The organism is Streptomyces sp. NP-1717, assembly GCF_022695985.1.
Lineage (GTDB): Bacteria > Actinomycetota > Actinomycetes > Streptomycetales > Streptomycetaceae > Streptomyces.
The window spans coordinates 1-43,406 of record NZ_JAAPBF010000039.1 but is presented as its reverse complement, the minus strand read 5'-3'; the positions used below and the strand labels follow the sequence as shown (position 1 = coordinate 43,406).

46 protein-coding genes, 1 tRNA gene and 2 riboswitches are annotated in these 43,406 nt (G+C 70.1%); of the genes, 28 read left to right on the top strand and 19 right to left on the bottom strand.

What is annotated here, in order from left to right; translation table 11 throughout:
- Positions 1-563: 563 nt before the first annotated feature.
- Together GXP76_RS11695 and GXP76_RS11690 are read right to left on the bottom strand one after the other, a co-directional pair.
- Positions 564-1,148, bottom strand: a complete 585-nt coding sequence (locus GXP76_RS11695) for an isochorismatase family protein (protein ID WP_242571415.1) — start codon at positions 1,146-1,148, stop codon at positions 564-566.
- 136 nt (positions 1,149-1,284) lie between these two features.
- Positions 1,285-2,640, bottom strand: a complete 1,356-nt coding sequence (locus GXP76_RS11690) for a nicotinate phosphoribosyltransferase (protein ID WP_242571414.1) — start codon at positions 2,638-2,640, stop codon at positions 1,285-1,287.
- Positions 2,641-2,852: 212 nt separating this feature from the next.
- On the opposite strand from GXP76_RS11690, the gene clpS reads away from it, so the two are divergent.
- The 11 genes from clpS to GXP76_RS11640 all read left to right on the top strand — a co-directional run bounded on the left by clpS (position 2,853) and on the right by GXP76_RS11640 (position 11,925).
- A complete protein-coding gene (gene clpS, locus GXP76_RS11685; protein WP_242571413.1) occupies positions 2,853-3,158 on the top strand; it encodes an ATP-dependent Clp protease adapter ClpS in 306 nt (101 codons plus the stop codon).
- A complete protein-coding gene (locus tag GXP76_RS11680; RefSeq protein ID WP_242571412.1) occupies positions 3,158-3,745 on the top strand; it encodes a DUF2017 domain-containing protein in 588 nt (195 codons plus the stop codon). Before clpS ends, GXP76_RS11680 begins: the two co-directional genes overlap by 1 nt.
- A gap of 308 nt (positions 3,746-4,053) precedes the next feature.
- Positions 4,054-5,514 (top strand): amino acid permease, encoded by a 1,461-nt coding sequence (locus GXP76_RS11675; protein WP_242571411.1) that lies wholly within the window; start codon positions 4,054-4,056, stop codon positions 5,512-5,514.
- Between the two features lie 149 nt (positions 5,515-5,663).
- Positions 5,664-6,077 (top strand): Mov34/MPN/PAD-1 family protein, encoded by a 414-nt coding sequence (locus tag GXP76_RS11670; RefSeq protein WP_147875501.1) that lies wholly within the window; start codon positions 5,664-5,666, stop codon positions 6,075-6,077.
- Positions 6,050-6,211: riboswitch (cobalamin riboswitch) on the top strand. It overlaps the preceding gene by 28 nt.
- A 40-nt stretch (positions 6,212-6,251) precedes the next feature.
- Complete coding sequence (locus GXP76_RS11665) at positions 6,252-7,238, top strand: ABC transporter substrate-binding protein (RefSeq protein WP_242571410.1); 987 nt, start codon at positions 6,252-6,254, stop codon at positions 7,236-7,238.
- Positions 7,239-7,249: 11 nt separating this feature from the next.
- Positions 7,250-8,302: an iron ABC transporter permease gene (locus GXP76_RS11660; protein ID WP_242571409.1), complete on the top strand. Its 1,053-nt coding sequence runs from the start codon at positions 7,250-7,252 to the stop codon at positions 8,300-8,302.
- Entirely contained in the window at positions 8,299-9,102 is an 804-nt protein-coding gene (locus tag GXP76_RS11655; protein ID WP_242571408.1) for an ABC transporter ATP-binding protein, read from the top strand. Before GXP76_RS11660 ends, GXP76_RS11655 begins: the two co-directional genes overlap by 4 nt.
- 69 nt (positions 9,103-9,171) lie before the next feature.
- Positions 9,172-9,285 carry a putative leader peptide gene (locus GXP76_RS36010; RefSeq protein WP_329033241.1) on the top strand — a complete coding sequence of 38 codons (114 nt, stop codon included), beginning with the start codon at positions 9,172-9,174 and terminating at the stop codon, positions 9,283-9,285.
- A gap of 92 nt (positions 9,286-9,377) precedes the next feature.
- Positions 9,378-9,695 carry a MoaD/ThiS family protein gene (locus GXP76_RS11650; protein ID WP_242571407.1) on the top strand — a complete coding sequence of 106 codons (318 nt, stop codon included), beginning with the start codon at positions 9,378-9,380 and terminating at the stop codon, positions 9,693-9,695.
- A complete protein-coding gene (locus tag GXP76_RS11645) occupies positions 9,695-10,645 on the top strand; it encodes a PLP-dependent cysteine synthase family protein (RefSeq protein WP_242571406.1) in 951 nt (316 codons plus the stop codon). Before GXP76_RS11650 ends, GXP76_RS11645 begins: the two co-directional genes overlap by 1 nt.
- Before the next feature lie 194 nt (positions 10,646-10,839).
- Entirely contained in the window at positions 10,840-11,925 is a 1,086-nt protein-coding gene (locus tag GXP76_RS11640; protein ID WP_242571405.1) for a hypothetical protein, read from the top strand.
- Positions 11,926-12,022: 97 nt separating this feature from the next.
- Here the strand turns inward: GXP76_RS11640 and GXP76_RS11635 are convergent, their stop codons facing one another.
- The gene (locus GXP76_RS11635; protein WP_242571404.1) at positions 12,023-12,562 is read right to left on the bottom strand and encodes a type II toxin-antitoxin system PemK/MazF family toxin; all 540 of its coding nucleotides are present in this window, start codon (positions 12,560-12,562) and stop codon (positions 12,023-12,025) included.
- A gap of 211 nt (positions 12,563-12,773) precedes the next feature.
- Here GXP76_RS11635 and GXP76_RS11630 point away from each other — a divergent pair, with 211 nt between their 5' ends.
- Positions 12,774-13,526 carry an MBL fold metallo-hydrolase gene (locus GXP76_RS11630; RefSeq protein WP_242571403.1) on the top strand — a complete coding sequence of 251 codons (753 nt, stop codon included), beginning with the start codon at positions 12,774-12,776 and terminating at the stop codon, positions 13,524-13,526.
- A gap of 131 nt (positions 13,527-13,657) precedes the next feature.
- On the opposite strand, the gene GXP76_RS11625 is transcribed toward GXP76_RS11630, so the two are convergent.
- Together GXP76_RS11625 and GXP76_RS11620 are read right to left on the bottom strand one after the other, a co-directional pair.
- Positions 13,658-14,920 (bottom strand): PTS transporter subunit EIIC, encoded by a 1,263-nt coding sequence (locus GXP76_RS11625; RefSeq protein WP_242571402.1) that lies wholly within the window; start codon positions 14,918-14,920, stop codon positions 13,658-13,660.
- A 349-nt stretch (positions 14,921-15,269) separates the two neighbouring features.
- Positions 15,270-16,553, bottom strand: coding sequence for a PTS transporter subunit EIIC (locus GXP76_RS11620; RefSeq protein ID WP_242571401.1), 1,284 nt, complete (start codon positions 16,551-16,553; stop codon positions 15,270-15,272).
- Between the two features lie 203 nt (positions 16,554-16,756).
- On the opposite strand from GXP76_RS11620, the gene GXP76_RS11615 reads away from it, so the two are divergent.
- The 4 genes from GXP76_RS11615 (at position 16,757) to rdgB (ending at position 18,953) form a co-directional block, all read left to right on the top strand.
- Entirely contained in the window at positions 16,757-16,990 is a 234-nt protein-coding gene (locus GXP76_RS11615) for a glucose PTS transporter subunit EIIB (protein WP_078077135.1), read from the top strand.
- Between the two features lie 102 nt (positions 16,991-17,092).
- Positions 17,093-17,830, top strand: a complete 738-nt coding sequence (gene rph, locus GXP76_RS11610; RefSeq protein ID WP_242571400.1) for a ribonuclease PH — start codon at positions 17,093-17,095, stop codon at positions 17,828-17,830.
- 103 nt (positions 17,831-17,933) lie between these two features.
- The gene (locus GXP76_RS11605; RefSeq protein ID WP_242571399.1) at positions 17,934-18,317 is read left to right on the top strand and encodes a hypothetical protein; all 384 of its coding nucleotides are present in this window, start codon (positions 17,934-17,936) and stop codon (positions 18,315-18,317) included.
- A 33-nt stretch (positions 18,318-18,350) separates the two neighbouring features.
- On the top strand, positions 18,351-18,953 hold the full coding sequence (gene rdgB, locus GXP76_RS11600; RefSeq protein ID WP_242571398.1) for an RdgB/HAM1 family non-canonical purine NTP pyrophosphatase: 603 nt from the start codon (positions 18,351-18,353) through the stop codon (positions 18,951-18,953).
- A gap of 58 nt (positions 18,954-19,011) precedes the next feature.
- On the opposite strand, the gene GXP76_RS11595 is transcribed toward rdgB, so the two are convergent.
- From GXP76_RS11595 to bcp, 5 genes are all read right to left on the bottom strand, one after another.
- Positions 19,012-19,087: transfer RNA gene (locus GXP76_RS11595), tRNA-Leu, on the bottom strand.
- A gap of 24 nt (positions 19,088-19,111) precedes the next feature.
- A complete protein-coding gene (locus GXP76_RS11590) occupies positions 19,112-19,960 on the bottom strand; it encodes an HNH endonuclease signature motif containing protein (RefSeq protein ID WP_242571397.1) in 849 nt (282 codons plus the stop codon).
- Complete coding sequence (locus GXP76_RS11585; protein WP_242571396.1) at positions 19,957-20,574, bottom strand: HNH endonuclease signature motif containing protein; 618 nt, start codon at positions 20,572-20,574, stop codon at positions 19,957-19,959. Before GXP76_RS11585 ends, GXP76_RS11590 begins: the two co-directional genes overlap by 4 nt.
- Positions 20,575-20,710: 136 nt before the next feature.
- On the bottom strand, positions 20,711-22,207 hold the full coding sequence (proP, locus tag GXP76_RS11580) for a glycine betaine/L-proline transporter ProP (RefSeq protein ID WP_242571395.1): 1,497 nt from the start codon (positions 22,205-22,207) through the stop codon (positions 20,711-20,713).
- Between the two features lie 121 nt (positions 22,208-22,328).
- Positions 22,329-22,796, bottom strand: coding sequence for a thioredoxin-dependent thiol peroxidase (bcp, locus tag GXP76_RS11575; protein ID WP_242571394.1), 468 nt, complete (start codon positions 22,794-22,796; stop codon positions 22,329-22,331).
- Between the two features lie 157 nt (positions 22,797-22,953).
- On the opposite strand from bcp, the gene GXP76_RS11570 reads away from it, so the two are divergent.
- The 3 genes from GXP76_RS11570 to GXP76_RS11560 all read left to right on the top strand — a co-directional run bounded on the left by GXP76_RS11570 (position 22,954) and on the right by GXP76_RS11560 (position 24,157).
- On the top strand, positions 22,954-23,274 hold the full coding sequence (locus GXP76_RS11570; RefSeq protein ID WP_242571393.1) for a DUF3618 domain-containing protein: 321 nt from the start codon (positions 22,954-22,956) through the stop codon (positions 23,272-23,274).
- Positions 23,275-23,371: 97 nt separating this feature from the next.
- On the top strand, positions 23,372-23,674 hold the full coding sequence (locus tag GXP76_RS11565; RefSeq protein WP_189107154.1) for a co-chaperone GroES: 303 nt from the start codon (positions 23,372-23,374) through the stop codon (positions 23,672-23,674).
- A 59-nt stretch (positions 23,675-23,733) separates the two neighbouring features.
- Positions 23,734-23,805, top strand: a riboswitch (guanidine-III (ykkC-III) riboswitch).
- Between the two features lie 31 nt (positions 23,806-23,836).
- Positions 23,837-24,157 (top strand): multidrug efflux SMR transporter, encoded by a 321-nt coding sequence (locus GXP76_RS11560; protein ID WP_147875474.1) that lies wholly within the window; start codon positions 23,837-23,839, stop codon positions 24,155-24,157.
- A gap of 169 nt (positions 24,158-24,326) precedes the next feature.
- Here GXP76_RS11560 and GXP76_RS11555 read toward each other — a convergent pair whose 3' ends face one another.
- Positions 24,327-26,774: a transglycosylase domain-containing protein gene (locus GXP76_RS11555; RefSeq protein WP_242571392.1), complete on the bottom strand. Its 2,448-nt coding sequence runs from the start codon at positions 26,772-26,774 to the stop codon at positions 24,327-24,329.
- Positions 26,775-26,996: 222 nt separating this feature from the next.
- Here GXP76_RS11555 and GXP76_RS11550 point away from each other — a divergent pair, with 222 nt between their 5' ends.
- The 4 genes from GXP76_RS11550 to GXP76_RS11535 are packed head-to-tail and all read left to right on the top strand — an operon-like array spanning position 26,997 to position 30,422.
- Complete coding sequence (locus GXP76_RS11550) at positions 26,997-27,797, top strand: ABC-2 family transporter protein (protein ID WP_242571391.1); 801 nt, start codon at positions 26,997-26,999, stop codon at positions 27,795-27,797.
- 7 nt (positions 27,798-27,804) lie between these two features.
- Complete coding sequence (locus GXP76_RS11545) at positions 27,805-28,653, top strand: ABC transporter permease (protein ID WP_242571417.1); 849 nt, start codon at positions 27,805-27,807, stop codon at positions 28,651-28,653.
- Between the two features lie 40 nt (positions 28,654-28,693).
- Entirely contained in the window at positions 28,694-29,701 is a 1,008-nt protein-coding gene (locus tag GXP76_RS11540) for an ATP-binding cassette domain-containing protein (protein ID WP_242571390.1), read from the top strand.
- Between the two features lie 31 nt (positions 29,702-29,732).
- Positions 29,733-30,422, top strand: coding sequence for a DUF1707 domain-containing protein (locus GXP76_RS11535; protein WP_242571389.1), 690 nt, complete (start codon positions 29,733-29,735; stop codon positions 30,420-30,422).
- Between the two features lie 192 nt (positions 30,423-30,614).
- Here GXP76_RS11535 and GXP76_RS11530 read toward each other — a convergent pair whose 3' ends face one another.
- On the bottom strand, positions 30,615-31,958 hold the full coding sequence (locus GXP76_RS11530) for an SGNH/GDSL hydrolase family protein (RefSeq protein WP_242571388.1): 1,344 nt from the start codon (positions 31,956-31,958) through the stop codon (positions 30,615-30,617).
- 212 nt (positions 31,959-32,170) lie between these two features.
- Between GXP76_RS11530 and GXP76_RS11525 the strand changes: the two genes are divergently transcribed.
- The 3 genes from GXP76_RS11525 to GXP76_RS11515 all read left to right on the top strand — a co-directional run bounded on the left by GXP76_RS11525 (position 32,171) and on the right by GXP76_RS11515 (position 35,876).
- On the top strand, positions 32,171-33,823 hold the full coding sequence (locus tag GXP76_RS11525; RefSeq protein WP_374360630.1) for a DUF445 domain-containing protein: 1,653 nt from the start codon (positions 32,171-32,173) through the stop codon (positions 33,821-33,823).
- Between the two features lie 146 nt (positions 33,824-33,969).
- The gene (locus GXP76_RS11520) at positions 33,970-34,818 is read left to right on the top strand and encodes an alpha/beta fold hydrolase (protein WP_242571387.1); all 849 of its coding nucleotides are present in this window, start codon (positions 33,970-33,972) and stop codon (positions 34,816-34,818) included.
- 77 nt (positions 34,819-34,895) lie between these two features.
- A complete protein-coding gene (locus GXP76_RS11515) occupies positions 34,896-35,876 on the top strand; it encodes a hypothetical protein (protein WP_242571386.1) in 981 nt (326 codons plus the stop codon).
- Positions 35,877-36,056: 180 nt separating this feature from the next.
- Here the strand turns inward: GXP76_RS11515 and GXP76_RS11510 are convergent, their stop codons facing one another.
- From GXP76_RS11510 to GXP76_RS11490, 5 genes are all read right to left on the bottom strand, one after another.
- Positions 36,057-36,884 carry a M55 family metallopeptidase gene (locus tag GXP76_RS11510; RefSeq protein WP_242571385.1) on the bottom strand — a complete coding sequence of 276 codons (828 nt, stop codon included), beginning with the start codon at positions 36,882-36,884 and terminating at the stop codon, positions 36,057-36,059.
- A gap of 81 nt (positions 36,885-36,965) precedes the next feature.
- The gene (locus GXP76_RS11505; RefSeq protein ID WP_242571384.1) at positions 36,966-37,178 is read right to left on the bottom strand and encodes a hypothetical protein; all 213 of its coding nucleotides are present in this window, start codon (positions 37,176-37,178) and stop codon (positions 36,966-36,968) included.
- Positions 37,179-37,182: 4 nt separating this feature from the next.
- The gene (locus GXP76_RS11500; RefSeq protein ID WP_242571383.1) at positions 37,183-37,575 is read right to left on the bottom strand and encodes a carboxymuconolactone decarboxylase family protein; all 393 of its coding nucleotides are present in this window, start codon (positions 37,573-37,575) and stop codon (positions 37,183-37,185) included.
- 113 nt (positions 37,576-37,688) lie between these two features.
- Positions 37,689-37,889: a DUF397 domain-containing protein gene (locus GXP76_RS11495; protein ID WP_242571382.1), complete on the bottom strand. Its 201-nt coding sequence runs from the start codon at positions 37,887-37,889 to the stop codon at positions 37,689-37,691.
- Complete coding sequence (locus GXP76_RS11490; RefSeq protein WP_242571381.1) at positions 37,886-38,734, bottom strand: helix-turn-helix transcriptional regulator; 849 nt, start codon at positions 38,732-38,734, stop codon at positions 37,886-37,888. The genes GXP76_RS11495 and GXP76_RS11490 overlap by 4 nt, the downstream gene beginning before the upstream one ends.
- A gap of 199 nt (positions 38,735-38,933) precedes the next feature.
- Here GXP76_RS11490 and GXP76_RS11485 point away from each other — a divergent pair, with 199 nt between their 5' ends.
- Positions 38,934-39,614: an ATP-binding protein gene (locus GXP76_RS11485; RefSeq protein WP_242571380.1), complete on the top strand. Its 681-nt coding sequence runs from the start codon at positions 38,934-38,936 to the stop codon at positions 39,612-39,614.
- 156 nt (positions 39,615-39,770) lie between these two features.
- On the top strand, positions 39,771-40,886 hold the full coding sequence (locus tag GXP76_RS11480; RefSeq protein ID WP_242571379.1) for an MrcB family domain-containing protein: 1,116 nt from the start codon (positions 39,771-39,773) through the stop codon (positions 40,884-40,886).
- Between the two features lie 94 nt (positions 40,887-40,980).
- On the opposite strand, the gene GXP76_RS11475 is transcribed toward GXP76_RS11480, so the two are convergent.
- Positions 40,981-41,979, bottom strand: coding sequence for an SEC-C domain-containing protein (locus GXP76_RS11475; protein WP_242571378.1), 999 nt, complete (start codon positions 41,977-41,979; stop codon positions 40,981-40,983).
- 89 nt (positions 41,980-42,068) lie between these two features.
- Positions 42,069-43,406: MFS transporter (locus GXP76_RS11470; protein ID WP_242571377.1), on the bottom strand; the 1,338-nt coding region annotated here is incomplete at its 5' end.

Genomic DNA, 43,406 nt, shown 5'->3' with positions numbered 1-43,406 from the left:
ATCCCGCACGGGCCGGGGCCTGCCCGGGGGGGCACCACGCTCGGCCGCGCCCACGCGGGCGCGGCCAGGAGCCGCTCCCTACGCCCCGAGCCGGTCGGTCCTGCCCGGTGGGTTCACCGCGCCTGACAGCGCACGTGCTGTGGCGGAGCCGCGCCCGGCCCCGCCCGACGCGGGGCGGGCCGGGCGCGGCTCCCTGCGCCCCGGCCGGCAGGAGCCGGTCTCGGGCGGGCGGAGGTACCTCCAGCGGCAGGGCCGGCGGAGAGGCTGTTCGGCTGCGCCTCGCCGGCGAGTGCCGACCGCCTTGCGGCGGGCCTCGCACGCATCCAGGAGCGGGGCCGGGCCGGCCTGGCCGGCCGAGGCCGGTCGTGGTGTCGGCCGGAGGTCTGCCGCATGCGACGTTCCGCCTGGCGGCGCTCGCGGCTGCACAGGGGCTCCCGGGCGACTGACCTGGCGCCGGCAGGAGCCGATCACCGCGCCGCGCGGGCGCGGCCGGGAGCCGCTGTACCGAGGCGGCCCGGGGCCCGCCGCCGGGACAACAGCGGGCCCGGCGGCGGGCCCCGGGGCTACACCACCGGGTTGCCCGTCAGGTGGACGCCCGATGTGCGCAGCTCCGTCAGGGCACGTTCCGTCGTGTCCTTCGAGACGCCCGCCGTCAGGTCCAGCAGCACGTGGGTGGTGAACCCCTCACGCGCCGCGTCCAGGGCGGTCGCCCGTACGCAGTGGTCGGTGGCGATGCCGACGACGTCGACCTCCGAGACCTCGCGGGCCCTGAGCCACTCGCCCAGCCGGACCCCGTTCTCGTCCGCGCCCTCGAAGCCGCTGTACGCCGCCGCGTAGGCGCCCTTGTCGAAGACCGCGTCGATCGACCCCGAGGCGACCGCGGGCGCGAAGTTGGGGTGGAAGCCCACCCCCTCCGTGCCCGCCACACAGTGCACCGGCCACGAGTGCACGAAGTCGGGGCGCGCGGAGAAGTGGTCACCCGGGTCGACGTGGTGGTCACGCGTCGCGACGACGTGGCGGTAACCGGCCGTCGTCTGGCCGATCAGATCGGTGATGGCGGCGGCCACGTCGGCGCCGCCCGGCACCGCGAGGCTCCCGCCCTCGCAGAAGTCGTTCTGGACGTCCACGACTATCAGTGCGCGGTGCATGGCGGGTGTCCTTCGGTGGGGAGCGGGCGGGGGCCACCGAGCCTATGGCGTCCCGTCCTGGTTGGCCTCTCGGAGCCTGGCGTTCCCGGTCGCTGTCCGTTCATGCCTGCCACACCTCTTCCGAACCTCGTGTCCGTCACATGTAGACGGTCGGGATGACCGGCTCGCCGCGCGAGAGCTGGATCGCCGACATCGGCAGCGCCGCCCGCGCCTCGACGTGCCGGTTGCGGACCGCGTCCAGGGGCTCGCGCGCGACCACCTCGCCGCCCTTGACCAGCTCCACCAGCAGCTGCCGGTCCAGCAGGTCCGCCGGCACGGGACCGGTGCCGACGACCTCGGCCTCCGCGTACCCCTCGGCGTCCACCCGCCGCGCCGCCCACTTGCGGCCGCCGATCGACGTCTTGCCCCCGAGCGACTTCTTCGCCACCGCGTGCAGCGGCGCCCGCCGGTCCGCGGAGTGGGCACGGGCGACCAGTTTGTACACCATCGAGCAGGTGGGGTTGCCGCTGCCGGTGACCAGCTGGGTGCCGACCCCGTACGCGTCCACCGGCGCCGCGGCCAGCGAGGCGATCGCGTACTCGTCCAGGTCGGAGGTGACCACGATCCGGGTGTTCACCGCGCCCAGCTCGTCCAGCTGCTGCCGCACCCGGTGCGCGACGAGCAGCAGGTCGCCGGAGTCGATGCGCACGGCGCCCAGCTCCGGCCCGGCGACGTCCACGGCCGTACGGACCGCCTCCGCCACGTCGTAGGTGTCCACGAGCAGCGTCGTCCCGCTGCCGAGCGCGTCGACCTGCGCCTGGAACGCGTCCCGTTCGTTGTCGTGCAGCAGCGTGAAGGCGTGCGCGCTGGTACCCACCGTCGGGATGTCGTAGCGGAATCCGGCCGCCAGGTCCGACGTGGTGTCGAAGCCGCCCACGTACGCGGCGCGCGACGCGGCGACGGCGGCCAGTTCGTGCGTGCGGCGCGCGCCCATCTCGATCAGCGGGCGACCGCCGGCGGCGGCCGACATCCGGGACGCGGCGGCGGCGATCGCCGAGTCGTGGTTGAGGATCGACAGGACCACGGTCTCCAGCAGCACGCATTCGGCGAAGGAGCCCTCGACACGCAGGATCGGCGAGCCGGGGAAGTACACGTCGCCCTCCCGGTAGCCCCAGATGTCCCCGCTGAAGCGGTAGTCGGCGAGCCAGTCGAGCGTCTCGCCGTCGACGATCCCGCGCTCGCGCAGAAAGCCGAGGACGTCCTCGTCGAAGCGGAAGTTCTCGACGGCGTCGAGGACGCGCCCGGTGCCCGCGACGACTCCGTAACGCCGTCCCTCGGGCAGCCGCCGGGTGAACACCTCGAAGACGGAACGGCGCTCGGCCGTCCCCGCCCTGAGCGCCGCCCGGAGCATCGTCAACTCGTACTGGTCGGTGAAGAGCGCGGTCGACGGCACGCCGATCCGCCGGCCGCCCTCGTCCTTGGCAAGGCCCTTCTCAAGCTCCGCAGAGTTCATACGAGCGATGCTACAGCGGATCTCGTCAGATTGACGATTTCTATTGAACGGCCGGAGCCCGGCGGGTCGGAGGCGACTCGGGGGCGACTCGACGGCCTCCCGCGCCGCCGTTTGTGCGACAGGCCCCTCCTGGTGGCAGCATGGGGCTGTGAGGCTGTGCATCCCGGGGCGTGTCCCGGGACCCCCGGCGGAGAAGAAGGTCGTCCCGAACCGTGAGTGTTGCCCCGACAGAGATCGAACTTCCCGAGTCGGCCGAGGAGACGTTCACCGTCCCGGAACCTGACGTGCCGTGGATGACGATCGTCCACAACGACCCGGTCAACCTCATGAGTTATGTGACGTACGTCTTCCAGACCTACTTCGGCTACTCCAAGGACAAGGCGCGCAAACTGATGCTCGACGTCCACCAGAAGGGCCGCGCCATCGTCTCCAGCGGCAGCCGCGAGGAGATGGAACGCGACGTGCAGGCCATGCACGGATTCGGCCTGTGGGCCACGCTCTCCCAGGACGCCGGCTGATGGCCGGGCAGTTCGAGGCGATCCCCGGCGGTGGCGCCGCCGTCGCGCTCGACGAGGTCGAGATCTCCATCCTGCGCTCGCTGGCCGTCCAGCTCCTGGAGCTGATCGGCCCCGGCGACGAACCGGCCCAGGGGGAGGACCCCCTGGCGGCGCTCTTCGCGGAGGGGCCCAGCAAGCCGCCGTCCGACCCCGCGCTCGCCCGGCTCTTCCCGGACGCGTACGGCTTCGGCGACGACACCGACGACGAACTGCGCGAGTACTCCTCCGAGTTCAGGCGCTTCACCGAGAACGACCTGCGGAGCCGCAAGCGCGAGGACGGCCTGGCCGTCGTCCGCGGCCTGGACGCCCTCTCCGCGTCCGGCGAGGGCGGTGCCGTCCTGAAGCTGACGCCCGACGACTGCCGGCACTGGCTCGGGGCGCTCAACGACCTGCGCCTGACGATCGGCAGCCGGCTGGAGGTCTCCGACGAGGACGAGGGCGAGAGCCTGTACCGGCTGCCGGACTCCGACCCGCGCAAGCCGATGGTGATGGCGTACCTGTGGCTCGGGGCGCTCCAGGAGACGCTCGTCGAGACGATGATGCCGTGACGGATCCGGTGACCCCGGTCCGGCGCCCCGGGCCCGGCCCGGGCTCGCCAAGGACCCGCCCGGCCGGGCCGTCACAGACTCCGCGTACCTCCGTCACACCGTCTCCGGACGGCCATGCTCCGTTTCCTCAACGGACACTCAACTCCGGATAACGATCGCGTCACCGCCCCCGCATGCCTTGCGATTCCGGGGGAGATTCGTCCGCTTCTTCCTGTGGGCCGCGCCACAGCCGCCTCCGCGGATCGCGGCCCGGCCCGTGGTAAATCTTCACGACCACCGGCACAGGCAGGGAGAAAGGGCGCATCACCATGACCTCCCCACAGGTCGACAACACCTCGGACAAGCCCTCCGCAGACACCTCGGAGGAGGGCTACGAACGCGGGCTCGGCAGCCGCCAGGTCCAGATGATCGCGATCGGCGGCGCCATCGGCGTCGGCCTGTTCATGGGCGCCGGCGCGAACATCGCCAAGGCCGGGCCGAGCATCATCCTGATGTACGCCCTCGCCGGCGTGGTGATCTTCTTCATCATGCGGGCGCTCGGCGAACTGCTGCTCTACCGGCCGGTCTCCGGCTCGTTCGCGGAGTACGCCCGCGAGTTCCTCGGCCCGTTCTTCGGCTACGTCACCGGCTGGACGTACTGGCTCATGTGGATCGTGACCGGCATGGCCGAGCTCACGGCGGCGGCGATCTACATCCACTTCTGGTTCCCCGCGATCCCGCAGTGGGTCAGCGCCCTGGTGTTCCTCCTGGTGCTCTTCGGCGTCAACCTGATCTCCGTCAAGATCTTCGGCGAGGTCGAGTTCTGGTTCTCGATGGTCAAGGTCACCGCCATCATCGGCATGATCGTCATCGGCCTCGGCGTCCTGACCCTCGGCTTCTCGGACGCCGGCGACACCGCCGCGACCGGCAACCTCTGGCAGCACGGCGGGATCTTCCCCAACGGCATCGGCTCCAGCCTGATGACCCTCCAGGGCGTCATGTTCGCCTACCTCGCCGTCGAACTCGTCGGCGTCACGGCGGGCGAGTCCGAGAACCCGGAGAAGACGCTCCCCAAGGCGATCAACACGCTGCCCTGGCGCATCATCGTCTTCTACGTCGGCGCGCTCACCGTCATCCTCGCCGTCGTGAGGTGGACCGAATTCAGCGAGGGCGAGAGCCCGTTCGTGCACGCGTTCGCCAAGATCGGCATTCCGCTCGGCGCCGGCATCGTCAACTTCGTCGTGCTGACGGCGGCCCTGTCGTCCTGCAACTCCGGCATGTACTCCACCGGCCGGATGCTGCGCGACCTCTCCGCCAACAAGGAGGCGCCGCGGGCCCTGGGCAGGCTCAACCGCCGCCGGACACCGGCCACGGGCATCGCGGCGTCCGTCGCGCTGATGGGCATCGGCGTCGTGCTCAACTACGTCGTCCCCGAGAAGGCGTTCCTGTACGTCACCTCGGTGGCCACCGCCGCCGGTATCTGGACCTGGATGATGATCCTCATCAGCCATATCAAGTACCGCTCCGCCGTGGTCGCCGGCCGGCTGCCGGCCTCCTCGTTCCCGGCCCCGGGCGGCTCGGCCCTGAGCTGGGTGGCGCTGGTCTTCCTGTCCTTCGTGACCTGTCTGATCGCCTACGACTCCGACGCCCGGGTCTCGCTGTACGTCGGCGCGCTCTGGGCGGTGTTCCTGGTCGCGGGCTGGGCGCTGCTCAAGAGCCGTAACCCGGAACTCGCGGCGCGCGCCCCCGAGGGCCCGAACGAGCCGGAGTTCGCGAAGGTCACCGACTGACGCCCACCAGGCGCTCACCCGCCGCCCGTCCGGCGGTCACCCGGCACCCGCCGGACGGTTGTCGGCCGGCCGCCGGGCGTCTCAGAACCCGTCTCACCAGGTGGTCTCCGTATCTCATCCACGGAGGCCACCTGTTTATCCTTCACCTCATGCTGACCATCACCCAGGCGCTGTACGACCAGATCGTCGCCCACGCGCGGGCGGACCACCCCGACGAGGCGTGCGGCGTGATCGCGGGCCCCGAGGACAGCGACCGGCCCGAGCGCTTCATCCCCATGCTCAACGCGGCCCGCTCGCCCACGTTCTACGAGTTCGACGCGGACGACCACAAGAAGCTCGACAACGAGCTGCGCGAGCGCAACGAGGACCTGGTGGTCATCTACCACTCGCACACCGCTACCGAGGCGTACCCCTCCCGCCGGGACATCGACCTGGCGATGGAGCCGTTCGCCCACTACGTCCTGGTCTCCACGGCCGACACCGACGACATGGGCCCCTTCCAGTTCCGCTCCTACCGCATCGTCGACGGCGAGGTCACGGAAGAAGAGGTCGAGGTCGTCTGAGAAGATGACGCCGTCCAGGGCGGCAGGACCCAGGAAGCCGGTGTGAATCCGGCACGGTCCCGCCACTGTGACCGGGCCCCGCGCGCGAGCGGGGGCCCGGAAGCCAGGAACTGACCTGTCGCCCTTCTCCCACCATGCCAGGGGACGCGGAAATCCCCCGGAGGAGGCCCAGTCATGCCCTCGCGACGCCACGCCCTCATACCGGCGGTCCTGCTTCCCCTGCTGCTCCCGCTCGCCGCCTGCGGCACCACCCCGGACCCCGTCCGCAGCGCCGGAGCACCGGCCGGCGGATTCCCGTACACCGTCACCAACTGCGGCGTGAAGACCACCTTCGAGGCGCCCCCGAAGCGCGTGGTCACGATGAACCAGCACGTCACCGAGATCATGATCGAGCTCGGTCTCACCAAGTCCCTCATCGGCACCGCCTGGCTGGACGACGCGGTCCTCCCCGCCTACGAGAAGGCGTACGACAGCGTCCCGGTCATCGCCGAGGAGTACCCCTCCAAGGAGAAACTCCTCGCCGCGAACCCCGACTTCGTCTACGGCGGCTACGCCAGCGCCTTCGCCGCCAAGGACGGCCGCACCCGCGACGACCTCAAGGGCGCCGGCATCGACACCCGGCTCAACCTGGAGAACTGCACCGGGGGCCGGACCTCGATGGACGACGTGTTCCGTGAGGTCGAGGAGGTCGGCCGCACCTTCGGCGTCACCGGCCGCGCCGAGAAGTGGACCGCCGGGGCGCGCACCACGCTCGCCACCACCGCCGCCGGGCTCGACGGCGTGGAGGCCGTCCCGGTCTTCGTCTACGACAGCGGCGACAAGACCGCGTTCACCGCCGGCGGCAAGGGCATCGGCAACGAGCTGATCCGGCGGGCCGGCGGACGCAACGTCTTCGCCGACCTCGACAAGTCCTTCGGCGACGCCACCTGGGAGCAGGTCGTGGCCCGCGAGCCCGAGACGGTCGTGATCTACGACTACGGCGCCACCACCGTCGCGCAGAAGAAGAAGCGCCTGCTGGAGGACCCCGTACTGAAGGACGTCCCGGCGATCAGGAACAAGAGCTTCGCCGTCCTGCCGCTCTCGGACGCCGTGCTCGGTGTCCGCGCCCCCGCCGCCGTCCGGCGCCTCGCCACCCAACTCCACCCGGAGGCGGGACTCTAAGGCATCCCGTCATGACCTGTCGGACCCCGCCCGGCCACCGCCGGCTGCGGCACGCCCTCGTCCTCGCCTCGCTCGCCGCCGTCCTCGCCTGCGCCGTCGTCGCCGGGCTCGCGCTCGGCTCCGTCCGCATCCCGCCCGGCGAGGTCCTCACGATCCTCACCGGCGGCGCGGAACCCAGTCCCTTCCGCACGATCGTCCTCGACGTGCGGCTGCCGCGTGTGCTGCTCGGCGCCGTCGTCGGCGCCGGGCTGGCCGTCGTCGGGACCGTCCTCCAGGCCCTCGTACGCAACCGGCTGGCCGACCCGTTCCTCCTCGGCATTTCCTCCGGGGCGTCCGCCGGAGCCGTACTCGTACTGGTCCTCGGCGTCGGCGGCGGCGTCGGCGCCGGGATCACCACCACCGTCGCCATGCCCGCCGCCGCCTTCGCGGGCTCGCTCGCCGCGATGACCCTCGTCTACGCGCTGGCCCGGCGCGGCGGCACGATGACCGGCGGGCGGCTCGTACTGGCCGGGGTGACCGTCTCGTACATCCTGTCCGCGCTCACCACGCTCGTCCTGGTCGTCTCGGCCCGGCCCGAGCACTTCCAGGAAGCGCTGTTCTGGTCGCTCGGCGGGCTCGGCAGCGCCCGCTGGGGCACGCTCGCCGTCCCGGCCGTCGTCCTCGCCGCCGGCACCGCCGTCCTCATGGCGCTGGCCCGACCGCTCGACCTGCTGCTGGTGGGGGAGGAGGGCGCGACCGTACTGGGGCTGGACACCGCGCGCTTCCGCGCCGCCGTGTTCGTCCTCGCCTCGCTGGTCACCGGCGTCATGGTCGCCGCGAGCGGCGCCATCGGCTTCGTCGGGCTGCTCGTGCCGCACGCCGCGCGCATGGCGGTCGGGGCCGCGCACCGGCCGCTGCTCCCGGTGGCGGCGCTCGGCGGGGCGGTCGTACTCGTCGTCGCGGACCTCGCCGCCCGTACCGTCGCCGCGCCGCAGGACATCCCCGTGGGCGTCCTCACCGCGCTCACCGGCGGCCCGTTCTTCCTGTGGCTGATGCGCCGCCGCCCCGAAGGAGCCCCGGTATGAGTGACCGTACGGCCGCCTCGCTCCAGGTCGAAGGGCTCTCCTACGGAGTCGGCGGCGGCCGGCATCTGGTCGACGCCGTCGACCTCACCGCCGCCCCCGGCGAGACCGTCGGACTCGTCGGCCCCAACGGCAGCGGCAAGACCACCCTGCTGCGGTGTGTCTACGGGGCGCTGCGCCCCACCCACGGCCGGGCGCTGCTGGACGGCGACGACCTGCACACCATGACAGCCAAGGCGCGTGCCCGGCGCGTGGGCACCGTCCCGCAGGACGGGCAGACCGACTTCGAGCTGACCGTCCGCGAGGTCGTCGCCATGGGCCGCTCCCCGCACCGCCGCTTCTGGGAGGCGGACACGGCGGCCGACACCGCGCTCGCCGACGCCGCGCTCGACCGGGTCGGCATCGGCCCGCTCGCGGACCGCGCCTTCCCCTCCCTCTCCGGCGGCGAACGCCAGCGGGCCCTCGTCGCCCGCGCGCTGGTCCAGCGGCCCGCGCTCTTCGTCCTGGACGAGCCGACCAACCATCTGGACATCCGCTACCAGCTCGAAGTCCTCACCCTGATGAAGGAGTTGGGGGCGACCAAGCTGCTCGCCCTGCACGACCTGAACCTCGCCGCGTACTACTGCGACCGCCTGTACGTACTCAAAGCGGGTACGGTCGTCGCCTCCGGAACCCCGGCCGACGTCCTGACACCCGCCCTCCTGGCAGGTGTCTACGAGGTGGAGGCAGAGGTCACACCCCATCCCCGGACCGGCGCCCCCACCGTCGTCTATCTGCCCGAGCCCCCGGTCCCGTCCATCTGACGAACACCAAACGTCCAACATGCGAGATGGCATACCGGGATGCGGACCGGGAATCGATACGATGACCCCATGGTTTCCCACGACGTGAGCGACAAGACGCCCGGCGATCTGCTGGTTGCGCGGCTGCACGTCGACCTGTGCCGCCTCGCCAGCGCCATGTGTACGGTCGGCGCTGCCGCCTGAGTCCGGCGGAAACGCCCGTTCCGAGCACCACCCCCCGCGCGGGGGCAGAGCCGCGCGCCCGTCACGCCTCTTCTCCGACAGGAGCCCACGCCATGGCCATCGAGGTCCGCATTCCGACCATCCTCCGCACCTACACCGACGGAGCCAAGGCCGTCGAAGGCACCGGTGACACCATCGCGGCACTGCTCACCGACCTCGAATCCCGCCACACGGGCATCCGCGAGCGCATCGTCGACGGCGCCAACGGAGACCAGCTCCGCCGCTTCGTCAACGTCTACCTCAACGACGAGGACGTCCGCTTCCTGGACGGCATCTCCACCAAGCTCGCGGACGGCGACAGCGTCACCATCCTCCCGGCCGTCGCGGGCGGCGCACTCGACAAGCCGATGCTCGACACGCACACGCTCTGATGCGGTACGACTCCCCGCTCGCGGTCGTCGGCGACACCCCCCTCGTGGGGCTGCCCCGGCTCTCCCCGTCGGACGAGGTCCGGCTCTGGGCCAAGCTGGAGGACCGCAACCCGACCGGATCGATCAAGGACCGCCCGGCGCTGCGCATGGTCGAGCAGGCCGAGAAGGACGGCCGGCTCACACCGGGCTGCACGATCCTGGAGCCCACCAGCGGCAACACCGGCATCTCCCTCGCCATGGCCGCGAAGCTCAAGGGCTACCGGATCGTCTGCGTGATGCCGGAGAACACCTCGCAGGAGCGCCGCGAGCTGCTCGCCATGTGGGGCGCCGAGATCATCCCGTCCCCGGCGGCGGGCGGCTCCAACACGGCCGTGCGCGTCGCCAAGGAGCTCGCCGCCGAGAACCCGGACTGGGTGATGCTCTACCAGTACGGCAACCCGGACAACGCGGGCGCGCACTACGCCACCACCGGCCCCGAGATCCTCGCCGACCTGCCGTCCGTCACCCACTTCGTGGCCGGCCTCGGCACCACCGGCACGCTCATGGGCGTCGGCCGCTACCTGCGCGAGCAGAAGCCCGACGTGAAGATCGTCGCGGCCGAGCCGCGCTACGACGACCTCGTCTACGGCCTGCGCAACCTCGACGAGGGCTTCGTCCCCGAGCTGTACGACGAGTCCGTCCTCACCAGCCGCTACTCCGTCGGCTCCGCCGACGCCGTCACCCGCACCCGCCAACTGCTCCAGCGGGAAGGCATCTTCGCGGGCGTCTCCACCGGCGCCGCCCTGCACGCGGCCATCGGTCTCGGCAACAAGGCCGTCAAGGCGGGCGAGAGCGCCGACATCGTCTTCGTCGTCGCCGACGGCGGCTGGAAGTACCTCTCCACCGGCGTCTACACGGCCGCCACGGACGAAGAGGCGATCGAAACGCTCCAGGGCCAGCTCTGGGCCTGAGCCGTCCCGTCCCCGGGCGCCGGGCGGACCGGCCGACGGTCCGCCCGGCGCGTCCGGTGCGCCGGGTCGGCACGGCCCGCCCGCGGCAACAGTGGTGCAACAGTCCCCGCGCGGGGCTGTCGCCCCACCGCTCCCGGCCCCGACCATCGGTGTCGATCGACGCGTTGTGACGCACACCGACCACGGGGGCAGAAATGGACGACCGCTGGAGCGGCATGGGTGCCACGGGCGGCCGGGGAGGCCCGGGACACGCCCCCGGACCGGGCTCCGGACCGCCCGGCTTCGGACCGCCCCACCCCTTCGCCCCGCCGGAGACCACCGGCCGCGCACCGCGCCGGTACCTCGGCGCGTACGTCACCTCCGGCATCCTGCTCCTCGTCTTCGCCTGCGTCCTCGCCGCCTGGATCACCGACACGGCGATCAACACGCGGGCGGACGTGGACCTGTTGCTCGACGCCCTCGTCAAGAACGACCGGGGACGGCCGCTGTTGGTCTTCACCCCACACGAATGGGCCTTCATGGTCGCCCTGTTCGTCGTCGGCATCGCGGCCCTCGCCCGGCGCCGTGCCGCGCGCGGCGCCGCCCTGCTCCTCGCGTTCCTGCTCCTCGGCGCGGGCGCCCGGCAGCTCAACGGCCTCACCAGGAACGACTACCGCGACCTCATGTTCGCCGGTGAGCACGGCACGCCGACCGTGCTCACCTACGTGTTCGCGTTCCTCGCCGCCGCCACCGTGATCGTCCTGATGCTGGTGGCCCGCGAACGTGACCTGCCCCCGGAGCCCGCGCCCGGCGCCCGGCGCGCCGCGGGCGTCCTGCTCATCCTGATCGGCGCGCTCCAGGGCTTCTGGTACGCGCGCGGCCTGCGGGAGTTCAACGAGGCCGTCGGGCCGGGCGGCGGCCGGGGCGCCCTCGCCGAGTGGTGGCACGAAGCGCTGAACATCAACGCCCGGGGCGGATACGGCACTTCGGCCGGTTTCACCTACTACCACAGCGCGCTGATCGCGGCGTTCCTCGTCGTCGGCGCCCTGCTCCTGCTGCGCGCCCCGGCCGCCCGGGGCGCGGCGCTCGCGCTGCTCGGCATCGCCGCGTACCTCCAGCTCCGCGACCTCGCGGGCATCCGGTACGACCGGCTCTCCGACTACTACCAGGACACCACCGTCGGCTGGAACCTCACCAGCTCCTTCGCGGCGGCCGCGGCGATGCTGATCGCGATCGCCCTGACCCGCCACACCCCACGCCCGTACGCCCCACCCCAGTACCCACCGGCGCCGCTGCCCTAGGCAAACGCAGCCCGTCCGGCGATTGAGGACAAGCGCGGCCAACGAGCCGCGCAACCCGGCGAACGACCGCGATCCGGCCCCGGCGCGCCGCGGCGCCTCACCGTGCCAGATGGCGGACCTGGCGCCACAGCCCCGGATCCGCCTGTCCCACGCAGCGGCGGAACGCCTTCGTGTCAACGCTCCGCAGCTCGTCCGTCTCCAGGAAGCTCTGTCGTCCGTCCAGGTCGCCCACGGCCTTCGGGGGCAGCGGAATCACGCCGGGGCGCTCCTCGTGGAACTTGCTGGTGATCTTCGCGACCAGCACCGTACGGCCCCGTACCGAGAGCACCAGACACGGCCGGTCCTTCGCCCCGGGCCCGTCCTCGTACGGCACCATCGCCCACCAGATCTCACCGGGCCGCGGCTCGCGGCCCCCGGTCCTCCCGCCCGTTTCCGCGCCGGTCTTCGCGCCGGTCTTCGCGCCCGTCCTCCGGCCGGCGGGCCCGCGCGGAGGTCTGCGGTCCGTACCGCCCGGCGGCCGGGTGCGCCGGGTGCGCCCCCGCGGAGGACGCGGACTGCGACCGCGCCCGTCCACGACCGTGGCGACCATCGCCAGCACCACCACGACGATCAGAGCCACCCACCAGGTCGTGTTCATGTCCCAGACCGTACCCGCGCGAATCCCGGCCATGTACCGCCCGATTCCGTGCCCGCCGCCCGCGGCAAGGTCCGCCCGAACCGGTGACAGAGCAGGTGAGTTCCCCCACAACGGGCCGGTGTGGAGGAGCGACCAGCCGTTTGGCGCTTTACGCTCGACAGACCGAACGACCCCCGTCGCCCCCCTTCCACGCCACGGAGGTTCACGCTCCATGAAGCTCACCGTCGTCGGCTGCTCGGGCTCCTTCCCCTCCGTGGGATCGGCCTGCTCCAGCTACCTCGTAGAGGCCGACGGCTTCCGGCTGCTCCTCGACATGGGCAACGGTGCCCTCGGCGAGTTGCAGCGTCACTGTGGTCTCTACGACCTCGACGCCATCTTCCTCAGCCATCTCCACGCCGACCACTGCATCGACATGTGCGGCTACTTCGTCGTCCGCTACTACCGCCACGACGGCGGACGCTGCGACACCATCCCCGTCTACGGGCCCGACGGCACCGAGCAGCGCCTCACCACCGCGCACGCCGACACCCCGACGGAGAAGTCCATGAGCGAGGTCTTCGACTTCCACACGCTCAAGCCCGGCTCCTTCGAGATCGGGCCCTTCTCGGTCCGTACGGAGAAGCTCGCCCACCCCGTCGACACCTTCGGCATCCGCGTCGAGCACGACGGCAGATCGCTCACCTACTCCGGCGACACCGGCGTCAGCGAGACCCTGGTGGACCTGGCCCACGACACGGATCTCTTCCTCTGCGAAGCCGCGTTCACCTACGGCAAGGAGGACATCCCGGGGCTCCACCTCAACGGCCGTGAGGCCGGCGAGCACGCCGCCCGCGCGCGGGCACGAAGACTCGTCCTCACCCACATCCCGCCGTGGACCGACGCCGAGCGGAACCTGAACGACGCGCGTGCGGAGTACGGCGGACCCGCCGAACTGGCCACGCCGGGCGCGGTGTACGAGATCTGAGCCACGGGATCCGCTCAACCGGATCCGTACCACCGGATCCCGGCACGGGATCCGATTCACGAGATCCGAGCGCGGACGCGACGGTGCCCCCGGCCTTCCCGGCCGGGGGCACCGTCGGTCGCGCGGAGGGCCTACTTCGCTTCGGCCTTCTGGAGTTCCGCCAGTTCCTCGTCCGTCTCCCGGCCGGGCGTCGGCAGGTTGAACTTGATGATGGCGAAGCGGAAGACCGCGTAGTAGACGGCCGCGAAACAGAGGCCGACCAGCGCCAGACCCCACGGGTTGGTCGCGATCCCCAGGTTGAGGAAGAAGTCGACCGCGCCCGCCGAGAAGCCGAAGCCGTCCTTCATGCCCAGGCCCCAGGTCAGCGCCATGGAGACACCGGTCAGCACGGCGTGGATCGCGTACAGCACCGGCGCGATGAACATGAACGTGAACTCGATCGGCTCGGTCACACCGGTGACGAACGCGGTGAGCGCGAGCGAGAGCATCATGCCGCCGACGACCTTGCGGCGCTCGGGGCGGGCGCAGTGGTAGATCGCGAGACAGGCGGCGGGCAGCGCGAACATCATGATCGGGAAGAAGCCGGTCATGAACTGTCCGGCCGACGGGTCACCGGCGAGGAAGCGCGCGATGTCGCCGCTCTTGCCCTCGTACGAACCGGCCTGGAACCACGGGAACGAGTTCAGCAGGTGGTGCATGCCGATCGGGATCAGCGCGCGGTTCGCGACACCGAAGATACCGGCACCGGCCGCGCCCGAGCCGACCAGCCACTCACCGAAGTTGTGCAGACCGGCGCCGAGGACGGGCCAGATGAGACCGAAGACGATGCCGATGAGGAGACCGGCGAAGGCCGACAGGATCGGGACGAGCCGCCGGCCGCCGAAGAAGCCGGCCCAGTCGGGCAGCTTCGTCCGGTAGAACTTCTGGTAGAGCAGGGCGACCACGATGCCCATGACGACACCGCCGAGGACACCCGCGTTCACGGGGGCGTCCGACATGACTATCTTGCCGTCGACGACGTTCGCGACCTGCGGAAGATTTCCGTCCGTGAAGGTCGCGAGGACCTTCTGGAAGACCAGATATCCGGTGACGGCGGCCAGCGCCGTGGAGCCGTCCGACTTCTTGGCGAAGCCGATGGCGATGCCGACGGCGAAGAGCAGCGGCATGTTGTCGAGGATCGCGCCGCCACCCGCCGCCATGTAACCGGCGATCTTGGTGATGAAGGTGGGGAACGACTCGCGCCCGAGCATGTCGGGGTTGCCGAGACGCACCAGCAGGGCGCCGGCGGGCAGCACGGCGACCGGCAGCATGAGGCTGCGGCCGATGCGCTGCATGACGGACATCACGCCGGAGCCCTTTTTGTTCGCCGCGGGGGCGGCGCTGGCCGTGGACATCAACTTCCTCCAGAGGACAAGGCACCGCCGTTGATCAGGCACAATGGGGAGCGGCGGCGACCCGGGAACACGGCGCGCGGCCATGTGGTCTACACCTATGAGTGGTGTAGACCATTTGTAACATGGTGAGGGTTGAATAAGGAACCTTCGAATTCTTTCGATCCGGATTCGATGGTTCAGGTGTGCGGCCGGTCCGCCACGGGCGCACGAGAAGGCCCCCGGACCAAGAGGTCCGAGGGCCCTTCCGGGGCTCGGCGCGGGCTGCGCCGGCGGGCCGCCGCCCCCACTCACCCCGCTCCCGCTCATCGTTCCGCTCGGCCGCCCCCGCTCATCCGCGAACGCCCTCCCGTCACTTCCGCATGTTCTCCCGCTCGACCTCTTCCTCCAGCTCCTCCGGCTCCCGCCCCGGAGTCGGGATGTCGAACTTCGTGATCGCGAACCGGAACAGCACGTAGTAGACGACCGCGAAGCAGAGCCCGATCGGGATGATCAGCCAAGGCTTCGTGTCCAGATGCCAGTTGACGACGTAGTCGATCAGCCCCGCCGAGAAGCTGAACCCGGCGTGCACACCGAGCGCCCACGTGATCGCCATCGACGCACCCGTCAGCAGCGCGTGCAGCCCGTACAGCAGCGGCGCGGCGAACAGGAACGAGAACTCCAGCGGCTCCGTCACACCCGTCACGAACGACGTCAGCGCCACCGAGACCATCAGGCCCGTCACCTGCTTGCGGCGCTCGGGCCGCGCACAGTGCGCGATCGCCAGCGCGGCCGCCGGCAGCCCGAACATCATGATCGGGAAGAAGCCCGACATGAACTGACCCGCCGTCGGGTCCTGCGCGAAGAACCGCGTCAGGTCGCCCTGGGCCACGGTCCCGTCCTTCGCCGTGAACTCGCCCGCCTGGAACCAGAAGAAGGTGTTCAGGAACTGGTGCATCCCGATCGGGATCAACAGCCGGTTCGCGACACCGAAGATGCCCGCGCCCCACGCGCCCAGATTGATCAGGTGCCTGGCGAACGCGGTCAGCGCGTCACCCACCGGCTGCCACAGCAGCCCGAACAGCACCCCGAGGATCACCCCGAGGAACGCCATCAGGATCGGCACCAGACGGCGGCCGTTGAAGAAGCCGAGCCAGTCCACCAGCCTCGTACGGTGGAAACGCTGCCAGACCACCGCCGTGAGCAGCCCGATCACGATGCCGCCGAGCACCCCCGGATTCTGCGGATTGCCCTCCGGCAGCGCGTCGGTGACGGTGCCGTCGGCAGGGAACGCCACCAGGATGTTGTGATAGACGAGAAAGCCCACGACGGCCGCCAGCGCCGTGGACCCGTCGGCCCGCTTGGCGAAGCCGATCGCGACCCCGATGCAGAACAGCAGCGGCAGCCCGAAGCTCCCGTCCAGGATCGCGTTGCCGCCCTGGAGGAAGACCTTCGTCGTCTTCTCCCAGAACGGCCCGTGCAGATACGCCGCGAAGAGATTGCCCAGGCTGACGAGCAGACCCGCCGCGGGGAGCACGGCCACCGGGAGCTGGAGGCTGCGCCCGACCTTCTGGAGCCCCTGGAAGAGACCGTTCCACCACCGCCGTCGAGGCGCCGCCGGGGGAACGGCCGACGCGTCGGCACCCGTCGAACTCATCGGCGTCCTCCCGTGGCACAGTGGTGTAGACCAGTTGCGATACGCTCCCGTGACCGGGCCACGGACGGCGTATCACTGGTGACCGTCATCTTTCGGTACGGGGCGGTCACCCGCCCGTGAAGATGGGCCAACCGTGAGTTACCGTGAAAAATCGGATCCACGGTGAACCGGGACCCCACCCCTTGGACAGCAGGGAGCAAGACATGGCCAGCAAGGCTGAGAAGATCGTCGCCGGGCTCGGCGGAATCGAGAACATCGAAGAGGTCGAAGGCTGCATCACCCGCCTCCGCACCGAGGTGGTGGACCCGGCCAAGGTCGACGAGGTCGCGCTGAAGGCCGCCGGCGCCCACGGCGTCGTCAAGATGGGCACCGCGATCCAGGTCGTCATCGGCACGGACGCCGACCCGATCGCCGCCGACATCGAAGACATGATGTAACCGCGGTCCGACACCCACCGAGGGGCCCGATCCGGACAACGCCCTACGCGGGGCGGAGAACCGGAACGAGCCCCTCAGTCATGTCCCGATAGGCTCACGGCCATGTCTCGAATCGACGGCCGCACCCCCGAACAGCTCCGCCCCGTCACCATCGAACGCGGATGGAGCAAGCACGCCGAAGGATCCGTACTCATCTCCTTCGGCGACACCAAGGTCTTCTGCACCGCCTCCGTGACGGAGGGCGTCCCGCGCTGGCGCAAAGGCAGCGGCGAAGGCTGGGTCACCGCCGAGTACTCGATGCTGCCCCGCTCCACCAACACCCGCGGCGACCGCGAGGCCGTGCGCGGCAAGATCGGCGGCCGCACCCACGAGATCTCCCGCCTCATCGGCCGCTCACTGCGCGCCGTCATCGACTACAAGGCCCTCGGCGAGAACACCATCGTCCTGGACTGCGACGTCCTCCAGGCCGACGGCGGCACCCGCACCGCCGCCATCACCGGCGCGTACGTCGCCCTCGCCGACGCCGTCGAATGGGCCAGGACCAAGAAGATCGTCAGGGCCGGCCGCAAGCCCCTGACCGGGACCGTCTCCGCGATCAGCGTCGGCATCGTCGGCGGCGCGCCCCTCCTCGACCTCTGTTACGAGGAGGACGTGCGCGCCGACACCGACATGAACGTCGTCTGCACCGGCGACGGCCGCTTCGTCGAGGTCCAGGGCACCGCCGAGGCCGAGCCGTTCGACCGCAAGGAACTCGGCACGCTCCTCGATCTCGCCACCAGCGGCTGCGCGGAGCTCGCCGCCCTCCAGGCCGCTGTCCTGGAAGAGACCCTCGACAGGTAAAGAGGCAACCAAGAACCCGGGCGCGGCGTCGTAACAGTCGCGACTCTCAAGGGCGTACGGACCTGCCCGTACGCCCTTCCGCACCAAGGGAGGGAACCGACCCATGGCCTCGCGCCGACGCACCGCGGTGACCATAGCCGCCGTCCTGCTCACGCTCACGGGGGCGGCCGGCTGCGGCGCACTCGACAAGGCCCTCGACTGCGTCCAGACCGCCGACGCCATAGCCACGAGCGTGAGCAAGCTCGAACAGGCGATCTCCAGCGCGGCGGACGACCCGACGCAGGCCGAAGAGGCCCTGAACGACATCGACACCGAACTCGACAAGCTCAAGGACAAGACCGACAACGCCGACCTCAGCAAGGCGGTCGAGGACCTCGACACCGGCGTCGGCACCGTCCGCGAGGCGATCGAGAGCGGCGACGCCACCCCCGACCTCACCCCCGTGACGGACGCGGCCACCGAGATCGGCAAGGTCTGCACCCCGTAACGGGCCCCCGGCCGTCGGCGGGATAATCGGCGCATGACGCGCCTGATCCTCGCCACCCGCAACGCCGGGAAAATCACCGAACTCACGGCCATCCTCGCCGACGCCGGTCTCACCCACGACCTCGTCGGCGCGGATGCCTACCCCGACATCCCGGACGTCAAGGAGACCGGCGTCACCTTCGCCGAGAACGCCCTGCTGAAAGCGCACGCCCTGGCCCGCGCGACCGGACACCCGGCCGTCGCCGACGACTCCGGCCTCTGCGTCGACGTCCTCGGCGGCGCCCCCGGCATCTTCTCGGCCCGCTGGGCGGGCACCCACGGCGACGACCGCGCCAACCTCGACCTGCTGCTGGCCCAGCTCTCCGACATCGCGCCCCCGCACCGTGCCGCCCACTTCGCGTGCGCGGCGGCCCTGGCCCTCCCCGACGGCACGGAACGGGTGGTCGAGGGCCAACTCCGGGGCATCCTGCGCCACGCGCCTTCGGGCACGGGCGGCTTCGGCTACGACCCGATCCTCCAGCCGGAGAACGACACCCGCACCTGTGCGGAACTGACCCCGGCGGAGAAGAACGCGATCAGCCACCGCGGCAAGGCATTCCGCGCACTGGTGCCAGCGGTGCGGGAGTTGCTGGGCTGAGCGGGCCGGAGACCAGCACTGAACCCCCTCCGAATCGAAGGGGGTTCAGCGCTTACTGTGGGCCCGGTGGGATTTGAACCCACGACACACCGGACCTAAACCGGCGCCCTCTGGCCAGCCTGGGGTACGAGCCCACGCTGAGTTTACTGTGCGGAAGGTCATCGGCGCCAAGCGGTTGAGGCTCCTGGGGTTCCCCGCGAAAAGGTGGCGGTCTGGCTGTGGCACGACGGGCAGAGATACCGAAGGTTCTCCAGTCGGCTGTCCAACCGATCGCCGTTGATGTGGTCGATCTCCAGCACGAGTTGTCTTCCCTGCCACAGGTCGCCGATGCCGCACGAGGTGCAGATATGTGGAATGTCCAGATCGTCGAGAGCGCGCCTCAGTTGCGCGGTGCTCGTTCGCGGGGAGCCTGAGGCGAGCCGGATCAGGATCTCGTCTGCTGACTTCCGGTATCGAGAAGGGACACCACGGAAGTGCCCCTGCCCGGCGAAATGACTGGTGGAGATGGAGTAAGCGGCCAGGCTGCGATTCACACGCTTGCGGCCGGCGCCGTTGACGGGTATGCCGAGGATACGGAGCACCCCGGCGATGCTGTGAGCTTTCCCTACGGCGTCGGCCAGTTCGTCCCTGGGGAGCAGATTCGGGCCACGCCGCCGTCCTTCGGTGAAATGCGATGTGTCGATGCCGAATTGGTCGAGCCTCTTGCGTACATGGCCGTACGGGCTGTCGTCCGGGGGAAAGCCCATGTACTCCAACACTTCCCGGATACTGCGCGAGCGGGCGGCCGCCTCTTGTAGCCGCTCCTTGGAGTAACTGCGTCGTTGTCGAGCGGGAAGCGGTTCGTCGGTGAAGTGCGAGGTGTCGATCCCGTACGACTCCAATCGCTGGCGCAAGTATCTGCGTGGGATGCTGCCCAAGGGAGCGTTCACCCGGCGCATCAGGTCGACGAGGCTGGTTGACTCGGCGGCAGTTCGCACCAGCGTTTCTCGTGGGTATCTGTCGCTCACGCCGTGGTCCTGCGCTTGCGTCCGCGATATGTGTCAGTCACCGCGTGGCAGTTGGGGCACAGTAACCGAAGGTTCGGTGCACGGTTGTCCCACCAGTCGCCGTTGATGTGGTCGACCTCAAGACTCAGCGGCTGACCGTTCCAGACTGTCCCGATGCCACACATCGCGCAGGATTCAGGTGTTCCGATACGGAGCAATTCCCGGCGCAGACGTCTGCCAGGAACGCGGCCGTGCTCCGGTGTCCGGAGAAGGAGTGGACTCTCCTTCGGCCTTTTTGGCTGACGCCGTTTCTGGTTGAAATGCGTCGTGTCTATCCCCAGCGCCACGATGCGCCGGCTGATATGTGAGTGGTTGCCGCCCACCGGGTTGATGCCCAGCTGTTTCAGCACCGCTTTGATGCTTGTCGACTCCGCGACTGCCGTCCGTAACCGATCCTCGGTGTGCCTGACACGCCCCGAGGTGAAATGGGACGTGTCGATGCCCCACTCGGTCATCTTCTCGCGAGCGTAGCGCCGACTGCCCGATGTCGGCGTTCTGCCAAACCAGCGCAGAGCGTCATCCAAATCGGTGGTCGCGCGCGCCGCCTCTTGCAGCGCTTCGCGTGTGTATCTCATCCGTATCGCTCCTCCGCTCCATATCCGACCGCGCGTTCGCGGTCCCATACGGAGTAACGAACCGTTAATCGGAAGGTCACGACCGGAATGTGGATAAGTCGCGGCACGCTCCGCGGTGACCCGCGAAGATCAGGTCTCAGACCCTCCGCTCGGCCGCCATCGCCAGGACCAGCGCCACCGCCTCCTCCTTCGTCTCCACCGACGGCGGCGATCCCTCCAGCGGCTGACGGGCCGTCTCCCGCATGCAGGCCACCGCGACGACGCCGACCAGGGCCGCGAACATCGCGTAGTACGCGGGCATCAGCTTGTCGCCCGTGAGCCCGATCAGGCCGGTGATCACGAACGGGGTCGTACCGCCGAAGAGGGACGCCGAGAGGTTGTAGCCGACCGACAGGGAGCCGTAGCGGACGTTCGTGGGGAAGAGCGCGGGCAGGGCCGCCGACATGGTGCCGAGCAGACAGACCAGGGAGAGCCCCAGCATCGCCATCCCGGCGATGATCGCGAGGTAGCTGCCCTGCTCGATCAGCAGGAACGCCGGAAGGGAGAGGACCAGGAAGCCGAACATTCCGGACATCAGGAGCGGCTTGCGGCCGAAGTGGTCGCTGAGACGGCCCACTTGGTTGATGACCGCCATCAGCGCGACCATGACGCCGAGCAGGATGAGCAGCCCGTGGGTGTCGCTGTAGTCGAGCTGGTCGGAGAGGTACGTCGGCATGTACGACAGCAGCATGTAGTCGGTGACGTTGTACGCGCCGACGAGACAGACGCACAGGATCAGCCTCGGCCAGTGGTCCTGGAAGATCTTGCCGAGGTCCGCGGTCGTGCTGGTCTCGACCGTGTCGGCGGTCTCGGACACGCGGACCGAGCCCTGTTCCATCTTGGCGAACGCGGGGGTCTCGTCCAGTCTCAGCCGCAGATAGAGCCCGATGAGCCCCAGCGGCGCGGCGACGAGGAACGGTACGCGCCAGCCCCAGGCGGCCATGCCGTCGGAGCCGAGCCAGGCGGTGAGCCCGGTGACGAGCCCGGCCGCTCCGACGTACCCGGCGAGGGTGCCGAATTCCAGGAAGCTGCCGAAGAACCCGCGCCGTTTGTCGGGGGCGTACTCGGCGATGAAGGTGGACGCGCCGCCGTACTCGCCGCCGGTGGAGAAGCCCTGGACCAGCCGGAAGAGGATCAGCAGGGCGGGGGACCAGAAGCCGATGGTGTCGTACGACGGGATCAGCCCGATCGTGCCGGTGCCGATCGCCATCATGATCATGGTCATGGCCAGGACCTTCTTGCGGCCGATCCGGTCACCCAAAGGGCCGAAGAACATGCCGCCGAGTGGCCGTACGAGGAAGGCCACCGCGAAGGTCGCGAAGGAGGAGAGCAGTTGGACGGTGTCGTTGCCCGAGGGGAAGAAGACATGGCCGATGGTGACGGCCAGATAGCTGTAGATGCCGAAGTCGAACCACTCCATGGCATTGCCCAGCGAGGCCGCCTTCACCGCCCGCCTGACGGCCGCCTCGTCGGTGACGGTGACGTCCGACCTGCGCAGTCGTGGGTTCTTGCGGCGCCGCAGGGCGCGGAAGAGGTGCGGGTGCCGCCGGGCCGCCGGGGAGTCGGCAACCTGGTCGCGCTCGGGTGCCGCCATGGTCCGGATTCCTTTCCTCGGGGACGTGAGTCCTCGGGAAAGCCTCCGCACCGTGCCGCGAGGGCCGCAAGCCGGAGCCACGGCGTCGCGGGGCTCCGGCTCGTGCTCCGCCGGAGAGAACCTAGATGCCGAGATCCTTGATGATCTTCGCGACATGGCCGGTGGCCCGGACGTTGTACAGCGCGCGCTCGACCTTGCCCTCCTCGTCGACGACGACCGTCGAGCGGATGACGCCCGTCACCGTCTTGCCGTAGAGCTTCTTCTCGCCGAACGCGCCGTACGCGGTGAGGACGGCCTTGTCGGTGTCGCCGACCAGCGTGACCTTCAGATCCTCCTTATCGCGGAACTTCGCGAGCTTCTCCGGCTTGTCGGGCGAGACGCCGATGACGTCGTAGCCCGCGCCGGCCAGCACGTCGAGGTTGTCGGTGAAGTCGCAGGCCTGCTTGGTGCATCCGGGGGTAAGCGCGGCGGGGTAGAAGTAGACGATGACCTTGCGTCCCTTGTGGTCGGCGAGCGATACGTCGTTGCCGTCCGCGTCGGGCAGGGTGAAGGCGGGGGCGGTGTCGCCCGGCTGAAGTCGCTCGCTCATGGTTCTCCTCGGTACGGGGTGGGCAGGGCGCCCGGCTGTATCGGCCCGAGCGTAGTAGGGGCGCCGCGGGGTGCGAGAGCGGCCGAGCTGACAGACTGTCGGTGAAGGCGAAGGACCGAAGGACCAACCAACCGGACACGACGACGGAGGCAGCGCGGTGTCGGATGCCAGGACCCCTGCGCAGATCGAGGCGGACATCGTCCGCAGGCGCGACCAGCTCGCCGAGACGCTCGACGAGATCGGCGTGCGGGTGCACCCGCAGACAATCATGGGCGACGCGAAGGCCCGGATGGTCTCCCGGGTGGACCAGACCGCGGGCAAGGCGTATGTCGCGGTGAATCGCACGGTGACGGGTGTGAAGCACAAGTTCGTCTCGGAGGACGGCGCTCCCCGGCTGGAGCGGCTCGTCCCGATCGCTCTGGTCGTCGTCGGCGTGGTCGGTCTGCTCACCATGTCGGCGCGCCGTCGGCGGCTCTGAGCACGGGGCCCGTCATGGGGCGGGGGTTCGGGCGGGTAGGTTCGTGGGCGTGAGCGACAACTCCCTCGACACCTCCAATGACAAGCTGCCCATCCGGATGCTGCACGACCGGGTGCTGGTCAGGACCGACATCCCGGAGGGCGAGCGGCGTTCGTCCGGCGGCATCGTCATCCCGGCGACCGCCGCGGTCGGACGGCGCCTCGCCTGGGCCGAGGTGGTCGCGGTCGGCCAGAGCGTACGGACGGTGGAGCCCGCGGACCGGGTGCTGTACGACCCCGAGGACCGCGCCGAGGTGGAAGTACGGGGCGTGGCCTACGTACTCATGCGGGAACGCGACCTGCACGCGGTGGCGGCCGACCGTTTCGAGGGGTCGGAGGACTCCACGGGGCTCTACCTCTAGACGGCCTGGACACAGCGGACGGCGAAAGGGCCCGGTGACGATCGTCACCGGGCCCTTTCGCCTTCTCTTTGCTACGTTTGGGGGACCCCGACGAGACGCGCCGTACCGGGTCAATCGAAAGACGACGCACCCCCTGTTCGCGTTTCGCACGGAGGTGCTGTCATGGCCTGGGTCCTGCTCATTGTCGCCGGTCTGCTCGAAGTCGGCTGGTCGATCGGGATGAAGTACACCGAAGGATTCACCCGGCTGTGGCCGAGCGTGTTCACCGGTGCCGGAATCGTCGTCAGCATGCTGCTGCTCTCGCAGGCCGCCAAGACGCTGCCGATCGGTACGGCGTACGGCGTGTGGGTCGGCATCGGCGCGGCCGGCGCGGCGGTGGTCGGCATGGTGGCCCTGGGCGAACCGGCGACCGCCGCGCGGATCTTCTTCGTCTGCCTGCTGCTGGTGGCCGTGGTGGGCCTGAAGGCGACGTCGGGCCACTAGGCAGTGTTCTTGAAGCCGTGCCGGTACGGCCGGTACGAGAACGGCTCTCCGCCTTGCGCGGCACCCCACCGGACGCCCCGGGCTGATCCCCGGGGATCGGCCGGGCAGGGTCTGGTTCCCGGCTCTTGGGCCGAGCTTGTTCCCGTCCGCCCGGAAGGGGCGCACCAGGTCACCGGGCCACCGGGGGCGGCGGTCCGGGCGTCACTGGTGACCGTGCCGCGCGGGGTGTGCCGTTGGCCGTGTCCGCGTCCGGTGGGCCGCCTCCTCCGATGAGGCCGTCGGTCAGGCCGTTCGTCCGGCCTTGGTCCTGGTCCTGGCCCTGCGTCCCGCCGTCGCCCTGGCCCCCGTCCGTACCACCACCGCCGCCGTCCGCGCCGCCGGATGGCCGGCCCTGAGGCCGGCCCGGGTCGGCGCCTTCGCTCCGGCCCTGCGCCGTACCTCCGTCCTGCCCCGAGGGCCCGCCCGATGCGTCGGGCTCACCCGATTCGCCGGGGTACTCCGGCGAATCGGGTGACGACGGCTCCTCGGGCGCGCCGGACTCGTCGTCCGGCGGGGGGATGTCCTCCACCCCGTCCTTCAGGGTCAGTTCGAAGTCCGTGGGCTCCGTGTCCTGGAGGGCCGCCGCCGTGAACTGGCCCCAGATCTGCGCGGGCGGCCCGCCGCCGTTGACGCGGGTCAGCCCGAGCGCGCCGTACAGCGGTTTCTGCTGCGCCGTTCTGGGGTCCGCGCCCATGATCGCGACGACCGTCGCGAGGTCGGGCGTGTAGCCGGCGAACCAGGCCGCCTTGTCGTCCTCCGCCGTGCCCGTCTTGCCGGCCGCCGGCCGGTTCGCGGACTGGGCCGCCGTCCCCGTACCGTCCTCCACCACGCTCCGGAGGATCGCCGTGGTGGTGTCGGCGGCCTCGCGGCTGACGGCCTGTCCGGGCTTCTGGCGCGGCAGTTCGACGGTCCTGCCGTCCTTGGTGATCCTCGTGACCATCGTGTACGTGCCGTGCGCCCCGTGGTTGGCGAGGGTCGCGTACGCCTCCGTCAGGTCGAGCACGCTCGCCGTGGCCGGGCCGAGGGCGATGGACGGCGACGCGGTGAGGTCGGGGGTGTCGTCGGGGATGCCGAGAGCGACCGCGGTGCCGCGGACCCGCGTGGGGCCGACGTCCTGCGCCATCTGCGCGTACACGGAGTTGACGGACTTGTCGGTGGCCTCGCTGACGGTGACGTCTCCGTAGCTGACGTCGTCCTCGTTGGCGGGGTCGTAGCCGGTGGGCCCGTCCGGGCCCTGCACCATGCGCTTGTTGGTGCCGTCGTAGACGGTGCCGGGGGTGATCCGCTCGCCGTCCTGGGTGTGCGAGCCGTTCTCGACGGCGGCGGTGAACACGAACGGTTTGAAGGTGGAGCCGACCTGGTAGTCGCGGCGGGTCGCGTTGTTGACGTACTGCCGTGTGTAGTCGACGCCGCCGTACATGGCGACGACCCCGCCGGTGGCGGGGTCGATGGAGACGCTGCCGACCCGCACGTTGCGGTCGGCCGCGCGCTTGGCGTCGACCTTCGACATGACCTGTTCGTCGACGGCCGCGACGAGGGCGTTCTGCTTCGGCCGCTGGAGCGTCGTGGTGATCCGGTAGCCCCCGCTGGCGAGGGTGCTGTCGTCGATGATCTTGTTCTTGGTGAGGTAGTCCTCGACCGCCTGGACGATGTAGCCGCGCTGTCCGGAGAGCCCGGTGGACGGTTTCGCCTCGCCGGGCATCGGGAAGGTGAGGGCCGCCCGGTCGGCGGGGGAGAGCCACTTCTCGCTGACCATGCCGTCCAGGACGTACTTCCAGCGGCCCTCCGCCTGCGGCCTGTTCTCCGGGTGCACGGCCACGTCGTACGCGCTGGGCGCGTTGAGCAGCGCGGCCAGGAACGCGCCCTGCGCGGTGTCGACGTCCTGGATGTCCTTGCCGTAGTAGGCGTGTGCGGCGGCCTGGATGCCGTACGCGTTGCGCCCGAAGTAACTGGTGTTGAGGTAGCCCTCCAGAATCTGCGCCTTGCTCTCCTCGCGGTTGAGCTTGATCGCGATGAAGAACTCCTTGCCCTTGCGGACGACGGTCTGTTCCTGGGCGAGGTAGTAGTTCTTGACGTACTGCTGGGTGATCGTGGAGCCGCCCTGCGTGCCCTTGCCGGTCATCGTGTTCCAGGCGGCGCGGGCCATGCCCTGGGGGTCGACGGCGGGTTCGTTGTAGAAGTCCCGGTCCTCGGCGGCCAGTACGGCGCGGCGGACGTGCGACGGGATCTGGGAGAGGGGCACGTTCTCGCGGTTGACCTCGCCGTCGCGCGCGAGCTGGCTGCCGTCCTCGTACAGGTACACGTTGGACTGAGCGACGGCCGCGACATTGGCGGGCGGGATCTTGACGAGGGTGTAGCCGCTGATGAAGCCGCCGATGAGGACGACCGCGCAGACCAGGAACGCGCCGAGCAGCATCCGCCGGGTGGGCAGGATCCGTCGCCAGCCGGTGCGCCTTCGGCGGGCCTTGCGCCCCTTGCGGCCGGCCCCCGGGCCGGAGGCCCTGCCGCCGGGGCGCGTGCCGGAGCCGTGGTCCGTCGGGTCGCGCGGGGCCCAGCCCTGCTGCTGCGCGTCGCTCATGTGTACGGAGGCTCCTCGACCGGGTTGCATATCGGGTGTTACGGGTTATTCGGGTGATTCATGTGAGGCACCATGAAACACGGTCGGACCGGCGCGGAGCCGCCGACCGGATAACCGCTCGCGGTGGCTGACCCCCTTGGGCTAGGGTCGTGCGCTTTGGTGCCGTACAGCGGGAACGGCGCGGGGACATCACACGTAACGGGCCTGAGGGGGAGTGCTGACGTGCGTCTGTACGCGGTCGTCGCGGCGGGCGGCTTCCGTCGATACGCGACCTACCGGAGCGCCACGGCCGCCGGAGTGTTCACCAACACCGTCTTCGGCTTCATCGTGGCGTACACCTACACGGCGCTCTGGGAACAGCGCCCGCAGCTCGGCGGCTACGACCTCTCGCAGGCCCTCACCTATGTATGGCTCGGCCAGGCGCTGCTGATGACCTGCGCCATGATGGGCGGCGGCTTCGAGAACGAGCTGATGGAGCGCATCCGCACCGGCGACGTCGCGATCGACCTCTACCGGCCGGCCGATCTTCAACTGTGGTGGCTGGCAGGCGACTTGGGGCGCGCCGCCTTCCATCTGATGGGGCGCGGCATCGTGCCGATGGCGCTCGGCGCGCTCGCCTTCGACCTGGCGCTGCCCGACGATCCCCTGACATGGCTCGCCTTCCTGCTCTCCGTGTTCCTGGGGGTCGTCGTCAGCTTCTCCGTACGCTTCCTGGTCGCCCTGTCGGCCTTCTGGCTGATGGACGGCGCGGGCGTGGGGCAGATCGCCTTCCTGGTGGGGCTGTTCTTCTCAGGGATGCTGCTGCCGCTGACGCTCTTCCCCGGTCTGCTCGGCGAGATCGCGAGAGTGCTGCCGTGGTCGTCGCTGCTCCAGGTGCCCGCGGACGTCTTCCTCGGCCGTCACACCGGGTGGGGGCTGCTCGGGGCGTTCGCCTTCCAGGCCGGCTGGGCGCTGGCGCTGCTGACGCTCGGGCGGCTGGTCCAGTCCGTGGCGACGCGACGGGTGGTGGTGCAGGGTGGCTGACGACGGGGTGGCCGGCGGCGGGGCCGGTACCGGCCAGTGGTCGCGCCCGCTTCTGCGGGAGGGGCTGCGCGCGTACGGCCTGATCGTGGCCATGTGGGTGCGCTCGACGATGACCTACCGCGCGTCCTTCGCCATGACGGCCTTCGGGAACTTCGCGGCGACCGCGTTCGACTTCGTCGCGATCCTGCTGATGTTCTCCCACGTCGACCGGCTGGGCGGCTACTCGCTGCCCGAGGTCGCCTTCCTGTACGGCGCCGCGGGCACGGCCTTCGGCCTCGCCGACCTGTTGATGGGCTCGATGGACCGGCTGGGCCGCCGGGTCAGGGACGGCACCCTGGACACCCTGCTGGTCCGGCCGGTGCCGGTGCTCGCGCAGATCGCCGCCGACCGGTTCGCGCTGCGGAGGCTGGGCCGGATCACCCAGGGCCTGCTGGTACTCGGATACGCGCTGACGGCCCTGGACATCGCCTGGACGCCGCTGAAGGCCGCGATGATCCCGATGATGCTGCTCAGCGGCGCGACGATCTTCGCGGCGGTGTTCGTGGCGGGCGCGGCGTTCCAGTTCTGGGCGCAGGACGCCGCCGAGGTGCAGAACTCCTTCACGTACGGCGGCACCACGCTGCTCCAGTACCCGCCGACGGTCTTCGCGAAGGACCTGGTGCGCGGGGTGACGTTCGTGGTGCCGCTGGCCTTCGTCAACTGGCTGCCCGCGCTTTACGTGATGGACCGTGAGGATCCGCTGGGGCTGCCGGACTGGGTGGCGTTCCTGCCACCGCTGGTGGCGGCGGGGTGCTGCGCGCTGGCGGGACTGGCGTGGCGGGCGGGGCTGCGCGCGTACCGCAGCACGGGCAGTTAGGGCAGTGGACAGGGCGGCACCGCGGACGGGAGAGGGACACATGAAGGACATGGACTCGGACGGCCCCGGCCTCATCGAACTGGACGGCGTCGAGAAGGTCTTCGACGTCCGGCGAAGGGCGGGCCTGCTGCGCCGTGAGAAGCGTCAGGTGCGCGCGGTCGACGGCATCACCTTCCGCGTGGCACGCGGCGAGATGGTCGGCTACATCGGCCCCAACGGCGCCGGAAAGTCGACCACCATCAAGATGCTCACCGGCATCCTGACGCCGAGCGCGGGCCGGCTGCGGGTCGCCGGGATCGACCCGTCGCGGGAGCGTACGAAGCTGGCGCGCCGCATCGGCGTGGTGTTCGGCCAGCGCACGACCCTGTGGTGGGACCTGCCGCTGATCGACTCCTACCGGCTGGTGCACCGTATGTACCGCATCCCCGACCGGCGGTACCGGGAGAATCTGGAGCGCTGCGTCGAACTGCTCGAACTGGGCGAGCTGCTGGAGGTCCCCGTACGGCAGCTCTCGCTCGGCCAGCGGATGCGCGGCGACATCGCGGCGGCGCTGCTGCACGACCCCGAGGTGCTCTACCTCGACGAGCCGACGATCGGCCTGGACGTGATCTCCAAGGCCAGGGTCCGCGAGTTCCTGCGGGACCTGAACGCGGAGCGCCGTACGACGGTGGTGCTGACCACGCACGACCTCACCGACATCGAGCAGCTCTGCGAGCGGGTCATGGTCATCGACCACGGCCGGCTGATGTACGACGGGGCGCTCGCCGGACTGCACGAGGTGGGCGCGAGCGAGCGGACCCTGGTCGTCGACCTCGAACGGGAGCTGCCGCCGGTCGAGCTGCCGGGGGCGCGGGTGGTGAAGGTGGAGGGGCCGCGGCAGTGGCTGGCCTTCCCGGCGGCGCAATCGGCGGCGCCGCTGGTGGCGCGGATCGCGGCGGAGTATCCGCTGATGGATCTGTCGGTGCGGGAGCCGGACATCGAGTCCGTCATCGCGAAGATGCTCTCCAGGAGGAAGGTCCCGGAGCCCGCGGAGCGAACGGCGCTGTGACGGCCGACTCACCTTTGACTAGTCTGAGCGTATGACGAGTGAACTTCCCGAGATGCGCGCCTCCGACGCCGAACGCGAGCGTGTCGCCGAACTGCTGCGCGAGGCCGTGGCCGAGGGGCGCATCGACATGGCGGAGTTCGACACCCGTCTCGACGCGGCGTACAAGGCCCGTACGCACGGCGAGTTGGAGCCGCTCGTACGCGACCTGCCGGCGGTGGGCGCGGCCACGACCGGTCTGGCGCGCACCGGCGACGGTGAGGGGCGCGGACGGTGGGCGGCGAAGGTCGGCCAGGGCCCCGCGACCTCCAAGTGGGCCCTCGCCATCTGGGGCGGATTCAACCGCAAGGGTTCGTGGACGGTCGGCCCGAAGTTCCTCGCGGCGGTCTGCATGGGCGGTGGCGAGATCGATCTGCGTGAGGCCCGGTTCGAACAGCGTGACGTGGTCATCCGCTGCTTCACGCTGATGGGCGGCGTCCATGTCACCGTCCCGCCGGACATGGACGTCACGGTGCGCGGCTTCGGGATCATGGGCGGCTTCGGCGAGAGCGGCGAGGCGACGGATGTGAGTCCCGGCTCGCCGCGCGTGATCATCACGGGGTTCTCGATGATGGGCGGCGTCGGCGTGGAGCGCAAGATGAGGGCGGCGGAGAAGCGCCGTCTCAAGGAGGAGCGCAAGAAGGCGGAGCTGGAGAAGGACAGGCTCCGCAAGGAACTGGACTGAGCGGACTCCGGGCCGGCCCCCGGAGCCGGGCGGACTCGCGAGGCCGCCCGCAGAGCGGGGCGGACCCGCGAGCCGGCTCGCGGACCTGAACGGACTTGCGAGCCGGTCTTCAGAGCTGGGCGCGGAGCCCGCTTCGGTGCCGGGCGGACTCGCGGCCCGGCACTCGGACCTGAGCGACCTCCTACCCCGTGGTCAGAGCTGCGCGGGCTCCTTGCCGACCAGGTCTCCGAGCTTCACGAAGCGCCCCATCGCCCGGTAGCCGGCGTCGCTCGGATGCAGACCGTCGCCGGAGTCGTACTCGGGCCGCAGCCGGTCGGGGGCGTACGGATCGCGCAGCAGCCGGTCGAAGTCGACCGTCCGGTCGAAGACCTCCCCTGACCTGATGGCGTCGTTGACCCGGTCCCGTACCGCTTCCAGTTCGTCGGTGTGGCGCGGGTTGCCGCCGAAGGGCGTGAGCGTCGATCCGACGACCCGCAGCCCCCGGGCGTGCGCCTGCCGGGTGAGGTTCTTCAGACCGGCCGTGATCCGGTCCGCGTCTCTCTCGTGCGGCCGGCGGATGATGTCGTTGATGCCCAGCTCGACGAAGACGGCCTCGGTGCCCGCCCTCTCCAGGACGTCGCGCCCGAAGCGGGAGACGCCGCTCGGGCCCTTGCCGTCGGCGAGGCTCTGCCGCAGCAGGCGGTTGCCGCTGATGCCCGCGTTGAGCACCCCCAGACCGCTGCCGCGCACCCGGTCCGCCAGCGTGTCGGTCCAGCGGCGGTCGGCCTCGTACGACGAGCCGATGCCGTCCGTGATCGAGTCACCGATGACGACGACGGAGCCGCGCGCCTGCCGGTTGAGCACGTCGACGGCGGTGAGGTAGCGCCAGACCGGGGCGCGCTCGATGTACGCGGTGCCGCTGACGTCCCCCGTACGGTCCCCCAGGGCCGTGTACGAGGTGCGCAGGGCGCGCGGGTGGTAGGTGACGGGGCCGCCGGGCGCGGGCGTGTAAACGGTCACCAACAGGTCCGTGTCGGGCGCCACCTGGAGCCGTACGGGATCACTGACGACGCGTCCGCCCGGCGGGACGACGACGGACGTCCTCTTACCGAAGGTGACCGGACGCATCGTGCCGGCGGCGGCCCCGGCGTCCTCCTTGTGCTGGGCGACCGCGACCGAGGCACGGCCGATGAGCAGGGCCTCTCGGCTGAAGAGGTTGGAGAGGGTGATGCGCGCGGCGGTGCCGCCGATGCTGGTGTGCACGACGTTGCGGATGGAGCGGCCGACGTGGCCCCTGGGCACGCCCGGCTCGATCCCGGCCGGCGCGGCGGCCCACGTCCCGACCCACGCGTCGGCGGACGCGGGCGCGACCGATCCCACCGGCGTACGGCCGCCCCCGCCCGCGCCGCTCCCGGACGCCGCGGCCTGGTCACTGCTGCCCTCGTCACGGCCCCCGCCGCCGCCCAGCGCGCCGACCCCGGCGAATATCGTGACGCACACCAGCGCCACGACCGCCAGAAGCCCCGCGAGCAGGGCGAATCCCCGTTGTCTGTTCATGTCCCCCGTGTCTCCCTCACCTACGTACAAAGGACATCATCCGGCATGACGCGGGAACTCGGGATGCGCCCCGGGAGTACCAGAGGTAGGGACAATGCGTACGGGTGGGCAAGGGCCCGCCGACGGGCCGGATCGGGGCCTGATCCGGGCAAGCGACGGCAGGGCCCGGCGGGACAGCGGCACGGCGGCACGTATGTGGATGGGTGGACTGAATGGAACGACGCGATCCGGCTGAACCGGACAGGTCGAGGGACACGGGGGCGGACGCGGACAGGGCGGCGTCCGATCGGCCGGTGACCGAGCGGTCCGCGCCCGGCGGGCCCGTGCCCGGGGCCGGTGCGGACGCGGCGGGCTCCGCTCGTACGGAGGTGGCCTCTTCCGGGCCCGCCCGCGCGGGCAGGTCGGCGACGGCCATCACCTCCCGTCCGGAGTCCGGGCAGGGCTCGGGCTCCTCCGGTACGGGAGCGGGCTCCGGGGCGCGGTCCGGTTCGGGCAACGGCAACGGCGGGGGCAACGGTGGCGACGGCTCGGGCCCCGTGTCCGACCCGGGCTCCGGGCCCGGCGGCTCCGGCCCCGGCAAGCGCTCACCGTTCTCCCCGCTCGGCTCCCTCGGCTTCACCGAGGCCGACGAGGAGAAGCGGCGCGGCGTCCGCCGTATGAAGACCACCGCGACCGGCCTGCTGGTGTTCGTCGCGGTCATCTACATCCTCGCCACCTGGGCCGAGAACTCGGGCATCACCGGCTGGCCCGGCTATGTCGCGGCGGCGGCCGAAGCCGGCATGGTCGGCGCGCTCGCCGACTGGTTCGCCGTCACGGCGCTGTTCCGCCACCCGCTCGGCCTGCCCATTCCGCACACCGCGATCATCCCGAACAAGAAGGACCAACTCGGCGCGTCGCTCGGCTCGTTCGTGGGGGAGAACTTCCTCTCCTCCGACGTCGTACGCACCCGGCTGCGCGGGCTGGGCATCGGCGGCCGTCTCGGCGCCTGGCTCGCCGAACCCGCCCACGCCGACCGCGTCACCGCCGAACTCGCCACGGCCCTGCGCGGCGCGCTGACCGTCCTGCGGGACAGCGACGTCCAGGCCGTCGTCGGCGAGGCGATCACCCGCCGCGCGGACGCCGCCGAGATCGCCCCCGGCATAGGGAAGATGCTGGCGCGCGTCGTCGACGACGGTGCCCACCACCGCGCCGTCGACCTCATCTGCGCCCGCGGGCACGACTGGCTGGTCGAGCACGGCGATTCGGTCATGGACGCGGTCCAGGGCGGCGCGCCGGGCTGGACGCCGCGCTTCGTCGACCGCAGGATCGGCGACCGCGTCTACAAGGAGTTGCTGCGCTTCGTCACGGAGATGCGCGACATGCCGACCCACCCGGCGCGCGGCGCGATCGACCGCTTCCTCCGGGACTTCGCCTCCGACCTCCAGTCGGACACGGAGACCCGGGCCCGCGTCGAACGCCTCAAGTCGGACCTGCTGGCCCGCCCCGAGGTGCAGGACATCATCGCGTCGGCGTGGTCCTCCGTACGCGCGATGATCATCGCCGCGGCCGAGGACGACCGCAGCGAACTGCGCCTGCGCGCCCGCGCCTCCCTCCTCTCGCTCGGCGCCCGCCTGGCGACGGACGGCAGGCTCCAGCGGAAGCTGGAGGGCTGGGTGGAGGACGCCGCGGACTACGTCGTGACGACGTACCGGGGTGAGATCACGTCACTGATCTCCGACACGGTCGCGAGCTGGGACGGCAAGCACACGTCCAAGAAGATCGAGGCCCACATCGGCCGCGACCTCCAGTTCATCCGCATCAACGGCACGGTCGTGGGCGCCCTGGCCGGCCTGCTGATCTACACGATCTCGCACGCGCTCAGCTAGCGACTGTCCCCCGGACAGGTCCTCGGCCGGACAGAGCTGGGTGTGTGAACCGGACCCGGTGTCCGGCCCACACACCCAGCAACCATGGGGGAGTGCTCTCTAGTACGCACAGTTGTACGGAGGCGTTCAGCGAAGGGGTGGACTTCTTGCCGAGAGCACGCCACACGACGATCACGACGGCCGACGGCACACGGCTGGCCTGCACGGAGTACGGACGGGAGCCCTCCGCGCGATCCGCCCAGCCCGCCGTCCCCGTCCTGCTGCTCCACGGCCTCGCGGGCCACACGGCGGAGTGGGACGTACTCGCGGGCCTGCTCGGCCCCGAGTACCGCCTCGTCGGTTACGACGCGCGGGGCCACGGCATGAGCGACCGCCTTCCCGGGGACGTCTCGCGCGCCGCGCACGTACGGGACGCCGTCGCCGTCATCGGACAACTGGCCCTGACCCGCCCCGTCCTGATCGGCCAGTCCCTCGGCGGGCTCACGGCCCTGCTCACGGCCGCCGCCCACCCGGATCTCGTCCGCGCGCTGGTCCTGGTGGAGGCCGGACCGAGGGGCCCCGCCCCCGAACTGCCCGGCAAGATCGGCACCTGGCTGGACTCGTGGCCGGTCCCGTTCGCCTCGGCCGACACGGCGGTGCGCTTCTTCGGCGGCGGCCCGGCGGGCCTCGCCTGGGCCGCGGGCCTTCAGGTCCGCCCCGACGGTCTGTATCCGCGTATCGACCGGGACGTGATGGTGGGCTGCGTGGCGGAGAGCGCCGTCCGCTCGTTCTGGGAGGAATGGGACCAGGTGCGCTGCCCCACGCTGGTGGTCCGGGGCGAGGCGGGCGCCATGCCGGCGTCGGAGGCCGACGAGATGCGCGTACGCCGCCCTGCCGGGACGCGGGTCGAGGCCGTCGCGGGGGCGGGCCATGACGTACACCTGGACAGCCCGGCGGAACTGCACGCGCTGATCGAGGAGTTCCTGCGCTGCGCACAGCCTGCGAACGGGCTTTGAACGCGCCCCACACCACACAAGGCAACAACATTCCGTGATTACCACTACACAGAGTCACGGATGGGCAGGCCTCGCCCATGTCGAAACCCACAACAGCGGACACCGCGGCCATCGACCGCCTCGCCCGCACACAGATGTGCCTGGCGACCTGCGGACAACTGCGCGCCACCGGCCTGGCCGCCAGCACGGCCGCCCGCCGCTGCGCGCCCGGCGGTCGCTGGCAGCGGCTGTTGCCGGGGGTCGTCCTGATACAGACGGGCAAGCCGGACGTCTGGCAACAGCTTCTGGCGGCCGTCCTGTTCGCGGCCAGGGGCGCGTCCGAGATGTCGGGCCGCACCGCCGTCCTGACGGGCGAGGCGGTCCTGGCCATCTACGGCGTACGGGGCGCCCGCGCCGACCGGGCCGACGTCCTGGTCGACGCCGGCCGCCGGCTCCGCGACCGCTCGTACGTCCGCCTCCACCCCACTCGCCGCTGGCCACCGACCCTCCGGGGCCAGGGCATCCCCTGCGTCCGGGCGGTCCGGGCGGCCTCCGACTTCGCCGCGCACGAGCCCTCGCCCGACCGCGTCCGCGCGCTCCTGGTGAGCACCGTCCAGAAAGGCCGCTGTCACCCGGACGACCTCCGCGCCGAACTCCACGCGTCCCACGCCCTGCGCAACCCCGCGGTCCGCGCGGTGCTGGACGACCTCCGCGTCGGCATCCGCTCCATCGCCGAGGGCGAGACCCGCGACACCCTCCTCGGCGCCGGTGTCCCCGACCCCCTCTGGAACCCCACCCTCCACACCCCGGCCGGCGCTTTCCTGGCCCGCCCGGACGCCTACTGGCCCTACGAGGGCGTCGCGCTGGAGGTCGACTCGGCGGAATACCACCTGGGCATCACGGAGTACCGCGCCACTCTCCGCCGCCGCCTCCTCCTGGAATCCCACGGCGTTTCGGTCCTGAGCGTGACCCCGTCCCTGGTCCGCGACCACCCACAGGAACTGATCTCCGCGGTCCTCACCAGACTCCACCTCGCCACCACGGGCCCGACCCGCCCAACGGTCGTAGTCCGCCGCTGAGTTGCCGTCCAGCACCGAGGATTCGCCCCGCACGGCCGCCACAACACCCCCGGTCGAGGCGGTCCGCGACGCCTTCGCCACACTCCGGGCCACGTTGACGACGACATCGGCACCCGCGACAAGATCAACCTCTGGATGCAGGACCACCCGGACGACTACAGCTGCCGCCATTCACGGGTTCTAGGCGGGCTTGATGCTCGCGAGTTGTACGAGGAGCAGGACCAGCCGGTAGGCGACGGCGAAGTCTTCGGCGGTGAAGGTGACCGTCCGGCCGCCCTCGGCACGTGAGACGCCCGGCACGAGTGTCGCCAGGTCGACCATGTAGGGGCCGTAGAGGTCGACCTCGACCTCAAGCGGTCCGGCAAGGGCGAACGGCGGCACCGCCGCCCGTCGTGTGACAGCTTCGGCGGCCCCCTGTCGCAGACGCTCCCGAGCTTCCTCGGGGTGCAGTGCCACGGCGGCGGCCTGGCCGAGGGCTTGTTTGACCGCGACGGTGGCAGCCTCGGGCACCAGCTCACTCAGCTCGGCACACGCGGCGTCATCACCACTGAGCAGTACGACCGGCACACCCAAGTGCCCTGCCATGGCGGCGTTGAGACCGATCTCCCCCAGGGAACTCCCGGCTACCCGAACGTCCAGGACGGCGTCGCTCATGGTGTGAGCCAGCACGGCTGGACCCTCGCCGGCACGGGCGTGGTAACCGACGAGCAACACCGCGTCCGTGTGCTCGTCGAGCCCGCCCAGCATGCCCAGGGGCCGTGGTTTTCCCCGAACCAGCCGAGCCCGCCGGTCGAGTTCCTCCGGCAGCAGGTTGCGGAAAGGCCCGTGAGCGTCGGCAACCCACACCTCGGCCGTGGGCTCGGCGTCCAGCACACCCGCGATCACGGCATTCGCCTCGGCCGTCATCAACGCACGGCCTCGCTCGTAGTCGTAGCGGTCCGGATTCGTCTCGGCGGAATGCACGATCCCCGAGATGCCCTCCATGTCTACAGAGATCAGCACCCTCATAACTCAGGGAGCGTATGCGCTTCGCGCCTCTGCCGACAGTGCACCGGAAACCGCGCGGTCGGCGGGACAGAGCGCCCGCGCTCAGGCACCGTCCACAGGGGACGGCGCTTCGCGCAGACGCACCGCCTGGGCGTCGTACTCATCGAGGATCTGACGAAGCTCCTCCAACGCTTCCGCAGGAATATCGGGTGACGCGGACTCGGCCACCAACCGGGCGGCCGACACCAGCGCGGCGAACTCGTACGCGTGAGCAGTCGCCCGTACGACACCCGGGCGGGCCCACTCAAGACGCATGACCTCAGACCTTCGCTGCCATGTAGTCCTTCATCTGCCCGAGTTCCTCCGCGAATTCGTCGTAGTTCTCACGGGTACCGTTGAGGTACACGCTCCAGCCGACGCTGTTCTTCGCGTAGTGGACAGCTTCCTGAATCTCCTCGTCGGTGGCCCCGAACATCTTCGCGGCCTCCGTGTGGAAGAGCAGGCAGTAGCGGCACTTCGTCTCCGAATGCAACGCTATCCCCATCAGTTCCTTGTATTTGTTCGGGATAAGCGTCTCGCCGAGCTCGATCCTCTTGAAGATCTCCCACTCGGCGTCCAGCATCTCGTCGGGGATCTTCGCCAGGAAATGCGGTACGAGACCGAGCGTCTCCTTGATCTCCGACTCAACCTCACTGCGGCTCCGTCCCGCCATGGCGATCACTCCTCTCAGCCATGGGAATGGATGTCTTCCCTTCAAGGCTAAATCGAGCCGCATACCACGGCGACCGCAGTCCCGCCTACTGGGAGCGCCGAAGGCAACCTGGGTTACACAAGGCGAGACGCACGCAACGCACCGACGAAGTCGGCCCACGCGCCGTGCTGGATCGCGATCCGAGGGCCTGCGGGCACCTTCGAATCACGTACGGCGGTTATTCCGGCAAGCTCAGCGACTTCGACGCACTCTCCGCCGGCGCCGTTGCTGTAGCTGCTCTTTCGCCACTGGGGTGTGGTGGGGGACGACGTCATGGGGAATGTTCCTCCAAGGCTGAACGGATCAATGCGGCTGATCGCTGAGGGCTCAGGGCAAGCGCCCTGAAGTGGTCGAAAGCTTTCGTGTAGATCCGTACGTCTGCTGGGAGTTCGAGGTACACGGAGTCTGTCAGACCCTCTCGATACACCACATCTGGATCCTCCTGCTCAGGAAAGCCAAGGACGGTGAAGGGGCCGGTGGTCGGGTACGCGCCCGCGTCGTACGGCAGGACCTGTACCGTCACGTTCCGTTGCTGCCCGATATCCAGCATACGTTCGAGCTGCCCTGCCATCACCTGTCTGCCGCCAATCACATGCATGAGGGCGCTCTGGTGAATCACAGCCCAGAAGTCGGGAGCCTTGCCGTCCGTCAGCAACTGCTGACGGCGCATCCGCACATCTACCAAGCGTGGAATCTCGTCATGGTCCTGGTCGGGCGTCACCCGGCTCAAGGCGGTGGCGTACTCAGGTGTCTGCAAAAGTCCGGGGATGAACTCACCCTGGTAGGTGTGCAGGTTGCTGGCGGCTTGTTCCAACCCCACGTACACCGAGAACCACGAGGGCACGGCATCACCGTGCGCGTGCCACCACCCCTTGGTCTTCGACTCCTTGGCGAGCCCCCTCAGCAACTCACGCAGTTCGTCCGACGTCCCGTAGAAGCGACACAGCGCGTCCACGTCCGACGGCTGCACCCGCCCCTGGCCCGTCTCCATGCGGTTGACCTTGGAACCGCTCCAGTCCAGTTCCTTGCCGACCTGATTGCAGGTCATCCCGCTCTCATCGCGCAACTTCCTCAGCTCGATCGCCAGGCGACGACGACGTGCGGTGGGTGATCCGGCCACTTCAACTCCTCAGGCGATAACGGGGGTTCCATCCCATCGGAAGCGGGCGCTCACGCCAATCACTCGTTAGAGCTAATCCCTTCGTGCACATTGCATGAAGGGATGCTCCGCTGTCATTCTGTCATGGCGAGTGACGGAAAGTCACGGCTGGCTCAAACGGGCGCGACGACGTGAGTCGCCCGGCGGGAGGAGCAGAGGCATGGCCATCTACCAGGAGAGTGGTTGCGTTCAGCGGCGACCGTGGGAAGTGCCGTTCACCGCCGAGCCGCGCGTGGTCGCCCGAGTGCGCAGGGCGATGCGGCTGCATCTCTCCCTCTGGCGTCTGTCGCACTTGGAGGACGTGGCTCTGATCTGCGTCTCGGAACTGGTGGCGAATGTGATCAACCACGTCGGCCCGGGAACCCCGGTCACCCTCGCGGTCTCAACGGACGGCGCTCACCTCCGCATTGAGCTGAGCGACCCGGACACGCGGGCGATGCCCACGCTTCTCGCTCCCACATCCGGCGCCGAGTCGGGGCGGGGTCTGATGATCCTCGACGCGGTGGCCGACCGTTGGGGCGTCATCTCTCGTGCCGACTCGAAGGTGGTGTGGTGTGAGTTGGCCACGGGACTGGAGGCGCATAACGAACACCCGAAGAATCCGCGCGTCGCACAAGCCGAGATGAGCATCGTCCGCCACGGCTCAGATCAGGACAGCGAGACGGAAGTGGCGACGCCGCTGTCGGCGGCAGTGGCCGAGAAAGCGGCGATCGACCTGATCGCCGACGTCCTCCACTGGCTCCGCGCCCAAGGCTGCGACCCTGACGAAACCCTGGATCGAGCTCAGATGCGCTTCGAAGCACAGCTCGAAGAAGCCGTCAGTGGCAAGACCCAATTTTGAGAGGGTGCCGATTCGGTGTGTCACGGTCCATCCAACGGCACTACGCCCGCCGGGAGCTGAGGATCGGGAGATCTTGAAAAGGGGTGAGTGGGGCTCGCGCGTTGTTCGTGTGACGAGCTCTGATCGGAACCGAGTGCCCCTGTCTATCCTCGACGCATGGGGATGTCAGGACTGCTGCGTGAGATCGCGAGTACGTACGATGCCAGCGCTGGGACGAAGCGGGATGTTGTAGGTCAAATCGTTCTGCGAGGAGTCGCGGAACGCACCGACTTGTCGTTGCCACCTTCACTCTTCGCCAAGGGGTACGGCGGACAGTCAAGTGCCGCCGCGACTCCTTGGATTGGTGTGTTCGATCCAGTGATTAACCGCGAGCCAGGTAAGGGACTGTATCTCGCTTATATCTTCAGTGCCGATCTCAAGACTGTCTCGCTCACGTTGCAGCAGGGCATCACACATCTGGAAGACCGTCTCGGTAGAGGGAAGGCGCGTCAGGATCATCTTCGGCGCCAGGCGGAACGACTTCGCCGGTCGGTAGCTAGGCAGAGGCGAGCCGGCTGGATTGATGAACCTACATTGCGACACCACGCGGATAGGCCCCGAGCCTATGAGGCGGCCAGTGTCATCGCGCGTAGCTATGACCTAGCCGAACTCCCCGACGATGGCGTCCTTAGCGGCGATTTGGCGCACGCCGCTGGGCTTCTCAAGCGGACTGCCGTCGCTCAGGAAGCGTGGTATTTCAGCGACGGGGATGGTGATCTTGAAGTGAACTTCGCGCCAGACGGCCATGGTGCGCAGGGTGAGGATCCTCTAGCCGGGTTCCACCCGAAGGATAGCTCGGACTACGTTGCCAATATCGTTGCCCGGCAGCAAGTCAAGAAACGACATCATGAGAAACTGATCGATTCATTCGGTCGTCACGCGGTTGCTCGCGGGTATACCCCAATTACCCGTTTGATGCACCCCAAGGATCTAGTGCTCCATCGCACGTCAGAGGGGCGAACTCCCAAGGTTGAGTGGCTTGTAGAGGCGAAGGTCGTGCGCGCGAACAACTCAACAGAGGCTGTTCGTCAAGTCGTCGGTCAACTCTTCGAGTACAGCCACTTTCTCTATCGTGAGCGCCAACTCAAAGAGCCCCATCTCATAGGGCTGTTCACTCAAGATATCGGCGCCTACTCGGGCTACCTGGAAAGTAAGGGGATCGCCTCTATCTGGCAATCGGACAGCGGATGGGACGGATCGCCATCCGCAGCCAGATGGGACATGACCGGATGACGCCCGAGTAGCTCCACACCCCGGCACCCTCCACCCCCGAAAGGTGGGTCGCGGTCAGTCGGCGAATGGAGGGTGTCGATCAAGAGGCGCGGTCTCAACCCACCCCGTGGCACTCCCTGTACGCCTCCCCCGACCCGCACCAGCACGCCGCGTTGCGGGCCGGGGGCCAGGAGGTGGCGCGGCCGCGGGCTGCCAGGGTGGTGGCGTACTGGGGGAGGAGGTTCGGGTCCGAGGGGGAAGCGCCCTCGGAGGCGGCGAAGGCCTCGTAGGAGGGGAGCGTGCCCGTCACGATGCCCAGGTTCGGGGTGCCCGTGGCGGCGAGTTCGCGCAGGGCCGACTCCAGTTGGGCGAGGTGCGCCTCGCGAGAGGGGTACTCGGTGCGGAGGTCCGGGTACGCCGTGAGGAGTTCGGTCAGTTCCGCGGCCGGCCAGTGCAGGACCGCGACCGGGAACGGCCGGGAGAGCGCCGAGCGGTACGAGCCCAACTCGGCGCGCAGGCGGGCGATCTCGGCCTGGAGTTCGGCCGGGTTGTCGGAGCCGAGGGCCCAGATGCGTTTGGGGTCGTGGAGTTCGTCGAGGGGGACGGTCGTCTTGTTCACCTGGTCGCCGAGGGCGTCCCAGTCGTCGTGCTCCAGCCCCAGCAGCCGGCGCAGGCGGTGGCGGCCGAGGAGGAGGGAGCCCGCGGAGTACGGGACCTCCTCGCCCGGGGTCAGGAGCAGGTTCAGGGCCGTGGTGTAGGAGTCGTGGGCCGCTTCGAGTTCGTCGTGGGCCTCCAGCGTCTCCGCCACGATCTCCCACGGTGCCGGCTCCAGCGGTTCGGCGATGCGCAGGCCCTCGATGATCGCGCGGGCCTCCGCCTCGTGGCCGTACTCCCACAGGTTCGCGGCCTTGAGCGCCTTCACCAGGTGGGGGTGGTCCGGGGCGCCGGTGAGGAGGTCGTCGTAGAGGCCGGTGGCGCGGTCGCGGGCGCCGGCCAGTTCGAGATGGGCCGCGGCCTGGAGCAGCAGGGGTTCGCGGTCTTCGGGGTACTGGGCAGCTGTGCGCAGGAGGCGCTCGGCTTCAGAAGTGTGGTCGGCAGGGATGTCGGGGCGCATGGTCCACACCGTACTGCTGTACGTCCCTCGGGGCGGAGGGTGTTCGAGACAGATACGGGGGTGGTCCCCGCCGTTGTGCGAGCGCTCGCTCAGCTCCGCGCCGACGTCCGGTCGCGCAGCGCCAGTACGAGTGCCGCCCCGAGCACCGTCACCCCCGCCGATACCAGGATCGCCAGGTCCGTGCCGTGCTCCGGGGTGTCCGCCGAGGTCGCCACCGCGATCATCAGGGCGACTCCGGCCGCCGAGCCGATGTAGCGGGCCGTGTTGTTCGCGCCCGAGCCCATCGCCGCGCGCTCCTGGGGGACGGACTCGACCGACAGGCGGGGAAGCGCGGCGTTCAGCAGGCCGCTGCCCACGCCCGCGACGAGGAGCCCCGGTACCAGCCGCTCCCACGACCCGGCGCCCACCGCGCCCAGCATCGACAGGGCGCCCGCCGCGTGCAGGGCGAAGCCCAGTACGAGCTGGTGGCGGGCGGCGACGCGGCCCGCGAGGCGGCGGGCCTGGAGGGCGACCAGGAAGGCCGTACCCGACCAGAGCACGAACAGCCAGGCCGCGCCCATCGGGGAGATGCCGAGCGTCCGCTGGAGCAGTGCGGGCAGGTAGCTGAACAGCCCGATCACCGCCAGCCCCGTGAACAGCGCGCCGGACGTCGCCGCCTGGAACGGCCGCCGGCCCACCAGCCGCGGATCGATCAGCGGGGCGTCGCCGCGGCGCTCCACGGCGGCGAAGACACCGGTCAGTACGGCGGCGGCCACCAGCAGCAGGACGACGGGTGTGCGCAGCCACCCGTCGCGCCCCAGCGTCAGGGCGCTGAGCAGCGCGGTCATGGCGAGGGAGAGTACGACCGCGCCCGCCAGGTCGGGGCGCCCGCCCCGTGGCGCGCGGGATTCGCCGAGCGTACGCAAGGCGGGGACCGCGATGACGAGCGCGGCGAGCGCGAGAGCGACGTACGGCGGCCGCCAGCCGTACGTGCCCAGCCCGCCGGCGAGCAGCGGTCCCGCGGCGATTCCCGCGCTGACGAACGCGCCCCAGACGCCGGTAGCCCTGATGCGGCCGGGGCCGGGCGGGAAGGCGTGCACGAGCAGTCCGAGGCTGCTGGCGATGATCGCGGCGCTGGAGGCGCCCTGGGCGATCCGGGCGAGCGTGAAGGTGAGCGTGGAGCCGGCGAGTGCGCCGAGTCCGGTGGTGAGCGCGAGGCCGAGGGTGCCCGCGAGGAAGAGCCGGCGGCGGCCGTAGTCGTCGGCGAGGCTGCCCGCGACGAGCAGCAGGGCGGCGAGGCCGAGCGGGGCGCCGTTGAGGAGCCAGGCCTGCGCCGATATCGCGGTGCCGAAGTCGGCGGTCAGATCCGGGAGCGTGAGCATCGGGACGGTGTAGTTCATCAGCGCGACGGTCGTGGCCGCGCTGGTGACCGCGAGGGTGGCCCCGGC

Coding starts and splice junctions, on each gene's coding strand:
- GXP76_RS11695 (WP_242571415.1), bottom strand. CDS start 1,148: ATGCACCGCGCACTGATAGTCGTGGACGTCCAGAACGACTTCTGCGAG.
- GXP76_RS11690 (WP_242571414.1), bottom strand. CDS start 2,640: ATGAACTCTGCGGAGCTTGAGAAGGGCCTTGCCAAGGACGAGGGCGGC.
- GXP76_RS11680 (WP_242571412.1), top strand. CDS start 3,158: ATGGCCGGGCAGTTCGAGGCGATCCCCGGCGGTGGCGCCGCCGTCGCG.
- GXP76_RS11675 (WP_242571411.1), top strand. CDS start 4,054: ATGACCTCCCCACAGGTCGACAACACCTCGGACAAGCCCTCCGCAGAC.
- GXP76_RS11670 (WP_147875501.1), top strand. CDS start 5,664: ATGCTGACCATCACCCAGGCGCTGTACGACCAGATCGTCGCCCACGCG.
- GXP76_RS11665 (WP_242571410.1), top strand. CDS start 6,252: ATGCCCTCGCGACGCCACGCCCTCATACCGGCGGTCCTGCTTCCCCTG.
- GXP76_RS11660 (WP_242571409.1), top strand. CDS start 7,250: ATGACCTGTCGGACCCCGCCCGGCCACCGCCGGCTGCGGCACGCCCTC.
- GXP76_RS11655 (WP_242571408.1), top strand. CDS start 8,299: ATGAGTGACCGTACGGCCGCCTCGCTCCAGGTCGAAGGGCTCTCCTAC.
- GXP76_RS36010 (WP_329033241.1), top strand. CDS start 9,172: ATGGTTTCCCACGACGTGAGCGACAAGACGCCCGGCGATCTGCTGGTT.
- GXP76_RS11650 (WP_242571407.1), top strand. CDS start 9,378: ATGGCCATCGAGGTCCGCATTCCGACCATCCTCCGCACCTACACCGAC.
- GXP76_RS11645 (WP_242571406.1), top strand. CDS start 9,695: ATGCGGTACGACTCCCCGCTCGCGGTCGTCGGCGACACCCCCCTCGTG.
- GXP76_RS11640 (WP_242571405.1), top strand. CDS start 10,840: ATGGACGACCGCTGGAGCGGCATGGGTGCCACGGGCGGCCGGGGAGGC.
- GXP76_RS11635 (WP_242571404.1), bottom strand. CDS start 12,562: ATGAACACGACCTGGTGGGTGGCTCTGATCGTCGTGGTGGTGCTGGCG.
- GXP76_RS11630 (WP_242571403.1), top strand. CDS start 12,774: ATGAAGCTCACCGTCGTCGGCTGCTCGGGCTCCTTCCCCTCCGTGGGA.
- GXP76_RS11625 (WP_242571402.1), bottom strand. CDS start 14,920: ATGTCCACGGCCAGCGCCGCCCCCGCGGCGAACAAAAAGGGCTCCGGC.
- GXP76_RS11620 (WP_242571401.1), bottom strand. CDS start 16,553: ATGAGTTCGACGGGTGCCGACGCGTCGGCCGTTCCCCCGGCGGCGCCT.
- GXP76_RS11615 (WP_078077135.1), top strand. CDS start 16,757: ATGGCCAGCAAGGCTGAGAAGATCGTCGCCGGGCTCGGCGGAATCGAG.
- rph (WP_242571400.1), top strand. CDS start 17,093: ATGTCTCGAATCGACGGCCGCACCCCCGAACAGCTCCGCCCCGTCACC.
- GXP76_RS11605 (WP_242571399.1), top strand. CDS start 17,934: ATGGCCTCGCGCCGACGCACCGCGGTGACCATAGCCGCCGTCCTGCTC.
- rdgB (WP_242571398.1), top strand. CDS start 18,351: ATGACGCGCCTGATCCTCGCCACCCGCAACGCCGGGAAAATCACCGAA.
- GXP76_RS11585 (WP_242571396.1), bottom strand. CDS start 20,574: ATGAGATACACACGCGAAGCGCTGCAAGAGGCGGCGCGCGCGACCACC.
- proP (WP_242571395.1), bottom strand. CDS start 22,207: ATGGCGGCACCCGAGCGCGACCAGGTTGCCGACTCCCCGGCGGCCCGG.
- bcp (WP_242571394.1), bottom strand. CDS start 22,796: ATGAGCGAGCGACTTCAGCCGGGCGACACCGCCCCCGCCTTCACCCTG.
- GXP76_RS11565 (WP_189107154.1), top strand. CDS start 23,372: ATGCTGCACGACCGGGTGCTGGTCAGGACCGACATCCCGGAGGGCGAG.
- GXP76_RS11560 (WP_147875474.1), top strand. CDS start 23,837: ATGGCCTGGGTCCTGCTCATTGTCGCCGGTCTGCTCGAAGTCGGCTGG.
- GXP76_RS11555 (WP_242571392.1), bottom strand. CDS start 26,774: ATGAGCGACGCGCAGCAGCAGGGCTGGGCCCCGCGCGACCCGACGGAC.
- GXP76_RS11540 (WP_242571390.1), top strand. CDS start 28,694: ATGAAGGACATGGACTCGGACGGCCCCGGCCTCATCGAACTGGACGGC.
- GXP76_RS11535 (WP_242571389.1), top strand. CDS start 29,733: ATGACGAGTGAACTTCCCGAGATGCGCGCCTCCGACGCCGAACGCGAG.
- GXP76_RS11530 (WP_242571388.1), bottom strand. CDS start 31,958: ATGAACAGACAACGGGGATTCGCCCTGCTCGCGGGGCTTCTGGCGGTC.
- GXP76_RS11525 (WP_374360630.1), top strand. CDS start 32,171: ATGGAACGACGCGATCCGGCTGAACCGGACAGGTCGAGGGACACGGGG.
- GXP76_RS11515 (WP_242571386.1), top strand. CDS start 34,896: ATGTCGAAACCCACAACAGCGGACACCGCGGCCATCGACCGCCTCGCC.
- GXP76_RS11510 (WP_242571385.1), bottom strand. CDS start 36,884: ATGAGGGTGCTGATCTCTGTAGACATGGAGGGCATCTCGGGGATCGTG.
- GXP76_RS11505 (WP_242571384.1), bottom strand. CDS start 37,178: ATGCGTCTTGAGTGGGCCCGCCCGGGTGTCGTACGGGCGACTGCTCAC.
- GXP76_RS11500 (WP_242571383.1), bottom strand. CDS start 37,575: ATGGCGGGACGGAGCCGCAGTGAGGTTGAGTCGGAGATCAAGGAGACG.
- GXP76_RS11495 (WP_242571382.1), bottom strand. CDS start 37,889: ATGACGTCGTCCCCCACCACACCCCAGTGGCGAAAGAGCAGCTACAGC.
- GXP76_RS11485 (WP_242571380.1), top strand. CDS start 38,934: ATGGCCATCTACCAGGAGAGTGGTTGCGTTCAGCGGCGACCGTGGGAA.
- GXP76_RS11480 (WP_242571379.1), top strand. CDS start 39,771: ATGGGGATGTCAGGACTGCTGCGTGAGATCGCGAGTACGTACGATGCC.
- GXP76_RS11475 (WP_242571378.1), bottom strand. CDS start 41,979: ATGCGCCCCGACATCCCTGCCGACCACACTTCTGAAGCCGAGCGCCTC.